This is a genomic window from Carboxylicivirga agarovorans, assembly GCF_050589845.1.
Taxonomy (GTDB): Bacteria; Bacteroidota; Bacteroidia; order Bacteroidales; family Marinilabiliaceae; genus Carboxylicivirga; species Carboxylicivirga agarovorans.
This window is the reverse complement of sequence record NZ_JBNGPA010000035.1, coordinates 1-57,671: the sequence shown is the minus strand read 5'-3', so window position 1 is coordinate 57,671 and position 57,671 is coordinate 1. Positions and strand designations below refer to the sequence as shown.

Genomic DNA, 57,671 nt, shown 5'->3' with positions numbered 1-57,671 from the left:
AAGACAGTCCACTTTGTTGAAGAAATATTATTCCAACTTTCATAATATTAACACGCTGTAAACTAAAATATTTGTTCTGGAAGTTGGGATAATGTTTTAGTTAGGATAATCCTGGCTGTAATCTTTACTGCCAAAGTTAAGGTTGGGAAACTGCTGATGACGTTTTAAACGTTTGCGATGCCCTGTGCTATGAACAACTTCATGATATAAGGTTGAATAATACTCCTCATCTTTATAAAAGTGTTTAGCATCTGGCATATGAACTTCATCGAGAGTGGGAATGTAACACGCTTTTTTCATACCATGCTTAATTACTGGAGAATCGTCCCACTTTTCAATCAGTTCTTCACATGAATCTATCGTTTTAAATTCATGAACATGAGATGTATCTTCTGGAATTTTACTTTCATCAATGCCTTCCACATCATCAATATGAAATACTCTGTAATAACGAAGCATTGGTATCTCTTCTATTTCACCATCTTTTTTAACTTCTAGCACCTTCCAAAAGATAACCATAAATGATTTGGAACCTCTTTTAATGGAAGCTCCCAATTGTTTAACCTGATTAAAGGTTAGAAAATAAGGCCGTTCAAAGTTAAAACTTAACAAATACCAGAAGTTAAACCCCCGATATGGCTTTTTAGAAATCAGATTCCTTGGAATAGAATTAGATGTTTTCCAGGGCATAGCCCAAGGTATAACGCCGTTTTCTAATCGCTGAACAATTAAATTGGTAACTGTTTCATAAATGTCAAAGTTTTTCATAGTATTTACTGCTGCCTTGCAGATTTATTGCGGCTTCTGGCACGCCATTAAATTTTGGCGCATACCATTGAGCCGGCTGGATACTTGTCAAGTGGGCATGTCAGTTTTTGTGAGTAGCAAAAACTGAACGCCTCCGAAGGACGGCTGCCTTGAATGAACACATTCAGCCGCACTTGACTTATCAAGCAGGCGATCAATACTTTTGACGGAATTTAGGTGGTGTGACTTAACGCTCCTCAGTAGCTGAGAAAATTATATGAGGAAGCAGATTCCCTTTAAAACACACCATTAAATCAGTAATATTTGTTTAGCACTGCGCAGTTCTCAATGAAAAATTTATAGTTTAGTGAGGTAAAAAAATATAACTCAATATGAATAAACAAGAATTAGTTTCCGCCATTGCGGAAAAAGCAGGTATTACAAAAGCTGATGCTGAAAAAGCAATCAATGCCTTTGTGGAAACAACCAAAGAAACTTTGGCTAAAAAAGAAAGCATCCAATTAATTGGGTTTGGTACATTCTCAGTTTCTGAGCGCTCAGCACGCACCGGCCGCAACCCACAAACAGGTAAAGAAATACACATCGCTGCTAAGAATGTAGCTAAATTCAAAGCAGGTAAAGCTCTAGACGATAGTATTAACTAAGGTCTGGTTTAACGAATTAAAGGAGGCAATTCCTATCGGAAGCCTCCTTTTTCTTTTAAAAAAGATATTTTAGTTTATTCGGGTGATATGCCTTTTCTAAAGGCTTCTAGGATACTTACTGCAAATTCAATATCCTTGTCTAATTTACGTGCCCATTCTTTTGCGATTTTTGAAACGGTTGCATCAGATAAGTTTTCATCCAATACCTTCATAATTCTTTCGGATAACTTCTCCGATTTATTCAATAAATGTTTCGCCTTTCTGCCTAGTACTTCAGCAGCAATAAACATTTCCTCAAAATCATCACTCTCAGGGAAGGTGTCATAATGAAACTCTACAATTTCATCATAAGCCATGTCATAAAAATGCTGAATAATCTTTAAGATGTCGGCCAGGTCATTTTCTCGCTCCTCAGGCCTATCACTCCAGGCTACCAGTTTTAGTATAATCATGCCAGGTAAAGGTGGAACATTGAGAAGCTTTTCTTCCACTTCAACCTGTTCAGACTCCTCTAACACTTCCCTAAAACCAAGTACGTGTAAATCACTATACCGTTTATTAAAATTGATGGTATCCTTTTCTTCTATTTCGCCAAACGGTAAAATATCGATAGCAACATTGTATTTTTCGGAATAAAATGTCCACGGTGCTTTCACCTTCATATAGCCATTCTCTTCAAGCGATGCACTGATTCCTTCATACTCTTCCATATCAGAAATCATTATGGCAAAATCAATATCTTTGGTACCTCTGCTGGGTGCTATACCTTTGTTCAGCAGTTTTAGTGCAATGGCATTGACCCCTATTAGATAGTATGGTATGTTATGTTATGGCTGACCATTATCTGATCGATGCAATCAAAGGTTTCCTTAAAAAAGGGGATTGCCAGCTTTTTATAGCCTTGGTTCGATGTATTCATTAAAAATCCTTTCTGCGGTTTCTTTGTTTCTTTTACCTCCTTCCAATAGTAGCTCAGCATACACTAGAATTTCAGGGGCTATTTCTCTGTTTTTATTTTGTTGCCAAAACAATTCAAGAACTTCTATTTCACCATCCTTTTTCGGCAATAATCTGTAGTTCTTCATTAGACTTAATCGATTTTCTTTAGTATAAATGATGAACTTTTCAGGACGTAGGTAATTGGTTAATATATCTGCTGCCGGTTCACCTCCCCAAACGGTTAGTTCGTTGTTGAATGCTAAATTCTCCCAGGCACCATTATAATGATAGCGTTCTTTTTTTAGTTTGGGTTTTAAAACCGTATCGTATTCAGTAATCCATCGGTCTAATAAATCTCTTCGTTTTTCCCAAATATACTGTTTACCTTTTACCTGCAGCAGATACCCCGTATCCTTTAATCCCTCAATTACTTGCGGAATAGTTCCCAGTCCAACGTTTGTTATTTTAGCCAATTCGCGTTGCGGAAGGTTGATATCCTCTTTATTTTGCAAAAGATGGAGCAATACTTTTAAGCCGGTCTTCGTAAAAGCCCGGTTTCCTTTCTCTTTAGTTTGAATAAAATTTTTTCTTGTATCAATAAAAATAAAGGTGTGCTCATCTTTAATAAACACGTTTCCGTTAGCTTCCAGGTATGGAATTCCCATCGTTCGAAGCTCTTCTTTTTCTCTAGGAAAAATACGATTAGCAACAAGCATAAAACTGTTGTACTTGGCATGCAGCTCTTGTAGTTGATGCAATTGATGCCCACGAAGCTCGTTTTTACATTCAATGGTAAAACGTAGCTTACGCTTTGGTAAATCCATACGAATAACTCCATCTAATGGCCTATCTTCCTCCAGACATATATTCAGACCTGTTGTTTTCTGGAAGTTTTCTATCGCTATATGTAAGATTGCCTCTTTCATGTTCACAACATATAATACGTTCACGTAACGTGAACAAATAAATAACGTGAACATTTTATATTTTTGAACTTGCAATCGCAAAACCATGATAACAAAATGCCTCCATTATGCAATAACAATTATTATTTAACCCGACTGCATCTTACAACTTTTTTCTTCCTTTCTTCCAATTTTTCTTTACGCCCTTTCGTTGATTTCTATTCTTTCGACTCTCCCAATTCTGATAGTTTAATAATTCAATTAAGAACTGATGATTAAGCTTATCCCAATAGCTTCGCCCCTGTGTTGAATTATATAACATCGAGCTATTCTGCGATTTCTCAACAACTTTATTAGTGATAAATTCCAAATGCGTTTTAACCGCCATTTTCACGAGTCGCCGTTCTTTTTCATCTAGCAGTACCGCAACCTGGTTATAAGCTATACACTCATCTAAATTCAATGCTTTCAAGGCAATTTTACGGCTCTGACTTCCATCCATTGCAGACTGTGTAGCATCCAATAACGCTTCGATACCATTTGGATATTTATTGGTTAAGTATTCAGAGAATTCCCTGATGATATCATAAAACCGGTCATTACTCAATACAAAAGTTTGGTGCCGCATCTGATATTTCTTCATCAAAAATTGCGCGTCAACCACCGTCTTATCCATAGGTGAGTAAATATTCAGATTACTGCTTTTTGACAATTTATAAGGCAAGAGCTTATTCCTGATAAAGGCCTCCCGCAATTCCTTTGTGGTGTAAAATCGATAACTCTTATTTAGTTCTTTTAGTATACCTTCTGTCTTTTGCTGGAGCTCTTGCTGCAGCTTTAAGTTGCTCTCTAAAGGTTGAATATCATCCAGCAATGGCTGCTCATTAAACTGACTTAATGCCATGGGATGGCGTAAAATCTGACCATCCTGATCTTTAACGACAACCGATTGACCTTGCTCCGATTGATGTAACTCCAGGTTAAAGCCCTTTAATAAATCCAGGTATTGCTGCCGGTTTTGGACGTTGGACTGATTGAGCAGTTTAAACACTTGTTGAATCCCTTCATGCAGATTCGGACTGTTGATGGTCGGTATCAGTTGTACTTTATCCAGCTTCGTTATTCTCGTATCCAATTCATACCGCTGCTGAAGCTCCCGAACAAACTGATGGACTTTACGCTTCTCATTATTGTCCTTTATCTTCTTGTTGGTTTGTGCATCAATGCGGGAGGAGACAATATGAAAATGCGTGCGCTTTAAATCTGCATGCTCGTACACAAAGTATGGTTGATTTCCATAGCCCATGTGCTGCATAAAGGCATCTATCTCTTTTTTCAAGCCTTCTTTGGAAAGTTTCACTAACTCTTCGTTCGTCGGATTCACGGATACATGAAAACACTTGTTTTGGCAACGCTTATTGCCTTTCTCAATTGCTATTAATTGGGCTAAGCGTTGAGATGATGGATAAGCAAAAGGCCTTAATTCGATGGTGTTCTTACTGTGAAAAAAGTGCGCATACCCCTTTGCTACCTTTTCCTCATTGTAGTAAAAGGCGTCTTTGGTGGAGGCTGTCTGATGGATTTTAATAACCATTAGTTAATTTTTCGTAAGTGCTGCCCCAATAAGGCATAACAGTTTTTCAGGTGCTCAAAACATGCTTTAAAAGTTTGTAAATCCTCCTCAGTCAGCATGTAGGTATTATAAGCATTGAGCTTATGTGCCACCTGGTTCAGATTGGTACCTATTTTGGTCAGGTTATAATCCATGGTTTTAAAAATGCGGATGTAATCGGCACTAACAGATATCCGTTTTGACAGGCGCTCTTTCAAGAGCCGTTCACGGGCAAAGTCGCTGATGGAATTGTACTTTTCCTGCTTGACGCTTGTTATAATCTTCAGCTTCTCCGCTTCTGTCAGGTATACCTTAAACTGAATAGTCCGACGTTGTTTTGGGGATTTTCTTGGTGCCATGATTAAGGATTTGTTGTTTTTTTACTCATATTCATTTCGGTCCCACGGGGCAAGTCTTTTCGTTTTTTAGGTACTAAAAAACACATCTTGCATCCACTTCGTAAGAGGTACTTATCAACTCTTCTTTGGGGTAAAAAGGAGAACTAAAAAAAGGAAAAGTGGACGTTTCCACTTTTCCTTTCAACTATGAATCAGCTGTAATCATCCTCCCACTTTGGCAGCTTTATTCTGCTTTTGTGTTTCGGATTTTTCTTGTGTCTGTATTGCGGCTTTCTCCTGCTTGAAATTGCTGAAACCGATATTACGCTCTGCCGGGTTAATCTGCAGCGTGGCTGAAAACTTCTTATCGTTGCGGCCGGTCATGCCCTTGAGCTGCACCTTCTCCCCATTGGATAGTTTCTCCTTTTGTGCAGCGGTCAGGGTCACCCCTTTGATTGTATCCGCTACCTGTATATTTTTCTGCTTCAATGGGATGATTTCATTGGTCTTGGCGTCAATGCCGATGTAGTACTTATCTATTTTTCCGGAGAAATCCTGCAATTCAATCGTTTTACCAATGTTTTTATCCTGCAGCAAGGCTGTCTTTTCTTCCTTTGTGAAAGCATGTCCCATAAAGCTATCAGGGATGTGCAGGCGTTGAATCGGGTGAATTCGTACCTTTATCTCTCCCTCCTCACGCTGCAACCGTATCTTTGCCGGTATGCGGTAGCTTTCTTCATTGATCTTGGCACTAACCGTATACAACTTCTGCGAACGAAACCCATTCAAAAAATCGGTCAATTCCTTTTGCTCCATCTTGTCAATAAAATCGCTTTTAATGCCCATCTTTTCCAGTTTGGCCATTGGCACTTCATCCAGTCCATAACGTGTTTTTTGTTCCATCATTTCTATATTTAAGGGTTTAACAACAGTCGTTTTCAGCTTGGTGACATCCGTTGCTTGCAGATACTTTGTATATCATTATAGATGCGTAGCCGGTTGCCTTCCAGCACCTTTTCTTTATTGTCAAAGGAGTAATAATCCTGCATGGCTATTTCCTTTTGAATATTCAACATCTGGGGTTTGATTAGGGCGTTAAAGCTCTTGCGTGTGATGGGCTGCTCAAAGCTATCGGCCACCTGCCCTACCATATAGCCTTGTGGCAAGGTGGCTATCTTACCTTCCGGCACCAGGTAGTCCATCTGAGTGGAGATGGTGGATGATTGAGTAGCCCGGTTAATGCTTATCGACTGCCGCTCCTGCAGCACCTTGCCCATGCGGCTTTGGATGTAACGTGCCGTATCGCCTGTGGCTTGTCCCGAGAATACATTGCCGATGTTGGTCAGGATGGCATTGGCCGCTTCCTTGCCATAGTCCCTTACCAGCTGGTCGATCGTTTGGATGCCCAGTAGGGTTGATATTTTATTGCTCCGGGCAGTGGCAATCAGGGTATCCAAACCCCTGAAATAGATGGTAGGCAGCTCGTCAAAGATTAGGGAGGATGGTCGCTGCCCCTTCTTATTGATGATCTTCAGCATGCGGGTGATAAAAAGGGAGAGTACAGCCCCATAGATTTCAATGCGTAAGGGATTATTGGCCAGACATAGTACTTTAGGCGATTCCGGATTATTGATATCCAGAGTAAAGTCATTGCCCGAACATATCCAGTAGATTTCCGGTGTTATGATTTTGGAGATGGCAATCTTCAGGCTACCCAATTGCCCTTCCAACTGCTCACTGGCGCCACGTTGATGAGCATTGATAAAGGGATTAATGATATTTACCACATCCTGCTCTGTGGCCATGATGTCAAACAGCTCATCGTAATCCAGCTGCAGCAATTCAATGGCATGGGGCAAAGTGCAGTATTTGCCTTGTTCGTAGCGTTTCAAAAACCAAATCACCGCCGCAAAGAAGGTAACGGCCGATTCGGAAAAGAACTCCCCTTGTTTGCGTATCCATTCACGATTCAGGTTATACAGAATGGTACGTGAAGCCTCAAAGGCATCAATGGGACTATCCATCAGCTCCGGTGCCAGTGGGTTACAGCGTTGACTCTTGCGGATATCATCCAGGTTAATAACACAAAATTGAGTGTGAACCGGCAGGCGCGCATTGACTTTGCCACGCAGGTATTGCGTATAGGCCAAGGCCGACAAATCGGGGTATTTAAAATCATAGATACACATGGAGAAGCCTTTTCGCAGGTGTTGCGAGATAAAGGGCTGCACCACGCTATAGGACTTCCCGGAGCCGGGTGTTCCGATGACCATGCTGGCACGAAAGGGGTTGACCACATTGATCCAGCCATGCCGGGCTTTATTGTTGTAGATGTACTCACTGCGCAGGTTCACCGACCATTCGTTAGCCCTGAATGATTCATCCTGCAGAAAGCTCTCATTGCCCGTATTAAAACGGTCTTTCATCAGGTTGACACTAATGAGCTTACTGACATTATCAAAGCCTACGTTGACCATCACAAAGGCAATTAAGGAGCTGAGCATATAGGCCAATGGGTATTTAGGCAGCAACCATAAACTCGCCCAGTAAATTGTTAAGCCAGATAGAATTTGGAGCACTATCAGTGTTACTTTCAAGTCCGGTTGTTTCTGTGCTTTGGTACCCAGACAGGTGATAAGCAGCACGCCCAGGGTCAATAGTTTGGAAGGAATCAATTGAGAGAGAAAGTTTAAGTGCTGCAGCTTCTCAAAGACAAAGCCCAGTCCTTTCAAATAAAAATCTTGCGCCACAAAATAATCCATGCAGGTCAGGTAAAAAGAAAGCAATAGCAAGAGGTAGCTGATAAAGCGAAACGCTTCATGCAGCCGTATCAATTGTGTGCCTTCGCTATGTGACATGGTGATATTTTAGGTTGAGAGTGTTGTGTTGGTATATTAACCTTGTGTGATGTACACATGACATCAGAGCGCCTTCGCCTCAATTATAGCCTTATTACCAAAAACAAGCCTTAGATCGCGACCTGTATACCCTTCCGTTTCTTCCTGAAGATTTATCTCTATCTGTTTGTGCCTTGGAATAGAGAAGCTTTTAAAGACAAGCACCATTGTCTTTTTATCCTGTGGTGCAATCCATAATTGAGTATCTGAGGCACGTTTTGGTTCAATTAGGTATTCCTGCACATTGGCTGCTTTCTTTGGCTTCTTATCACACATCAAAAATGATGGTGCGGTTGTTTTATAAATCAACCTGGAGTGGTTCTTTATCGTTAGTCTGATAAACAATAAATCCTCTTTGACGCGAATATCGTCCAATGACAGCTCCACCTGGTTGCTTTGTGTTGTTTGTATTGGCTCAAGCCCTGTTGTCATTTCCTTGAGTGTATTCATATTGTTGAGGACTTTATGCAGGGACATATTGGCTTCATGCAATTCATTTAAAACATCACCAGAATAATCCTCCAGCCTTAATTGCAAAGGACAGTGTTTGCTATAACTGACCTTAAAAGCATACAATTGCTCAGCACATATAAGCGTTAGAGAACTTGTGTCTTTAAAAGCTTTGACAGCTTTGATTCGCACTAGATTGGGGAATTCAGAAATGGCTTCAGCCAATACATTTGAATAATTACCAACCTGCACATAGCCAACCGCCTTGGGACAGATGATATGTACGGTTGATTGATCTGATATTTGAATATGGTTTTGAGCCATGACATTTATGGATACCAGCAGGGTTATGACGATTGCAATTTGACGTTCCATGAAGTTTAATTTTATTGAGTTATTCGTTTTTAAGAATCAGCACTGAATTTTTACGCAGATAAACACGTTTAAGCTTGACTCGCTTTACCACCGTTTTACTTAGGTTCGCTGCGGCATTAACGCCCATATAGGACAAAGGATCATCGCTGGCTGAGAATAACACCGATGGGTTCACACCGCTTGCCACATCTTTATAGACCTTTCGATTGACATTGTGCGGCACATAAAGCCCTTTTATACCATCCAGATCATAAGCACTCAGGTTTACCGGTATATAGTCATCCTGATGGGGAATACTGGTAATTAATAGTTGTAATCGTTCATTATCTGTTTTACAAAGGCCATACACCAATGTGCCTTTGTTGATGTCAATGCCATTAACCCTTGTATTATTTATCAATCGCAGCATCACCCTATTGCCAGTCAATACTTTCGTATCTTGTACAACTTCTGCTTTTATACTTTTGGCCTGAAAAGACGCTTGCTCAAACCCTTGCGTCGTTTTCAACTGTACATCAAAACTTTCTCGTTTAGCTTGTTTCGGATGAGTAGCAACGGACGGTTTGGATAGTTGCCTGCTCAATGAATCATTTTGCCGCATAAGCTGTTCATGTGCATCAACCAATTCTGTTAGTTCATCCAATTCAATATCCGACTGGTAACTGTTTTGTCTGACATAACGAAGCTTTTCGCGTGATGATGTTTCTCTTGTTTCATGGCTTTTATTACCTACATTCCGTGCATAACTACCTGATGATTGTCTCCCATGACTATTTTTATTTATTGTGTTATCTGATAGTTCACCCCTCTCAATCGTCGCTTTTCTAGTCGCTTCGTCCTGAGCTTGTAGCTTCAAGGCTTTACGGGATAGTTGCTCTTGCTTTTTCACATGAGCCATTAGCACTTCGTTGGTATGTTCCTCTGGCAAATTTTCGGTCAACTCCAGGAGAGTTAAAGCTTGTGCAGTATCTACTTCAATATCTATAGGCTCCAATGGCTCATCTTCCTTTATCTGTCGATAGGCCTCTTGCTTATCAAGAATGGCAATATCACGGTTGGCATCCGGCAATTGGTAGTTGACTCCAACAAGATCGTTCTTGACCGCTTCACTCTTCTCACCACTTGCTCCGCCAAGGATGTAAAATATTAGCACGATAAACGGCAGTAGACCCAAAGGCAGGATAAAAAGGGCTTTATATTTCTTAATCTGTGTTTTCATGTGTTTATATTTTCTTTCAATTGCCACATGGAACTCGCCTGAAAAATAATCATCCTCGTGTGTGAGAACACTTTCTCATGGCTCGTTTCATATATCTAAAGTTTGTTTCAATTAACATCTGAAACTCCCAAGACATTTTAATCATCACCCTGTATAATGTTTATGATTGAAATTTACTTGCTTGTTTCATGGATTTTCTTGTTTAGTAGTTGCTCAAATGAATCGACGGGTAATGTGAAAAGGCTATTACTTAGTTGACTACTGTCATTACTTAATGAATCAACACCAGGGATTTCTCTTGGTGTTTTTATCAAACGATGCTCAATAGAAGAATTGGGCTGCATAAACGATAGAATATACAGGATAAAAAGCGTCCCCAATATGCTTATCCACTTGATTTTACGTTTTTGATGACTAAGTGCTTTATCCTGCCTGTCAACTTTCTGCAACAAACTTTGAATATGCTTTTTAATATGTATTTTCATGTTTGGTAAGTTTGTGTGTACCATTAAAAGTTAGTCCGTCGGGTGGTTTGTATATCCGTGTTATCCTCTATCATCCAGCTTTCTATTAAAAAGCCATGTGTATTGTTGTCCGTCCTTGAAATATTGCGTAGCTGACCCCTGGTGATTAGTTGCCGGATGGTAGTATTGGATTTACGGACAATCTTCTGCTTGCCGTAATAGTTAAAACGATAAGGATAGTTTGAAAAATCCACGCTTATGGAGTCACTTTGTAAGGTCATGCTGATGTCCGATGCGATTACCCGGTTGTAGAGGTTATTCTCCTTAAAAGTGCGGTATTGCTTCATGGCACTTTTATCGGCCAAATATAGCGCTTCGCGTATATTATTCTCGATATAGGCCTTATCGGGCTCCAAGGTGAAGAAGAGCTCATGAAAACGTTTCACATGGTGACGTGCTTCGGCTGAACGATTCTCTGAGATATCTGCTCTGAGGGCCAGCAAAAGAGACTGCCCATTATCCAGCACATAGATTTTCTGACGCGACTCCTTCACTAATCGAAGGGAGCTCACAAAAGTATATACCCCTGCTCCGATGGACAGAACGGTAGTAGCCATCAATGCATAAACAGTAAAACGGAACTGACGTTGGATATTTAATAGTTGTTTCATACTAAATCAATAGCTCGTTAGACAATTGGATCATTTCAGGGCTCCCTTTGAGACTGCCATCATAGCGGCTGTGCGAAGCATTCGTCCTCCTCCTGTATTGGTACCTGAGGCATTCACTATCCAGGTGGCAATTTTGGGAACCATTACCAGGCCACAGATCCCACAAACGGGAACAATAAGGCCAGACACAAAAAAGAGTGATGACTGATACATACCCATGGAGTTGATCAGGTTAATCTCAAAATCCAGCACATAGATAAGCAGGTGTTGGGTCAGTGCCAGTATTATCAAAGCTATGGGCAGGTAGAGATTAACGTTAACAAAGCGGGCAAGCCATTGCAGGTAATTATCCTGAAAACCATCAAAGATCGATATGGCAAATACCAATGGTCCGAAGATGACCAACAGCACGCAAAAGATGGTGCGTAAAAAAGCAATCAGGTAAACCACCACTTCAAAGGCTACTTCAGTCACCTGACGCAAGCCCTCCATGATGTAATAGCTAATCTGATTTCGAAGTGCCCGTCCGCTGACAATATTATAAGTGGTCAACAACACATTAATGCCCTTATCCCAGAGATCGGCTTCTTTTTCTTCATTTTCGACAAATAGCGGCATATCGGTTCTCAGGATGGCATTTTGCTTCTCCTGTAGCTTCTCGCTGACCACTGGCTGCTGGTTATGGTAGATAGCTTCTGATAATTGTGTCAGACCTTGTGTTGGCACCAATAGTATTTGAATAAAAGCGCCCCAGAAAGTAATAACCAAGACCAAGGCAAAAGGTCTTAAGAGTGGTAATATCATTACAGGGTTATCAGCTATCAGCTGCTCAAAAATGCGTTTGGCGATATACAGAAAGGCAGCGATACCTCCTATGGCTCTTGCCATGTCCACCAACAGACGTGCATGCTCAATGCCTATCTGAATCAGGCCATCAGTAAATTCAAAAAAGTTCTCGATATTCATGTTAAAGGTATTTGTGCTTGTTGCTTTTAAATCGTTCTTACAGACTCCCTAAAAAACCCAAATGACACGTGCGGGTTTTATTCTCATGATGGTTACTCCTCATTTTGCGTGCTGTATAGTAAATGGTGCCAGTCAGCTCTCTGACTTCCCGGTTTAACACGTCCATGGCTTGGAGTTTATCCCCTTGCTCCGCATCCAGTTGATTAATCATGTTCAACTCATCCAAACAGTCCTGAATATCCTGATAAAAAGCTTGGCTTATATCTGCCGGTACATCCTGGTTATTGAGTTCTTCCATGGCCTGGTAGGCCTTTTCAAATACAGAGGCGGTCTGATAAATATCGGGTAACTCTTTTAAGCGGCTTTGCCGAAGAAAATCTTCAATGGCTTCATGCGCCTCCTGGTTCACCTTAATGCCCTTAACCGCTTGCATCGACTTTTTCAGAGTATTCTGGTCAATGGCTTTTAAAACCAGGTTGATGGCTCCCATAATACCTATTTCAGCGTAGCTCTTTACATCGTATGCCAGCAAGGAACCGACATAGTAATAGCATTGCGTTGGATAAATACTTATAAACGCATGTGCTTTGGGTGGTAACCAGCCTTTCCAGCAGATAAATGCGATGGGGTAATCATCATTCATCTCCGGATATTGTCCATTCCATTCTTTGGTGGCCACTATGCTTTGTGATTGACTTGCATAACTAAGCAATAATAACAGTATCAGGATGATTATATTTTTGGTTTTCATTATGGCTGATTTAATTGATTTCGTAAAGGCTATAGTAAAAAGCAAAGGTTTTCAGGTCATCCAATTGATAGCTTTTCATATAAGAAGCATAGAGAATTTTATTATAGAGGTAGCAGATGGTGCCATAGTGTCCGTGTACCTGACGGTAAATACCATTTATCACATCGTAACGGGCTTTATCATCCATGATAAAAGCTTTGTCAATGGTGATGGTATTAAGCACATTGGTAACCAAACTCCGGCTATCGGTCAATATGATATCAAAAGCTTCCAATATGGCGGCAGCCTGCTGTGGCGTGAAATTATTATCCTGAATAAGTGTTGGCACTTTCTCGGTATAGATGTCCAATATCTTGGCCAGCATAGCCCTTGTCTCTTCTATGCGCTTATAGTCTTTAATCAGGCCTGACACATTCTCAACGGCATCCAGTAACTGCTGGTCGATACCCAATAATTCGCCTGTCAGTCCTTTGATATCACCATTCAGGGCTTTTATCAGAAGGTTGTACCAACTCATTTTACTCAATATGCCTTTTTCCGCTGCCCATAAGGCCTGACGCTGGATACCTGCCCCCACATCGGTTACAGGAGCTTGCGCGTGGAGTTGATGACTTGCTCCCATCAAACACACAGTTGTCAATAAGATAATTTGTAAGATTTTCATGGTATGAAGTTTTTAATGATTAAATAATACAGAAACTCAGAGAAGCAAAGTGCCTATTGGCTGGTTTGCTCCCTCCCCAAAGCCTCCAGCAGCTCGATAAATGAATCGTAGTTTTGTAATTGCGTTTTGATATGTTCCTTCTCCTTCTCTTCGGAAGTGTAACAGTAATATTCCGATCGACTGACTTCCACTGCAAAGACTCTGGAATAGCTTCCCAGTCCGATAAAGCATTCTTTTAGTTTTCGTTTAGCAGGCAAGTTGTTGTTGACCGATAATATCTGTTCCTTTTGAAAAGGTGTTAAGCCGAGTACCTGACTGATGGTATCAAACTTATTGGCAAATTTGCGCATGTCCAGCAGTATCTTAGTATCTGCATTGTTAATAATGGCATCTTTGATGATTGGACTGGATATCACATCTTCAATCTCCTGGGTGACAACGATGGCTTCGCCAAAAAACTTACGGATGGTTTTGAAAAAGTACTTGATATAATCGGCCATCTGTGGTGTGGCAATGGCTTTCCAGGCCTCTTCAATACAGATGACTTTTCGGGTACCTTTCAGGCGGCGCATCTTCTGCATAAAAATATCAATGATAATCAACGTCGCCACCGGAAAGATGATGGGATGGTCTTTGATGTTATCCAGTTCAAAAACAATAAAAGGACACTGGTAGAACTCATCGGTCTGCATCTCTTTATTCAGCAGATAGTCGTATTCCCCACCCTGATAGTATTTACTCAGGATAAAAAAGAACTCACCACAATCAAACATAAGGCCTTTGTCTTTCACCAACTTAGGTATCCACTTTTGTACAAACTTATAGTATGAGTTAAAACTATGGTTGGCATCAAATTCTTTATAATAAGCTGTTAAGGATTGGGCTATCACATCTTTATCAATCTCTGATAAATTAGGTTTATAAATGGTATACAAAACAGACAGGATAGTTTGTTTACGCTCCGTACTCAAACCATCGGTCAACACAAAGGGATTAAAGGAGATTGGTGTCTCTTCCGTAAATTCCACGTGCATAGCGCCTCCTTTGTCTTTCAGATAATCATCCAGGTAGTGAACCAAAAGTTCATAGCTACGTCCCACATCCAGCAAGACTACGTGACACTTGTCACTCTCGGCATAATGACGCATCAGGTGATTGGTCAGAAAGGATTTCCCGGAACCGGATCCGCCGATAATGATTTTATTGCGATTGTGTATCTGGTGGTTTATCATAGGTTCGTCCGAGATATCTACTTTAACCGGACAACCGCTTTGACGATCGGAGAAGTGGATATAAAAAGAAGAATCACTGCTTTTGATGGCGCCTTCAAAATTCAGAAAACAACAGGCTTCAGCTGTTTGCATCAACATTAATTCTGTCTCTGGCACTTGTGTACTTCCCGGCATATTGGCCCAGTACATCAACGGCAGGTCAAAGCTATGACGATAGGGCAAGCAGTTCATCTGGGAAAATGCTGTGCTGGCTTCACTACGCTTTTCCTTTAAGCCTTGTAAGGACTCATCGAATAGCATTAGATTAGCATGTACCTGCACAATGGGGTCTCCCTCCTGCTGCACAGCCTCTAAGAACTGACTGATAAGTTCTGCATTCAGTTTATTCTCCGTTGAGAATTTACTGAGTGAATAAATTTTCTTGCGTGCTCCTTCCAATTGCGCTTTGATAGCAGTTTGATTGCCTTTGTAGATAAAGCAATTGGTGATATGTGAAAAGGGCAGGCCAAAGCTTATGGGATACACCATTGAAACAGGTAGGTTCGTGCTACTATGGCTCGAGGCAAAACTAACCACTGCGGGTATATGATTGTAATCACTCAGGCTATAGCATTCCACAAAATGGTTCATGACTTTCAGGTGGTCGCGAAAATCCAGATTACCCAACATACTTTGTTGAGTTTGAAAGCTCATGCCCAAATAGTCTTGCATTAAACCAGTCAGCTCTTTTTGCTCGAGTATACGACTATAGATACCTCCTTGCTTTAGTTGTGCCATTATATTATCCCGTACTTCATCCAGCTGGTCTTTTTGCAAGCTCGCTTTCCTCTTGGTATTGCCTGGATGAATCAAACTAGAGCTAAGAAAGTTTTTCAGCAGCCCGACATTCATCAGGCTGATAAACAGGTAGGCTTTATGCTCCAGGTAGCTTCTGCCTTTAAAGTGCTTCAGGTAGGATTGGCTGAGAAAAGAATGCTCTTCGCCCTTACTTTGATAAGCCTGCTCAATAAAAACATCCTGGCGGTGCAGAAGCATACCTGCTGGCAGCATGGCCAGCAGGCGCCGAAAGGTGTCGTGTAGCTTACTTAAATCAGCCTCACTACAGGCCAATAGTTCGGGTAATTGTAACTCCAAACCAATGGTCATATCCATGTTGTTGGATAAGAGGATATCGCCATCAAAGCCTAATACAGGAAGCGCCTCTCTGATACTTTTGACTTTCATTTGCAGTTCTTAGTTGGTTAAAACAGCTGTTTGATTTCTTGTTTAATGCTCACAAAGGCCGGTAGTTGTTTTGCGATCTGCTTTTTCTGATAGCCGTCCGGTCCCAGTGTCTGTTGTAGCTTGTTGAGCTGGTACAGCACCACCAGTAAGAGGGGAACGACCACCAATAAAGCGATAAAAGGGCTGGTCAGCAGGTAGAGCCCTACAAATACACCCAGAGCTATCAGGATGGCATACATGGCTTTGTACACAAGCACACCACTAAAGCCTTTGACATAGATGCGGGTATCTACCTTGCTGATGCGATAAACTGGCTTGCCCTTCATATCCTAGCCAAAAAAGGCTCGTATCACGACTCCTACCAAAATCAAAAAGAGACAGGCACCAAACCAACCCATCAGGGCTTTCTGGGTGTCCTGATCGCCACTCTGCCATTTGATGTAAACACGGATGCCACCAATCAGTCCAACCACTGCTCCGATGGCGATAATCAGGTTGGCGATGGGGTCGACATAGGATTGAACTTCGGAGGTGGCCTGGTCGATGCCTTGTGCCGATTGGGCCAGTGTGGTGGTGATGTGCAGGACAAGTAGCCCTGCTATCCAAAGACATCTTCTGAGATTGCTTTGTCGTTTCATAAGGCGTTTATGTTTTGTGATGTTGTATTTTCTGATGGTGAGGTGGGATTATGTGTCAGCTCTGCTGCAGCTCGTATTCAATGTTACTGAGGAAAGCTTCCTTGTCTTCCAGCTCGGTGCCCTGAAGCGAGTCCAGCACGTAGCCACTAAAGTCGGGCTCCTGGTTCATGGTCACTTGAATACTATCCTCATCCCTTAACTCATAATGAGCGGGCGCTGAGGGGTAGTCACTTGCTTTAATGGCTTTGGGTGGTACCACATGATTCATTTGATGCGCTTCAGCTTCGAAGCTGTTCTCTTTGGGCTTGTCACCTTTCTTTAAGATAAGGTAAAGCACGATGACCAGGTAGTAACCGGCCAGGCAGAGTAAAATGCCTTTGGCAAACTGCCAGTGGGTGATGTCTTCTAATCCAAACATGGGCTTTGTGTTAGTAAATCTTTGATTGCAATGGTCTGATTCTGCTTTCAAAACAACCATGGTACAAAGTTTCAACCCTTGAATGAATAAACTTGACAACTTGTTAACAGGTTGATAGAAATTCTTTTTAATTGATATGGATTGGGGCATTTTGATATCGCGTAAGCCACTTTATAAATAGGGATTGGTGTCATTTGCAAAAGGAAATGCTTGGCAGAGAGCAAAAATTGATGGGCATGACCTGATTCGGCGGGAAACTTAGGTGGATTTTTTTTTCATTGCTTCAGTAAAATGAAACGTAACACATCGTTTTTGTAAAAATCAGCTGTGTTTCACCCGTTTGGACAGCCAATAGCAGGCGCATCCATTTTGTGGTGCCAAGAATCACTTTTGCACATCACACCTCCCGTTATAGCTTTGCGGGCGCGATATCTGATGCCATGGCTAAAAAGATGGCATCACTGTCTATTAACTGCTAATACAGGCCTGTTTGTCAAAGCGATGAGCGGAGTATGGTTAGGATGGGTGTAAGGCAAACTCAGCGAGTCGGTGAGACTATCAGGCCATTGTGCCTAAAAGGGCGATTTGGGGAATGATGGCTATTGAGGGTTAAGCAAATGACTATTATTGTGCTGGCTTTTCTCAATGGGCCCGGGGCATTGACTTACAAAAGGATGCCTTCACTGATGACCTTTTGATAGATAGGGGTACCCTTTAACTGTTGGTGCCACTTGTCTTTGGCATAGATATAGATAGAAAAGTTGTAACTACTCGCCAGTTCCAGCTGGTAACGGGCTCTGAAGTAGGCTTGTTCTGTTTCAAAGGTCACTTTACCGGAAGTCAGTACATAGATTTGGATGGCTTCCTCATGGCGCTTCCCTTGGGGAAACAACAAAATCAGCTCTGCTGCCTCATCAATGGATTGGATGTGCTGTTTTACCAGCTCTGTGATATCCTCTGCCTGCTGCTTCATACTCTAAAAATAATCAGGATTTTTTAATGTTTCACTGCCGCTTATCACCCGAACTACTGTCGAAGCTAACCAGATTGAACATCTCCCGCATACGGCTGCGCAGGCGATTGCCATACAGCCCTTCGAGCTCCGAAGCGGACAGGTTAGTGGTCAGGTGGGTCAGCATTTTTTTCTGGATAAAATGGTCGTAACGGCTGAGCAGTATCTCTCCCATCACATTGCATTCATTGCCAAAATAATGAACGGGGCGTTCGATGCCGATATCATCAAAGCAGTAGGTTTTGGGCTGATAGTAGCCGGACTGAAACTGGTAGGAGCCCCCCGTGTATTTATGCAGCACCTGATAGCCCTGCCGAACGAAGCTAAAGGTAAGGTGCCGGGCGGATAGCATCGTAAAGCGCTGCCTGGGCGGAAAGAAGTAGTTAACCAATTGCATCAGGCTGGTCTTGCCGCAGCCAACAGGACCGGAAACCAGCAGGCCTTTATCGGGATTCATGCCCTGTTTTTCCATGTTGAGCTTATCCCCGATGGCATAAATCATCAGCTTGTAGAGGATGGGGTGGTCTTTCTCCTGCAAGCTGAAATGGGAACCATAGCGTTGCTTACCAGCAGCTTCTATCCAGGCCAGAGAGGCCGAAAAGCTGTAGTGTATCCAGCCATCTTGTCGCCATCGAATGGTGTTAGAGGGGTTCGCCATAGTCTTTATCCTTTGAGGTAGCCAGTGGGTTATCTCTCCCCACAGACTGGTTGCGTTGGTATTTATTGCTGTTCAACAACCAGTTGCGCGCGGCGGCCTTCCAGTCCTTCATGGGGCTTTTGCCCCCTACCCGCCAGCCATTGGATTCAAAATGGTTGAAAAAACGTTGTGCTTCTTCAACCGGGCCTTCACGGCTCTGGAAGTAACTTTCCAGTTCGTTCAGCGTGGGTTTCTGGAAGCGCTGTTTTTTTTCGCTTGCGGCATTCCTGGTTACCTGCACTTCATTATTGGTTGGTGTGGGGCGAGCATCGCGTGCGTGCTCACTAAGGTTTTCTATTGTTTTCTGATTGTTTATATTGTTTAATACTGTTTTATTAGCGTTTATTTTAATGGCTTCACCAGTTGTAGCACTGCATGTTCCAGTGGATGAATCACTGCTTGTTGCAGTCCTTGTAGCAGTGCTTGTTTCAGTGCTACCAGCACCAGACGTTGCAGTAGATGTAGCATTGCATGTTTCACCACTTGTAGCACTATTGCAACATGCTACGATTGTCACACACGAAGCCTTGTACATGCTTTTAGAGGGCTGGTAATGAATATAGCCCCACTCATCCAACTCACGCAGGGTGAGGTGGTAGTATTTCATGGAGCCTAATTTGGATAAAGGCATCAGCTCACTACGCGCAAAATAGATGGCTTCCGGGAATTTGAATTTATTCCACAGAAAGAACAGCGCCATATACATGCTGATATGACGCGGTATGATGCGCTTATCCATCGTAAAACTCTCCAAGACCTGGTTCAGGTGCCGGATGTAGTTCATCGCTCAAAACGAGTAAGGGCGGTGACTTTGTTTTTGCTGATCATCTTCTGGATGTCTTTGATATCGTAAAAGATGGTACCGCCCACTTTGGTGTATGGCAGACTGCCATTGTCTCTCAGGTTTTGCAGGGTACCGGGTGAAATACCGAGAAGTTCCCTGACTTCTGCGCTTTTCATCCACTTTTTTGTGGGCGTCAGGTTGTCGGCCACAATCTTGCTGAGTTGTTGAAGCAGGTCCTCTTTGAAGTCCTTTAAATCGCCGATGGTGACTATCTGGTCACGGAAAATTTTTTCACGCCCATAACTGACGTCGCGTTCTGATTTGAGTGTCATAACAAGTTGATTTGGTTCAAAATGAATGCAGCTAAGTTCAGAAGGTCTTTTGAATAAAATTGACAACCTGTTACCAACTTGTCATGTTTTTTTTACGGAAAAACTCACATTCATTGAACATCTCCCCAACAGAGCCACCTAACCTGCTGATTGTCTGATTTTATACAATCAAATTCAGAACATATATCATGTTTATGAACCTGTTTTCATTGTAATTTTACTACACATTGCCATTAACGACCTAATACACAACTATGAAATTACCTAACGAAAAGGATTGTATAGGCCTTATAGAGGATTACAATCAAACAATTAAATCCATTGAAATTCATTGTGAAGACCCGACTAATGAGCTTGAACGTGGCATCAGCATTTGTAAAACCTATATACAGCACCTGCGAGAAAAAATACTTATGGGCTGTATTAAGACAAAGGAGGATGAAATACACTTTTTTAAGCATATCAAACCAACCATCGCGGGTGACTGTTTATTCTTTTTCTATCTGCGACACATAGTGAGCGTCAGAAGTCAATGTGCCTTTCATGAGGAGAAGGCATACCTGCTTAAGAAATTAAACAAATCCACCCGTTACCTGAAAAAGAACCTGACACTACATGCCTATTATAAAAATGGCAAAACCAATCGTGATGAAGAGTATTTTATACGCTGCAACTTAAAACTGGAGGGGTACAACAACCACCCTTACTCCATGATGGACAGTGATTTCGCAACAAGCAAAGACTATCTATTTGCAGAATTCAGAGCCCATGAACAACTGATACAGTACCTGGAAGAACAAATTATGCATCTGGATTTGAAAAAGAAGAAACGCATATTGGCCTTTCAAGAACTGATAACTAAATCTTCACTGAACTGGACTGCCAATCAGGTTGATTTTGCTGAACTTATTTATGCACTCAAGACATCCAAAAGTGTCAACCACGGCAAGGTCAATACCAAAGAGTTAGCAGCTATTTTATGTGCTGCATTTAATCTCAGTAAATTTGATGTCTACCGGGTATTTGTAAGTATAAAAAACCGGCAGAAAGAGAAAACTGTGTTTTTGGACTATCTGAAAGATTGCTTGGTGAGGAAGATTGAATCTGATTATAGTGGCTAGAAGGATTATTTAAACCCGATTAATGCATGAAGATATTGAAAAGGAGAACCAAGGTCTTTGATTTTAGCAAATATGCCAAATGAATACCAGAATTGCGATTTAAAACAAGGTACGTCAGCCATGCCATCTCCTAAGACCCGAGATAAGCTGAGTGCTAATAATGAAAACCATATGAAAATGCTCCAGAAGTCACCTTTGAGGCTTATGTAATATTTCAAACATAAAAGTATTGAATAAGCAGCTTAATACCGTTAAATGTCCATTGGGTTAATATTAAAATTTTGTCATGTACTTAGGCATCAGATAAAGAACCTGAGCTTTTACAATGAATAACTTTTTTATTTGACTAACACATTTCTGCACATAATTTCAGAATGATACGCATATCAGGATTTGAAACAACTATGACTTCGGCTGACTTCTCATGACAACCCTTTTTCGAACGTATATCAGATACGTTCATGAGACCTCCCGTGGAAAAGCATATAACTTTCATTCCATGCATCCTTATCATTTACACCCCGTTGTCCGTGCAGTAGGACTTCGTTTTATCGTGCAAACTCATCCCAATGGATATGCCTGATGATATTCGTATTCATCGTCAGAACTTTACCGCCTGCTTCCCTCTGGTTTTACCTCACGGTAAACACCCTTGAATTGAGCTAGTGGTTGGCTACAACACCCCCCACAGTAGACTTTCACCACCTAGCTATTTACCATGGCACGGCACACATGTAAAAACACCCTCAATTCGTTAATTGAGGGTGCTTTCAGTTTGAAGAACAATTCTACTGCTTATTTACAGTCAAAAATCAATATCATATAATCCAGCGGCATCTTTTTCGAACCACTCAACACTCATATCGGTCATTGGATGGCTGCGAAGCCGTTCCAAAATTTCGAAGTTTATTGTAGCTGCCTGACTGCCCATCATACTTACACGGTGCACCTGGTCAACTGTTTTAAAACTGGCAGCCAGCACCTTAGTTGGCAAACCAAAGCGTTCGATATTTTCCACGATATTACCCACCACTTCAATACCATGCGATGAGATATTATCCAGACGGTTAACATAAGGTGCTACCCAATCGGCCCCTGCCCTTGCAGCCACCAATGCCTGTTGCTGGGTGAAGATGGCCGTAGCCGTAATGTTGATACCAGCCTCCTTAATCTTCGGCATGGCTTTGTAACCTTCTTCAGTCACCGGAATTTTTGCAAAGTAATTATCGCCTAAGCCATACTTTGCTTTATAGGCCTTTGCCTCACGCAATATATCCTCTGCCTTATTGCTGATCATCTGCACATGCAGCATTTTATCCTGTACAATTTCAATCAGTTCATGCATTATAACCGACATAGGTTTATTTGCCTGAGCAATAATGGTCGGATTGGTAGTTACTCCTTCTAAAGGAAAATAATAAAATAACTTCTTTAACTCATCTGTATTGGCAGTATCAGCTAGATAAATCATAATGTAATGTTTAATTGTTTAATCTTTCAAAGTTAGCCAATAGGTATGCTTCTGCCTCAACATTCCATAAACCATTATGCTTCTCGCATAATTCAGCCAGTGTTGCATAGACAAGATTGTCTTTCCCTTTTTCCTGGAAATCTTCAATGGCTGTTAAAGGCATATCCACATGCGGATATATCAATTTCTTTCCACCAGGAATATTTGGTAAATCTAAAGTGGCTTCAGGCACCACATTCAACCCGCCAATATGGGTTACCAATCCGGCCGGATCCAATCCTTTGGTCATTATTTCCAGCGCTTCCTTCATATCATAGGTATTACCGCCCGATGTCCCAACAATATGCGTATAAGCATAATGCACATTGTAAAAATTCATCTTCGCTGAAAAATCAGTATTGGATGGGCCGGCAAAGAAATTTAAACAACCATCGAAACCTAGAATGGCATCGCCCTGCTCAATCACTTGAGGAACCGGAGCAAATACAAACACATCGTTGTAACCCTCACCTCCTGTAATTTTGCGCAAACCTTCAACGGCATCATCCATGGTAGCCGTATTCACGTATCGCAAGTCTATTCCTTTTGACGCAGCAAACTCAACCGTGTACAAACTCGCTGCTCTGTCCAATCGAGTCTGATCGATATCTGTTACCACCAAAAGAGATGGTTTTCTATCCTCCCGACGAAGTGCATAATTAATGGCAGCCAGCCCCATTGGTCCTACACCGGCCAAAATAGCCATTTTACCACCATCAACAATTTCCATATCATGCACATAACTGCCCGCTTTGGTGTGGTAATTGGCATGCATGGCACCAATCACACAACTCAAAGGTTCGGCCAATGAAGCCGGGTAAAAACCAGGACCTTCATAAGCTAAAAGGCAATCCTGCACTAACACGTCTTTGGGAATGATCACATACGTAGCATCACCTCCAATGTGCTGATAAGAGTATCCCGGAGCGCTTAATACGCCCACCGGACCATCTTCATAATAAATAGCCGGCTGAATAGAAAACTTCTGCCCCGCTTTAAATTTATTAGTCCAGTTTGCTCCCACTTCTACTATCTCACCTGCAAACTCATGGCCAATGATAATTGGATTATCCGCCACATCATTCGGCACTCGTTTGTGATCAGTCGCCTGATTGGCCGCTTTGTAGCTCGACATACATAAACTATCAGTCACTACTTTGGCCAGTATTTCATCTTCTGTAATAGCTGGTAATTCAAACTCTTCTACACGAAGGTCTTTTTTACCATATAATCGTACTGCTTTTGTTTTCATCTTCTTTAAGTATCAAGATACAAGACATAAGAATTAAGACTTTAGCCTATATGCCCACATCCAACATCGTTATTCAATCAACATACTTCTATCGTAACATTTCCTGGCCTCCGGTTACAGGTATGGCCTGCCCGGTTTCATATTCCTGGTCGATGACGTAAAGTATGGCTTTGGCCACATCTTTAACGCGACACCCACGGCCTGCCGGCACTTGTTTTTCGTAATGCGCCTGTACATCTTCAATGGTTTGTGCGCCCGGCACTTTACCTGCTTTTAGATATTGCACAAAGAGTCCGTTCTCAGGATCACTCCATAGTGGACCATCAAAGAAGTTACCCGGACAAATGGAATTGACTTTAATATTGTGTGGCATCAGTTCCAGGGCAAATGACTGTGTGAGTCCAATTCCACCAAACTTACCACCAGCGTATGCAAAATTACGGTTACTGCCTTTTAGTCCTGACTTGGAGTTAATTTGAATAATATCTGTAAAGTGATGAGGCGCCACTTCGGCCTGTTGTTTCATCACACGCGAAGCATGCTTGGCACAATAGAAATAACCGCTGTAATTAACCTTAGTCATAAGCTCAAAGGTATCGGCATCCATCTCATCTAAACCACCTGCACGCAAGATACCGGCATTACTAATTATGGCATCAACACCGCCAAGCTGAACTACCGTCTGTTCAATCATTTGGCATACCGAACCCGAATCTCCAACATTGACTTTTACAAACAGAGCCTTATTATTTAATCCCAGACTATTCAATCTGCTTACCATCGCATTTCCGACTTCCTCATTCAGATCAGCCACAACAATGTGTGCTCCTTTTGTAAACAATTCTTCTGCTACGCCTCCTCCAAATCCTTGTGCGCCGCCTGTAACAATAATGATTCGGCCATTTACCACAGAACTATTCTTCGAAGAATTAACCTGCTCATCAACCAGGATGGCTCCATAGTCAGAAACAAGCACAACTTTAACCTTCGGACGATTCTGCAACTGCTCTTTTAGCTGGAGGGCAATATCTTCGATTGTATTAAAATCTTTTATTTCAATACAATCAGCTTTTGTAATGGTTTTATCAATACTTCTTACGCCCTCTAATGAATCAAATTCACTTTCAGATGTATTTATAAATCCCTGGCAACAAACCAGTCCATCAGCAGATAGAACAATCCGCACAGCTGGTATTATATCAATCAACTCCATGAAATTCTTTTTTACAGGTTACATGTTTAATAAGGGCGTTGCCCAGTTGGAAAAATTCTTGTCGGCGTTCTTGAATAAATGCACCACTCTCATCCAAAATACCCCTTCCTTCCTTAGCAAACAGATATTGATGAGCCGCCAGGATACAAGCCCCTTCGTAATTAATCTGCTTTAACTCATCAGTAAGCTGAACGCCGCCTTTGGCCTTTACCTCTATTGGCTGCTGCCCAGGACTATTGTGCTCAGTACCAAAACTCACAACAAATCCATTCTTTCTCAAATATGTTGCATATTCTTTGAGTACCTGAATAGAGTTACGAGTTGGGATAAGCTCAACTGAATAAATATTTCTACGACGTAAATCAACCACCACTTTATGCAGCTCTCGTTCAAAAACGGTATATCCTTTGACCGCATCGGCTAAAAACGGATAAGTTGGTACTCCTCCGGCCTTTAGAATGATTTCTTTGATAACGCTGCTATCAGCAAAAGCCTCCTGACTTTCTTCGACGTAAGCTGGTTTTCCGGCTTTTAATAAGGCACTGCGAATCTCATTTTCCATGCCTGTAGATGAGTGCAGGTTACTCTCAAAGCACTTATTACCAAACAGTATTAGGTAAAAACCCAATAAACGCTCTGTATAATGATAATGCTTCTCTGCTAACAATCGAACTGCTAATGCCAAATGACGCTCACGCACATGTCCGTTAGTCAGGTTGCTTTTAATGTCATTAAAATCTAATTCGTAGCCAAAACCCACCTCTTTAAACCAATCATTTAATTTACTGGTCATTTCTTCCGAACGCTTATTATTAAGCGCCATGATATCATCCAGTATCTTTTGATCTTTAGCAGACAATATTGAAGGATAAGCAATTGACTTTCCGCTGATATAGATACGTCCCGGGTTAGATGGATCATTAATTAAGAAACCTTTCTTTTTATCTTCCTGGTTAATACCAATAAATTCAACATTGAATAAGGGAAACAGACCTCGCTTAAACGCACCTTCGCTCCACTGCTCATAGGCTTCGAAGGTATAAAAGTCGTTAACACCTACAACCTGTACATTCTCTTCCACAGCCTGGTCAAGTGCCTCTTCAACGCTACTAAATGCACTAAACGAAAATGGAGTATGAAGGTGATTATTAACCTTTAATGGATTTATCTCACCCAAATAAGCTTCAGGTGAGAAATCTTTTATATTTTCAAAATAGTTCATGAGAAAGGTTTTAGATTCCTAATTTAGAGCGACGAATCATCTCTGCATTGGTAAAGTTATTAGCTACACTATGGCCTTTTAAAGGAACAATCTTCTCATGAATGGCATCAATCATCCAGTCTTTGGTTGGGAAGAAATAATCTTCCAACTCATAGGCAGGTGTTATCCAGTTGCGTGAACCAACTACTACAGGTGGCGCATCCAATTCATCAAAGGCCAGCTCGGTAATGCGCTGTGCCATGTCTTTTAAGAATGAACCACGCTCGTTAGCATCACTGGTTAATAAGATCCGACCTGTCTTTTTCAGGCTCTCAATAACCGGTTCGTAGTTGAACGGCACAATGGAGCGGGCATCAATCACCTCGGCCGACATGCCATATTTCTCTTCCAGCTCTTTGGCTGCCTCAAGTGCACGGTAAACAGTAGCACCGATGGATAATATCGTAAAATCTTTACCTTCTTTTTTCACATCCGGCTCACCAAAAGGAATTTCGTAATAGTCCTCTGGCACTCCGTCTTTATGGAATTGCTCGCCGATATCATAAATACGCTGACTCTCGAAGAAAATCACCGGGTCGGTTCCCTGAAGGGCGGTATTCATCAACCCTTTAGCATCATATGGCGTAGCCGGGAAACATACCTTTAAGCCAGGAATGTGCGCTACTAATGATGACCAATCCTGTGAGTGCTGCGCACCGTATTTAGAACCGACTGATACACGGATTACCACCGGCATTTTAATGACATTACCCGACATGGCCTGCCACTTCGGTAATTGGTTAAACACCTCATCCCCGCAACGCCCTAAGAAATCGCAATACATAATCTCCGGAATCACACGACCACCACACATGGCATAACCAATAGCTGTTCCAATAATGGACGCTTCCGAGATAGGCGAGTTAAATAGGCGCTGATAAGGCAAGGCCTCTGTTAAGCCACGATATACAGCAAAAGCGCCACCCCAGTCACGGTTTTCTTCGCCATAAGCTATCAAAGTCGGGTCTTTATAGAATCGGTCGACAATGGCTTCGAACAAACCATCACGCAATTGGTATTGCTTAATTTTAGAGAAGGGCTTTCCATTGGCATCAAAGGCGAAACGTTCTTTCTTGGCAATCTGCTTCACACGCGGATTCTCTTCCATCGGGTGATTCACCTCCACCGGACGGTCTTCCATCTTATCTTCACTGCCCTCTGAGAACATCATCTCACCTATCAACTCTGGGTGCTTCACTAAATCCATGCGTGGTGACACCTTTTCATCGATGGCCAAGGTCATCGAATATTTCATCAATTCGGTTACATCGGCTTTGATGGCATCCAGCTCATCCTGAGCCACCACTCCGGCTTGTACCAACTCTGCACCATAGGATGCAATACAATCCTGCTTCTCCCAGGCCTCAACTTCTTCTTTACTGCGGTAGGATGAAGCATCAGATGGCGAGTGGCCACTATAACGATAGGTCAGCACATCTAGCAATACCGGTCCCTTTTTGTCTTTTAATAATTCGAGCTTACGTTGATAAGCATCAATAACAGCCAATGGATTATAGCCATCAACCTGCTCGGCATGCATGCTGTCGCGGTTAACACCGGCACCAATACGTGCAGCTATGTCATAACCCATGGTCTCACCACATGTCTGGCCGCCCATACCGTACTGGTTATTCATGATGTTGAAGATGATAGGCAGACCACCTTTGTAAGCACCTTCCCACAATTGCTCAAACTGGTCCATCGAAGCAAAGGCCAGTCCTTCCCATACCGGACCACAGGCCATGGAAGCATCACCAATATTGGCAACCACCACTCCTTCTTTCTGATTAACCTTCTTGAATAAAGCCGCACCAACAGCAATATCGCCCGAACCGCCAACAATGGCATTGTTAGGATAAACTCCAAATGGCGTGAAAAAAGCGTGCATAGAACCACCTAATCCTTTGTTAAATCCAGTCTCGCGAGCAAAAACCTCGGCCAAGGTACCATACACTAAGAAGCGGCGAGCCAATGATTTTAAATCACCCTGGTGATTCTCCGACACAATCTTTAAGATGGTGCCATCAAAGAAATTCTTCATCACATCCATTAAGGTATCGTCATCCATTTTATGAATGGCCGACATGCCTTTTGCTAAAATCTCACCATGTGAGCGGTGTGATCCAAAGATAAAATCCTGCTCATCGAGATGATAAGCCATACCTACAGCAGCTGACTCTTGTCCAATCGATAAGTGAGCCGGCCCCGGGTGGTTATAACCTATTCCCTGGTATTCGCCTTTTACTTTAATCTCATTCAACATGGTTTCGAACTCACGAATCAAAACCATATCGTGATAGATACCTATGAATTGCTCTTTCGAGAAGTTCACTTTTTCCTCTTCAACACTTCTGTCGTATTGATTCACCGGAATATCTTTGAATTCAATTTTACTTGCTTGACGGACCTTCGTTGGGTCTATAAATTGTGACTTTGGCATTTTTCTAAACTTTAAAAATTAGCAACTGAGATTAATGGGAATGAGCGAATACTGTTTCCCTGAATATTTCGGAGATGGTTGGGTGCGGAAACACCACTTGCTCCATTTCTTTCAATGTCATTTCATTTTCGATGGCCATGCAGGCACCGTAGATCATTTCGCTGGATGGATTACCAATCATGTGCACACCAAGCACTTCGCCGCATTTAGCTCCAACCAACACTTTGCACATCCCCGAGCCACCTTCGTTCTCGGCGATAAAGCGTCCGGCATAGGCCATAGGCAGTTGAGCTACTTTGACTTCAATTCCTTTTGCTTTGGCCGCATCTTCAGTGAGCCCAACCCCTGATAATTCTGGATTAGTATACACAACACCTGGTATGGCATTGTAGCGCATCTGATCATTACCACCGTTGAGATTATTCACCACTACTTCTCCTTCTCGACTAGCAGTATGGGCTAATAAGGAAAATCCGGTAACATCACCTGCTGCATATACATTGGGGATATTAGTACGCATCTTCTCATCGACCTTGATACCACCTTTGTGTAGCTCTACGCCCAGGTTTTCAAGTCCGAAACCAGAAGTCACCGGCTTACGACCAACACTCATCAATACCTTATCTCCCTGTATGGTTTGAGACTGACCATCTCTTTCGAAAGTGACCGATGTTCCTTCAACTTTTGTTACTCTGGATGAAAGGTTAAACACAATACCTTTTTTGGCATACATCTGACGCAACATAGCGCTTTGTTCCACATCCATCCCAGTGAGTATTTCATCCATCATTTCCACAATGGTTACTTTTGTACCCAGGCTATTGAAGAAACTAGCGAATTCCATTCCAATAACTCCACCTCCAATAATCACTAACTCTTTTGGCTGCTCCTTCAAAGCCAGAATCTCGCGATTTGTCATGATGGCATCATTATCTTCAACACCTGGAATTGGTGGGATAAAAGCTTCAGAACCTGTGCAAATTAACAGGTTCGAAGCCAGTATCGTTCCTTCTTGAAATGCTAATTCAATACCCCGTTGGGTACGTCCTTTTATAAAGGCAGACTCATTCATAACCTCCACCTTAAATTGTTTCATCTTGGCACCAACGCCTCCGACGAGTTTCTTCACTACTTTCTTCTTGCGAGCCATCATCTTATCAAAACTGTATGACAAGTCGTTGGCTTCAACGCCATACTTATTACCTGCTTTGGCGTTATCGTACAGTTTGGCACTATACAGTAAAGTTTTAGTTGGCATACAACCTTCATTGAGACACACGCCTCCTAACTCTTTCTTCTCAAAAAGCACTACCTTAAGACCTTTGGCTCCGGCACGCTCAGCAGCCACATAACCAGCTGGCCCGCCACCTATTATTGCTAAATCATAGTTCTTTTCCATAGCCTAAAAGTCGATTGAAAGGTTCTCAATTTCAATGGCAATTTGTTTTAAGAAACGTGTTGCCAGTCCGCCGTCCAACGCCTGGTGATCGTATGTTAAACTCAAGCCCATATAAGGCACAAAACCATAGGAACCTCCGCCTAAATCGGCCGGACGAGGCACAATGGTATTCACTCCTAAAATGGCCACCTGTGGTAAGTTGATCACCGGTGTAAACATTTCAACGCCATAATTACCAAGGTTTGACACGGTGAACGAAGCTGCTTCGGAAGACAATAATTCAGGGTCGATACTTCCCTGACGGCAAGACTCAGCCACCTCTTTAAACTGATTGGACAAGCCGCTAATTGACAAATCATCGGCATTTTTAATAACAGGCACCATCAGACCACGGTCCGTATCTACCGCCAAACCTAAATGCACCTTATTAAAGTACTTAACGCTATCGCCCAAAAAGTGCGCATTGGCATCCGGAAACTGTTTTAATGCCTTAACAACTGCAAAACACACCATATCGTTGATGGTAATATTTGGTACACCCTCTGTTGCTTTCACTTGTTTTCGCAGTTCGAGTAAACGACGAGCATCAGCCCCCAAATGGTGTGTTAGCTGTGCAGAATTTTGCAATGACGCATGCATTGCCTTGGCAATTAGCTTACGAATATTTGGTAATTTCTTAATCTCAAAATCATTGGAGTAAACAGGGTTAACAGATAAATCAGTTGCTTTTACCATTCCATCTAATCCACTGCCATTTGAACTTACCTGAAGCCCTTCTTCCTTCATCACCTGCTTTGCCAAAGGTGTTGTTTTTGGAGTGGAAGCTAAATACGCTTCAATGTCACGCACAATGATGCGACCTTCAGGACCTGAACCTTCTATTTTCTCATAAGGCACTACTTCTACATTGGCTAATTTTCTGGCTCGAGGCGAAATCTTAATTTTTTCATCCTCATCACGATCTTTGAGTACAACTTCTTGTTGAGTCTCCTCTTTTTTCTCCTCAACAACTTCTTTTGTGGCTCCTACCACTTCTTCAGTGGCACCTCCACTCTGGAACGAGCTGATATCCTCCCCTGCCAATCCTATCACACCAATATTCTGAAGAACGGGAATTTCATCTCCCGCCTCACAAAAGGTGGCCAATAAAACACCATCTTCTTCAGCTTCCTGCTCAAAAGATGCTTTATCGGTTTCGTAAGCAAATAGTATATCTCCTTTCTTTATTTCATCTCCCACTTGTTTATACCAGTCGGTAAATATGCAGGATTCTACGGATTGCCCTTGTCGGGGCATAATGATTGCGTTAGCCATGATTCGTTTTTGTTTAAAACAAAACTAACTACAAGCACTTGTGTATACAAGTTAATTAATGAAAATATATTAAAAGCTTCATTATCTTATTTTTAATACCCTTTACAAGCTACTTGTATATACATTTAAAACTACTTATCTTTACAACAAATCTTAAGCATGACTAGAAACAACGAACTACCTCCTTATAAAAAATTATACGAGCAACTTCGCAAACACATTACTGATGGGCTGTATAACAAAGGCGATATTCTTCCGTCGGAAAATGAACTATGCACCGCCCACCAGGTGACACGGCCAACAGTCAGAAAAGCACTGGACAGGTTAGTACACGAAGGGTACATCAGAAAAAAGCAGGGAAAAGGCAGTATTGTACAAGGGCAACCCCAGGGCGTAGGTATTTTATCATTATCGGGCACCACATCGGCTATTGGCAAAGATAATTTGGAGACTAAACTGGTTGTAAAGCCAATTTTAATTCAGTGTGAGAGGGCTTTTGATTTTCCACTCCACGACTTTGAAAAACAAGTGGGTTGTTACCAATTGGAGCGATTACGCATTATGAACAAACAGCCAATTTTTTATGACATTACACTGATTCCTAATATTAATTTGCCACGTTTTACCAACCGGAATTTCGAGAATCGCTCCCTCTTTGAAATTATGCGAACTGCCTACCAAATTGAGGTGTTGGGAGGCGAACAAAAATTAATGGCCATTACCGCTGATGAAAAACTTCAGAAATACTTTAATGTAAAACCCGGACATCCCATTTTACGACTAGACCGAAAAATGGAAACCAACAAAGAAGGTTTTTACTTTTACAGTCAGGTATTTTGTAATACAACGGATTATGGTTTGTACGGAACTTTTTAAGGAATAGGAGAAGACAGCTTTCTAACTCTCTTCTCCTTCATTCATATTAAATAAGCCAAAATGATTGCATTAATTTTGTAGGTAGCTCCTTTATAATATAGATCTTGCCTTTCATTTCATCATAAATAAAAATCTAGAATATCAATTTAAAATCTTCTTCCATTGCAAATTACACCCTAAACTGTAATCCAATAATAAATCACCCTAAAAACTTCTCTCGTAATGCCTCAACCTGTTCATCATTAATGGGGAATAGTTTACCCAATGGAGCACCCATCACCAATGACTTGGCACTGAATTCTGCAACTTCAAGGCGGTCGAAGGTTTGCAACAGTTTATCACCAGTCACCAAGAAAGAATCATTCGCAATCAAAACAGAAGGCACCGATTCACTTAACAATTCAGGTATGGTTTTATCTCCTTTGAAATGAACACCAAATGGCAAACAAGGAACATCTTGTAGAAAAATCCAACTCTCAGGAATGGTTCGTACATCAAACTTCACACCTGTTGTACCATAGGCCATCAGGTAAGGTGGCTGTGTTAATATAATAGAGTTAATATGAGGATTTAACTCATAGATCTTTTGATGAAGAGCTGCCGATCGACTTGGCGTTTTTTCCGGCTCAGCTTTTCCTCCTTGTATCTGAACTATATCCTCCGGCATAATATCCCAACGGGCCACATGAGGAGGTGTAATCAGAAAGTCATTATCTTTCCATCGTACTGAAACGGTTCCGTATGAACTGATCATTAGTCCCTGATCACAAGCCCGACGAACAATATTACATATCTCCTGACGTATTTCACGTTCATCCGATTGATATGATACATCCTCATTTCTAGCAATATCATGGGGAACTTGCGATTCAAATTTTTCTATTTGCGCATCTGTCAAGTAAACCGGCTCACCAATCGTTTTAGCATTTATGATAGTACGGGCGCAAAACTCCAAAGTCTCAAATCGCGTATATGCATCCAGCAAATCCGAACCTCCCAAAACAGTGCCGTGGTTCTCCATGATAACGGCCATGTTGTTACTTCCTTTAAACTGCGCAGCAATTTTTTCGCCCAACTCCTCACTACCCGGCATTCCGTATGGGGCATAACCAATAGAACCGCAGATTTCTTTGGCTTGAGGAATGACATTGGTATCAGGAATATCCCTGACGATACTGAATGACACTAATGCCGGTGGATGCGCATGAATCACTGCCTTAATCTCAGGACGAACATCGTAAATGGCTTTATGAAAAGGAAACTCAGATGAAGGTTTGTGATTACCAATTATGGTTCCATCCTTTTTCACACAAATAATATCCTTTTCAGTCAATGTACCCTTATCTATAGCAGAAGGCGTGACCCATATATCTCCATTCTCATCCTTAATGGATATGTTACCTCCTGAGGTGGTCGTCATTCCATTTTTATATATTCTACTGATCACCTTTGTAATCTGCACCTTGGGGTGCATCATTTTTACATCTAATTGCTTCATTGTAACTATTAAAATAAAATCCAGATTATTCTATAAAGCCGCTTTATAAATACTAATCGTATCTTCCAGAGTCATGTTTTTAGGATTACCTCCTGCACAAACGTCTAACAAGGCATTTTTAGACATCAGTTCGATATCTTTTTCATCTACTCCTAGCTCTTTTAATCCACCAGGGATACCTACATCATCAGAAAGCTTTTTAATGGCATTAATAGCTGCTTTGTTAGCCTCCTCAGTAGTCATACCGGTGGTATCTTCTCCTAATGCTTCTGCAATGTCTCTAAATTTTTCGCCACAAACATCGGCATTAAATTCTTCTACATAAGGAAGTAAAACGGCATTGCAAACACCATGAGGTAAATTATAAAAGCCGCCCAGCTGGTGTGCCATTGAATGCACGTAACCAAGACCACAATTCGAAAATGCCTGCCCGGCAATAAACTGTCCCCATGCCATTTTACTGCGTGCTTCAACATTCTTACCATCCTTAACTGCATCGCGCAGACTTTCTCCAATCAATTTAATGGCTTTAATAGCAAGTGCATCAGACCATTCGTAGGCACCTGCAGTCACATAGGCTTCAATGGCATGTGTTAATGCATCCATACCGGTTGCAGCAGTTAATGCGGCAGGTTTATTCAACATTAACAGTGGGTCATTGACAGCAATATCGACCAAACAGTTTTTATCTACCATTACCATCTTTACTTTACGCTTTTCATCTGTAATAACATAATTAATGGTTATTTCACTGGCCGTGCCTGCGGTGGTATTAATTGCGATAATTGGTAATGATTTCTTTTTAGAAATATGAATACCCTCGTAGTCCTCGATAGCCCCACCATTGCTTGCTAATATACCAATTGCTTTACCACAATCCTGAGGTGAACCACCTCCTAATGTAATGATACAATCACAAGCATTATTCTTAAGAACAGCCAAACCATTATCCACATTCCTGACTGTTGGATTTTGATCTACATCACTAAAAATAACATAGTCCAGTCCAGCTACTTTAAGTATTTTTTCCACTTCTTCAACCAGGCCTATTTCAAGCAAAATATTGTCTGTTACCAATAACGCTTTTTTAAATCCTCTTGATCTAAATTCCTCTTCTAATTCTTTTAATGATTCCGGCCCCACAATGCTCAAAGGAGGCAAATAAATTTTTCTTGAAACGTTCATTAGTTTTTGTTTTTCTTGTCTAGTTCACCCTTTTGTGATTTACTATTTTTATGTCAGCTGTATTTTTGTTTTATCAAAGCCATCCAGTTGATCTGCAATTACCAATGCCGCACCTAAGGCACTGGCATTATCTATTTCTGAAGTAAACACCTTTTTACTCGAAAAATGATCAGCTAATAGCTTTATATAGATTGGATTTCGGGCAAATCCGCCTGACACATATAGTACTTCTGTTTCATCATTTTCTGGTATGATTAAGGCGATGGACTCAATACACAGACTGGTTAATTCAATTACCATTTGTGTATAAGCTTCATCAAAATCCTTAAACCCGGATAAATCAATCTCATTGATGCCTTCATCAAATCCTTTTATTCCTAATGGAAAGAAGCATTTTGCATCTTGATATTTATTTTTAAGCAACTGAATAAGTTCAGGCTGATAAGGAATTGTTTTGAAATAATCCGCGTCAGCACCAAAGTGAACATTTAGCTTCTCAACTAATTTCTCGTGGAAATACCCCATAAACAAACGCGATGATTTAACCTGCTGTTTTTGGGGAGTGAGGAAACACAAGCAATCACTCATTAACTGTTCACTTGTTAATGGCTCATCATTATATGGATTCATACTTATACACCAGGTACCTGTGGAAACCAAAATGAATTTATCTTTGGAATTATCAATATAAGGAACCAGTGAGGCTGAACTATCGTGAATACCTACACCCGTTTTTATTTCTTTACCTTTAACAATAGCAGGATAAACCGTATCATTATTAACAGGCTCAGGAAGCTTTAGCCCTTCATCTTTTACCCAGCGATGATATTGCATATTATCAAAGTCCCACATAAACGTATGACAACCAATAGAAGTGGGCTCAGAGCTTATTTTGTTGGTAAAGAGGTAAGACAGGTATTGCGGAAAATGCAATACCGCCTCTACCTCCTTAGCCAACTCAGGATATTTTTGTTTAAACCATAGTAATTGAATACCGGAATTTAACATCAAACCCAGTGCGGGACTGGCTGTTTGGCGGCAAAACTCAGATTCTCCCCCATAGCGTTCAAATAATTTATCTTGAATAGATGTATCAATCTCCTTCAGATAATTATAAATGGGTGTGAGTCGCTCTCCTTCTTTGTTTAGGAAGGCCAATGAAGCTCCATAAGTCGAAAAATTAAGTGCTTTAACACTGTATTTTCCTTCTTTAAGAAGATTCTTAATACTGAACATTAGCCATTGTTCAATTATCTCAATATCATCACACTCAAAACCATCTTCATCGGTCGTTGTAGGGAATTTATCTTCTCTTTGCTCAACCACCTTCATCTGTTCATCAAACAGAAGTAGCTTTTTATTGGTTTTACCAATGTCAAATACGGCGATTACATTTTGTTTTTCCATCACTTAGCTTTGTTTCGACATTTGACGACGATAGTTCTCCACCTCCCAGTTATCAATAAATTCAATCTGCTCGGGTGTCATTGGCCGAGCCCCACCGAATGATTCTGTTAATCGGGCTACCTTCATCATATCTTTAAACACATCCATCACAATTTGTGCAGACTTCTGACTCTCTTCAAGAGCTATTAGTCCTTTGCCCTCAATGGCAATTAACTTTGGTGCATAGTCAAAGCGAGCGGTGAAATCTCTCACTCTATCCTCATAATTATCACCATTGGACAGGTACAAATATTTTGACTTGCAATAGACAATGTTATCAGGTGTAAAGGGAATAGAAACAGGAGGAAAGGTAGATTCATTCTCTACAAAAGAACGTGATAAAAGGCTTTGGTCGCAAACAAAGTGCTGAACTTCTCCACCTATAACTTTAGAAAGTGATTCTGCTAAAGTCTCTAATTCAGAAACCTCATTATTGTTTTCTGCATTTAAGGCACTTAAGAGTGCGCCGTTAATCTTTTCTTCAATCAACTTATAAATATTCTTTACCTCCTCGCAGCTATCTGCTCTAACAAAAACACCATGGTTCTCGAGGAAGATAATTTGTGCATCCTTCCCTTTTTCGTTTCTAAAGACATTAAGTGCCTCCTCTACATCTTTAAACAGTACATAGCCCGGATCAGTATAGGGCAAATAGACCACATCATCGCCAAACAGCTCCTGAATAACTTGTCTGGAGTTCTGCGCGCACAAAACACCGTTAACTAAAGTCGGATGAGTATGCATGACATATGCAAAAGGAATAATTTCATGCATGGAAGCTTCCACCGAAGGTCGCTTTCCTTCAGGGTACAAAATGGCATTATGCAGATCCTGCTTCACTTCTTCTTCTCTCTGACTGGGATTAGCACTATAATGACGCTCCGATATGACTTTCATCTTATGTCGGTCCAGACAAACAAAACCGTCTTTGTCGATAACACCCATTGAGGTGCCACTGGCTTTAACCCACATCCTTTCATCATCTTTATAGGAGCTGTTACCACCTCCCGCGATAATATAGTCGGGATTAGTCCCAAACTGACGGGATATTTCTATTAACTGATTAAGGTTTTCCATAGGATTTAAATAAAAGAAGTGGATACCCATTGAGAACTTCAGGCATCCACTTTATCATCATTCACAACTTATCTGTTTGTAAGTACTTCTTTTTCGTAAGCCTGTACCTCAGCAATAATATCTTCGCCAACAGGCACGCCTTCCTGTAAGCAATAGTAATCCCAAACAGCACCAAATGGCTTCGTTTTTAATTCTTCCAAAAGAGCTAAACGCTCGAAATTCTGCCCGTTTTCTTCGTATCCTACAAGTGCAGAAGTCGGTTCTAACATGGCAATCATAAAGGCTTTCTGTGCTGCTCGCGTACCCACTACATATGCACCAATACGGTTAATGGATGCATCGAAGAAATCAAGCCCCACATTGACGCGGTCAATAAAATTGTTACGCACAATCTCAGATGCAATTAATTGCACTTCTTCATTTAATGTTACTACATGATCAGAGTCCCAGCGGATTGGACGTGTAACGTGTAGCAATACCTCATCAACAAACTGCAGACAAGAAGAAATCTTATCTCCAACTACTTCGGTTGGATGAAAATGCCCATTATCCAGACAAATCATCTTGTTGTTTTTAATGGCATATCCCAAATAGTAATCGTGAGAACCAACAGTCATGGACTCAGCACCGATGCCAAACACCTTACTCTCAATGGCATCCTTCATATGTTCCTTTGAAAACTCTTGTGCTAAACCCTCATCAAGCGACTTGGTTAACTGAGCACGCATCCCGTTGCGGTCAATTGGTGTATCTTTTGAACCATCAGGTATCCAGGTATTCAATACACAAGGTGTTCCCAATTGCTTACCTATTTCAGCAGCAATTTCTCGAGAACGCTTTAAGTGCTCTACCCAAAATTGACGCACATCTTCATCTTTCGATGACAAAGTAAAACCACTGTCAGCCTTTGGATGTGAGAAGAACGAACCATTAAAGTCCATACCAATACCCTGCTTCTTACACCAGTCAATCCACCCCTGAAACTGTTTAACACTAATGGCATCTCTATCAACCATTCCTTCAGAGAAATCACCATACAAAGCATGTACGTTCACACGCTGCTTACCAGGCAGCAATGACATTACCTTTTCCAGGTCGGCCATAATTTCCTGAGCATTACGCGCCTTACCAGGGTAATTGCCTGTTGCCTGAATACCGCCTGAAAGCTGACCATCAGGATTTTCTGTACCTGACACATCATCTGTTTGCCAACAGTGAAGACTGATTTGAACCTCGTTAATTCTCTTTAAAACCGCTTCCGTATCTACGCCAATAGCAGCATATTGCTCTTTGGCCAATTCGTAGGCCTTTGTAATTAATTCTTTATTTGTCATTTTAATATTGTTTTCTTTCTCTATAAATACACTTCAAACTAACAGCCAACTAGTTCACAAAATCAGCTTTGGCAATCCCCATAATGATGACGGATAATAGGATCAAACCAATGCCCCAGTAAATAGTAGCTTTGGTCTTTTTTGAAACGCCTGCCCACTCCTTACGATAGAAGCCCCAGAAATTAGCGGTAAGAATAATGGTGGACATGTGCAAAATCCATGAACTTGCGCCGTTGCCAATCTTGGTCTCTCCCATTCCATAGAAGAAGAATTGTAAAAACCAGGTGGTACCCGCCAATGCACAAAACAGGTAATTCTTTAACAAGGGTGTTTTGGCATCAACAAAATCTCCACCTGTCTTATTTTTAATAATTAAGACAAGACTCCAAATCAGGTTAGTTGTTAGACCTCCCCATAAAATAACCAAGAAGATGATATTGTTTTCAAACAGGTATTTACCATCGCTGACAAACGAAAAATTATTTGACACGGCAATCTCCCGTACGGCTTCACCCATTTCTTTACCTGCATCGATACCAAAACTGAAGAAAGCACTTAAAACACCTGAAACTAAAGCTATTATTAAACCTGTAGTGAGCTTAAATTCACTGTTAACACCTTCTCTTACATCAGAAAGTTCCTTGTCTTTCATCAGACCTGCTTTGCCACATAAAATAATCCCAACCAGAAGCACGAGGATACCACACAAAATAATTTGGCCACTGGTCGATGAAAGCATATCAGTAAAGGAATCACCTGCTGGCAAAACCTCACCTAAACCACCTACATTACGCAGAAGTGGCAAACCCAAAGAGCCTACCAGTGAAGTAATACCAAGTAAGACTGAATTACCTAAAGACATTCCCAAATAGCGGATTCCCAAACCATAAGTCAGACCACCAATGCCCCATAAGGCACCTAAGGTATAGGTAAGGCTGATGGTTGACGTGTCTGTCTCGGATAAAATCTGCTGCCAACCGGGTGAAGTTAAGGCCGTTGCCAGGTATGGCATTATCAACCACGAAAAGAGACCACCAACAATCCAATATATTTCCCAACGCCACTTTTTAACCAGGTTATATGGCATATACCAGCTTCCGGATGATGCGCCACCCAATGAATGAAAGAGAATTCCTAATAATGCTTGCATTGTTTTGTATTTAGTTAGTTACTATGTAGATTCTTTTGACTTATTTTGTAATAAGCACGACACAAAACTAACTTGGCATACAACGCATATCAATGCACAAAATGGGATTTAACTTGCACTTTTTGGACCAATAATGAAAGACTTTTTTAAATACCTTACAGCAAGTGAGGAAGATAAAAGCTGGGGACTATTTCTGAATGTAGCAGGTAAATCATCTGTTGCTCCTGGTACAATTTATCCATCTCGCGAACACCCCAGCGGCTATTACTACCCATGGAATCAAGGGCGCACGCTTAACGAATATCAAATTAATTACATCACAGAAGGGAAAGGTATTTTGGAAAACACCAGGGGTAAATTCGTTGTAAAACCCGGTTCGCTTATGATTATCCGGAAAGGGGAATGGCATCGTTATAAACCGGTTAAAAGTCAGGGATGGACAGAACATTACATTGGATTTGACGGCGTATTTGCCAATCATTTTTTACAGGATAATCAAATACTTCATGGTCAGTCAGTTATATATTGCGGTGTACGTGAAGACTTTATCGATACCTATTACAAAATATTCGAACTAGCACAACATGAAGACCCTGGTAACCAGCACATAGCCGCGGGAATGATCATAAAACTATTGGGCTACATTGTTGCCTGGCAAAAACAACGCAACTTTTCGGGCAAACCGATTGAAAAATTAATTCAGCAGGCCCGCTTTTACATGCGAAAACATACTGAAGGTGAAGTTGATCTAGAAAAGCTTGCTGAAGACAATCATGTTGGTTATGCCTATTTCAGAAAGGTGTTTAAGAAATACACAGGGATTTCGCCACATCAATACCATCTTGAACTAAAACTAATGCGTGCTAAAGAGCTCATTTTAACGACCAATCAAAGTATAAAAGAAATTAGCTATGATTTGGGCTTTCAAAGCATTCATTACTTCAGTCGACTGTTTAAGAAGAAAATGGGGTATAATCCGTCGGAATTAAGGAATACTGGCCTAAATACAAATCTTTAAATCTGCTTTTTTAAAAAAAATAGCAGATATACGTATAATTTGTATTAGGGTATACTTATTATCAACCTGATAAAACGATATCAATAAAACAAGAGGCTGTTTGAATACATAACAGCCTCCCTTTCAATTTTAATGAATAATTTCTTAATGCGTTAATGCCCTTTTACGCATGGTTTCAGAATGATAACGCATATCAGGATTTGAAACATATTGAGGTTGGTTTTCTGGCACCTTGTACTGAGTTCTCAGCTTATTGAGTTCTGCTCTCATGACTTTCACAACATTCGCATATTCAGGATTATTGATTTGATTTTTCATTTCATTCGGATCTGTTTCTAAATCATACAATTCCCATTCATTTAAATCATAGAAATTCATTAATTTATAACGTCCATCATAGGCTCCTTCATGTCTGTGCACCATATGCCAACCCGGATATTCATAATAATGGTAATATAAACTTTTCCGCCAGCTGTCCGGGGTATGACCCTTTAATAACGGCACTAAACTCTCTCCCTGAACTTCATCAGGAATAGTGGTTCCGGCCATTTCCAAAAATGTAGATGCAAAATCAAGGTTCGACACCAAATCGGAGTTTATTGAAGCGCCTTTGATCACTCCAGGCCATTTTACAATAAGAGGGGTACGATACGACTCATCATACATAAATCGTTTATCAAACCAGCCATGCTCTCCAAGGTAAAATCCCTGATCGGAAGAATAAACAATAATGGTGTTTTTATCTAAACCGTTCGCTTCAAGATATGCTTTTAACTCGCCTACACTTTCATCAACTGCCTTTATACAACGCAAATAGTCTTTTATGTAACGCTGATATTTCCATCTTACTAAATCATTTCCCGACAATTCTGCCTCAACAAAGGAATTATTTTTAGGTTCGTAAGATTTATCCCATGCAGCGCGTTGATTTTCATTCATTCGATTTAACAATGTTGACAATCTATTATCAAGTTCTAAGCTATTTACTTTAAGGTCCTTTCCCATATCCATTGTATATTCAATAGACATATCCTGATCACGCGCTGCAGTACCCCGTCCATCATAATCATCAAAAAGAGTAGTCGGTTCCGGAATGCTTACATCATCAAATGCTGATAAGTGCCTTTCTGCCGGCATCCAGTTACGATGCGGAGCTTTATGTTGCACCATCAACATAAAAGGTTTGTTTTTATCACGGCCCTCAAGCCATTTCTTAGCTTTGTCAGTTACTATATCGGTAACATAACCAACCTCTCTGTATGTTCCATCTGTTGTAATGAAATCAGGATTGTAATAGGCACCTTGTCCCGGTAATATCTCCCAATAATCAAAACCGGTGGGCTTACCTCCTAAATGCCACTTGCCAACGACTCCAGTTTGATAACCGCTTGCTTGCAAAGCTTTAGGAAAGGTAAATTGTTGTCCATCAAAAACGGTGTTTTCATTTTGATAAAAACCATTGGCATGACTGTGTTTACCTGTAAGTATGGCTGCTCTGCTTGGTCCACAAATAGAATTGGTGACCATGCATCGCTTAAATAACATTCCTTCGTTGGCCAGTTTGTCCAAATTTGGCGTGGGTGCTACATCTGCCAGAATACCACCATAAGCGCTGATAGCTTGTGAGGCATGATCATCTGTAAAAATAAAAATGATATTAGGTTTTTCTTTAGTATGTTTTTTGGTCGTGCAAGCAGTGAAAAACACTGCCTGTACTACCAAAAGTACTGAAAATACTGTTTTCATATACTCTATTTATTCTATCGTAGACCTTTCAGGTCTTTAATTCCTTTACTTTTATTTTACATCTGCTTTACGACCTCAAATAATGCCAATATATTCTCTACGGAAGTGTCTTCCTGAATATTATGGGCCGGGGCTATGATATATCCTCCATCTTTACCAAGTATTCCAGCTCTTCTGATGGCCTCTGCTTTAATCTCTTCTGGTGTACCATTGGGCAATAAATCCTGTACACACATTCCTCCAAAGAAAATAAGCTCTTTCCCAAATGTGTCTTTTAGTTCTTGCGGCTCCATACCTGTAGCCAAGGGCTGAATAGGATTTAATATATCTAAACCGACTTCAATAAAATCAGGAATAATAGTTTTAATGGCTCCACAGGAATGCCAGGCAAGCTTAATGTTTGGATTCACGTTCTTAAACTCAGCAAACATCGCTTTTATACGCGGCTTAAAATATCTTCTAAAAGAGTCAGGATCCATCATCAAACTTGTTTGCGAGCCAAAATCATCGCCACACCATAACACATCGGCTCCGAGCTCAATCAATTTCTTCCCGTATTCGGTATGGATGAATTGAATTTTATCAAGTAATGGATTAATGTAGTCTGCCTCCATCATCATATCCATCATGAATTTCTCCAACCCAACCAGGTACCAGGCTGTTTCAAATAATGTGGTTTCTAAATCAGCTATTATACCGTGTGTCTTTCCGTATTTATCAATCGTTTTTTGTGCAGCATCCCAACGCCCTATTGCAAATGGATCAGGAAAACCATACTCTTCAATATCTTTTGCGGTTTGCGCATGGGCCAACGGGAATTCATGAAACTCATTATATTTACCGGTATCTTTAAATATCATGCCCCACTCATTTTTAATAATACTGTCCCCAAGTTCAATGGTAGGATTATTAATGGGCGCGCATACGGTAATTCCTACTGCATCTGCACCTAACTTTGCAATCAGATCCATGTGTGATGCCCGTGTGGATAACATGGAATCTAGAGGCTCTTGATAAGGTTCATTTAGCTTGTTGCATAACTTTAGTGCTACCTGAGGTGTAACAGAAACATATAATGGTGCTCTGTCAGGAGTCTCTCTATTTATCGTTTTTTGAAATCTTTCTTTTGAATTCATAATCTTTTTTGTGTTATAATCAAATATGATAAACCCAGATTATGAATTTAAAAAGCAATTACATAATCTGGGTTAAAGAGTCTTACTTATAATTCTCAACTACGGCAAGTACTCCCCAGTAATTATCAACCAAGTAACCTTCGTACCCAAAACACTCTCCGTCCCAGGTTCGCCAGTCTTTAGACATTCCATTTTCTCCTACTCCCTGAAAGTTACCGTCTTCAAAACCCTTTAGAAGTGGGAACATAAGTCGTTCTGCATCTGCTTTACGTCCTAAACGGTATAATGCTCTAAGGGTGAAGTACTCATAGTTACCTGAAGTACCACCATTCTCATAATGTTGCCATCCCTCGTTGGTTTCATCTGACAGGCTGCCCCCCCAGCGTGGGTCGTGATGGGTATAGTCTGAAGCGGTTACAGGAATTAGATTACCGGGTATTCCCAATTCAAAATTACTAAAACCTACTTCATCCATCTTTGCCAGGATGTTATCCATCATATTATCCCCCTGATCTTTAGTAACCAGGTCATAAGCTACCGCAATGCCATTAACAAATGTAAAATAGTAATCGTGGAGCTTGCCATCTTCACTCTTCCAGCCCCCTAACACTCCCGTTTCAGGATTGATGAAGGTGTTGTAATAATTGCTTTTTAATTTCTCAGCAAAAGCATCATACTGTTTGGCCTTTTCTGTTTGCCCCAGCTCTTCATTTACTTGTGCATACATTTTCATGGCACGATAAGCCAAGGCATTGGAATAGGCATCTTTGTGTCCGAAACCTATGCAGTCCCACCAGTTGGCAGGTCGCATGAGGTGGTCGCCCGACCAGGTGCCGGAGTTGCCACTGAAGCCATACTCTATCAAACCATCACCATCGGCATCTCTTAACAATATTTCGTTGGCCCAATGCTCTATTCCCTGATAGTTATCCTTCAACCATTGGAAATTTTTTGTACCATTAATATAATTACAGGCTGTGATCAGCAAAGAAGGATAGGTGTCCAGTGAAGCATTTTGATTGCCCCAGTTGGTCAGTTCCGACTCGAAAATCCAATCGCTGTCGTAGCCACGCATGCCATAAGCTTTTTGTCCTGACAAGTAAGTATCCAGTGTCATACCTACGAGATCAATGGCCTTTAAGCCATCCACCAGTTCGGGGGTTTGCAGGGCTACCTCCGAATAACCATATTGTACAAAGCCACAAGCATCGCTCGAGGAGTTATTAGCCAGCATCTGGATATTCGGATTCACCTGTAAAGTATTGATAAAAGCCCTGCGATAGCCATCAAAACGGGCGTCTCCTGCAATTTTATCTAATTCCGGAAAGATACTGGCAATCTCAAAGCTATATTCAACCGTACCCTGTTCTTTGGTAGCTGCCGGAAAGGAGATCTGCACATAGTTAAGTGGCACATCCACCCTGCAGGAGGTATAATCAAGAAGCCCCACCTGTTGCGAACGAACTTTAAAGGAACCCATATCAGGCAGGTGCATCACACAGGGAGTTTTTACTTTATTTTTCTCAGGAATAAGTCCCAAAACCGTCATGTGATTTTTATGCTGATCAAACTTAATCTCCCATGGCACATTATTCTCAACAAAATTTGATTTTAAGATAAATCCCTTATCTGTCAGGATAAATTCCCAGGCAGCTTTTTTATCATTATCAGGCATATAATAGGAGGTACTTGTTCCTTTTGTTTTTGAAACAAAGGATTGACCTTTGATATCATCCAGAATTAGAGGACTGTTATCGAGCTTGGATTTACCAAGGGCATCTACTGATAAATACTCAAACCTTGGAAATTCGGGATGAAGAGCATACTTGAATTTTGTAGTATCAGGTTTAACAGAGTTACAAGAGTTAAAAACTCCCATCAAAGCAACAGACAATAAAGCTGCTAAACGGCTAATTGATTTCATTTTTGTTTTCATAATGTATCAATATCTTTAAGTTTTTTTTTATAAATTGCTTTATAATATCACCTTCTTTAAAGTTCTCCTGCACTGTTTACATGTGAACTTCCAACCAGGATTGTAAAAGGAGAAGCAGGTAATCCTTCCTGATTAAACAGAACCATCTCTGGAAATGGACTATAAGCATAACGTACATATTTAGGATCACCAATGGCATCGTTCCATAAAATAAGCTCACTGCCATTTATCGTTGTCTGAGCCTCTTTAAAGACCTTATCCTCCCCTGCAATCTCAAAAGAGCTGCTATTTTCTTTATTTAATACCAGACCACTTCCTGAATAGTCAAAGAAGATGGTCGCTTTACCATTTTGGAATTCAACAGACTTGTATGCCGGGCCATAAGGGATATGATTCTGCCCATACACCCCGGCAGATACTGCAATGGCAAGACGTTCGCCAATTGGCTTCTTTACTTTTGGATGAATATCAGCTTCATCACCGGCACCTTCGGCGACCACCATACCACAATGGTCCAGTCTTTTCCAACATTCAAACTGCGCCTGCCTGAACTGTGGCCAGGTTTGACCTTCGCCATAACCAGGCAGCTGAACAAAGTAAAACGGTAGATCAGGCAGCTGCCATGTATCTCTCCACCCTTTTATAAAAGCTGGGAATAAAGTCATAAACTCATCGTATCGCCCGGCATTGCCTTCGCCCTGGTACCATATACATCCTTTGATGGTGTAGGGTTGTAAGGGTTTGATCATACACTCGTATAAACCCGATGGACGCTGATAAGCTTTGGGACCCATAGGAGCCATGGGTCTTGCTCCACTTGACCAACCTCCATTATCTTCCCATTCCTGCAAGTCAATCAAAAACTGCTGATAGGCCGCCTCATAAGCTGCCTCATCTTCAAATTTTGCATATTCAGTTTCATAATCATCCAGTAAATATTGTAAGGCAGGTTCACTCTCTATTGATTCACGTGTCATCCAATTTTCATTCCATGTCGCACCACGATAGCTTCCAATAATACCAACTGTAACACCCAAGCGTTTTTGCAGTTCAGTAGCAAAATAGTAGGAAACAGCAGAAAACTCCCTGACTGATTGAGGATCAAAATTTTTCCACACCAAGCCAACCCTGTCTATTTCACCAAATTCAGTGACGGGAATTTTCATGAAGCGCAGATTTGGATTTTCTGTTGAAGGTAAATCTGCTTCAAAATTAGTACTCCATGCCAACTCAAAGTTCATGTTGGATTGCCCACCTGCTACCCAGACTTCTCCTACCATCACATCGGTATAGGTGATTGCTGTGCCATCCCCTGAAATAGTTAGTTCATATGGACCACCTGCAGACATCGCATCTAAGCTAAGCATCCACTCTCTATTCTGCGCTGTGACTGTTTTTTCCTGACCATTGAATCGAACTGTTATGTAAGCTCCATCGCTTGCCTGCCCAAAAATACGAACAGGCATGTCGCGTTGTAGCACCATCCCATTGCCAAAAGCAACTGGCATCGTAATCTCAGCTTTTACCTGAACGAGTATACAAACACCAACAAAGAATGTCCCAAGGATTAATTTCAACATGAACCTTATTTTATGTATCAGCTTACAAATAAACTCTCAATAATGTCTTTTTCTATTTGAAAATCATTACGCTTTATTTGAAAATCATTCTTTTTAGACTTATCCACTCTTGAGATTAAGAATATTTTAGAGAGAGAGGCGCTAGAAAGTCATACAATCATCCATTATTAAATCAGCAAAATCAGCATCCTACTTCTTAGAAGTAAGGTTTTAAATGAAGGACATTTACATTCACGGAATAGGACGAGTGCTTTTATTTGACAATTTCAAATTTTCGCAACGTCATTCTTTGCTTTTCATCATTGTTTCCTGACAAACTAACTTGCATTACAATGACTAATCATAATATTTTTCAGCCCAATTGAATTTACTGAGATATAAAATCATCAAAAACCGATAATTCCGGATCAGCGGTCTCTTTCATTTCTTTCAAGAGCTTCTTTCTGTACTCCTTTATTTGATCTGCGTAATCAGAATTTTGTGCAAGATTGTTCCAACAGCCCGGATCATTCTTTAAATCAAACAACTCTTCCGGTGCTCGATACTCCATATATTCAATCTTATTTTTTAGTTTTTCGCTTTTTGTGAGACTGGAATTTACTACATCCATCCATCCACTGGCCTTTTTCTTTTTACCATCTGTTCTAACAACATAAGCGTTGAATATGTAACAAAAGGATTCATCGATAATAGCCCGGTGAGGGAAAAACTCTTCCTGAGTAGAATTTGATTTATAGTTGCTGGAAGCATAGGCATATGCTCTCTCTGTTCTAGCCGACTTACCCAGTATCACATCAATGAAGGATTTTCCCTCTATCGCTTCCAGAGAAGGTAATCCTGCTGCATCCAATATAGTAGGAACTAAATCAACCACCGATACAATAGATTTATCATCCATCACACCTTCTTTGATTTTCTTGGGCCATCGCATAATAATTGGGGTACGGATTCCATCGTGATACAAGGTATTTTTAGCACCGGGGGCTCCCATTCCATGGTCCGAAAGGAAGATAACCAATGTGTTATCCCGCATTTCACTGTCGTCAATGGCCTGTAAAATACTTCCTACGCACTCATCTCCCCTGTTCAGGGCATTGTAATAAGGTACTAATGCTTCTCTTACATCCGGCAGATCCAATAAAAATTCCGGCACTTCAATCTCTTCTGTGCTATATTTTCTTGATGGCTCCGGATATTTTTTATCCGGATTCCACTGTGCCAGCATTGCTTTTTCCTGCTCCGTGTTATCCCAGGGACGGTGTGGGTCAATGGGATTGGCATAAAGAAAAAAGGGTTTATTGCTCTTTGTCGCAGAATTTATAAACTCCTTTGTTCTGGTATAAAAGGATTTTGGATTACGATCGTGAAAGCCCACTCCAAAAGGAAACTCGTGATATTCGGTATCCCAGGTGTTCATGTATTTCGAACGACTCAATTTTAATATGGCGCCGGTGGTATATCCATGATCATGCAGGTAGGTAGATATAGTAGGTGTTTTAACTGCAGGCTCTTCCCATAATACAGGAGGTTGTTTTCCGTGTCCCATCATCCCACTGCAATGTGGATAGCGTCCTGAAAGTATGGCTGCCCTTGAAGGTCCGCACATGGGCGACATTACAAATCCGTGTGTAAAAGTAATGCCCTCGGATGCAAACCGATCAATATAAGGCGTAATTCCGGGCACAGAACAGCCCTCTACCCCGGTGGTACCGTAGCCCATGTCATCAAGGGTGATTAATACAATATTCAGGGGGTTTTCATTTTGTTCTGCTGTTTCATAATATCCGCAAGCAGAGAGAAAAAGAATCAATATAATGCTATTTATCTGATAGTTATATTTTTGAATCATTTGCGTAAAATATTATTTGCTTACTATATTTTCTTTTTTAACAACCTTCAATTTTTTACCCATAGGATTGATGACTTTAGGATTAAAAGCTGGGTTTGCCCTAGGTTCATGGTGACCAATTTCTTTAATGTGTTTAGAAACTTGTGCATCTAATTTCTTTACCACTTTTGGGTAATAAGCTGCCACATTAAAGTTCTCCTCTATGTCTTCATTTATCCGGTACAATTCATAGAAATCTTCACCTTCGGGTGCATGTCCATAAACACGAATAAATTTCCATTCATCGTTTATTAATACCGTCGAAGGGTAGTTAGATGGGAAAATTGTATAATGTGGAAAGTCTATAAATATACCCTCTCTTTGGAGTGGCTTATCCGACTTTAACACTTCTGTAAGGCTAACTCCGTCTATCTCATTTTTAAGCGCTGATTGATCAGCACTCACCATATCCAGTAGGGTAGGAAAAAAGTCGACACCTGAAATTACCTGATTTGACACACTTCCCGCTTGCGTTTGTCCCGGCCAGTGAACGATACATGGTACGCGTACACCCCCTTCGTGAACATTTGCTTTACCATCTCGCAGGGGATAGTTATCTGTTGGTGTCTGCCCTTGATAAGCTTCATATTCAACCCCTCCATTATCCGAGGTAAAAATAATAACGGTATTATCCATCATTTCCATTTCTTCTAGGGCAGTTGTTAGCCTACCTATATTTTGATCTAAAGTCTCGATCATGGCCGCCATTACCGGAAAGCCCTGCCTACCCCGTGGATCATTCTTTTGTTCGTACTTCTCCACCAATTCCTTTTTAGCCTGAAAGGGATCGTGCACAGTAAAATACCACAGGTTCATAAAGAATGGCTTCTCCCTATTATTCTTTATAAAATCAATAGCATCAGAGCTTAGTCTATCTGTGAGGTGCTCACCTTCCGGCCCATCACTTATTTTCTCATTTTTGTAAGGTGAAAAGTATGAACGTGGCCATCCCAGGTTGTACCCTCCTATATTATAATCGAAACCTTGTTTTTCAGGGGTGTACCCCTCATCGCCCAAGTGCCACTTACCCAGATGAACCGTGGTATAACCTTCTGCTTTAAGAACCTCTGCTATGGTCCGTTCTTCCAAAGGCATGTAGTTACGGATATGGGGTGTTACTACTTTTTGCCAATCGGCTCCTTTATCCGATAGCCCTGACACCATATCGGGATTAGCCGGCAAATGACCTGCTGCCGAAGTAAAATCAAATCGGGCAGGATAACGGCCGGTCAATAAAGCTGCGCGACTGGGAGAACACAATGGATTGGCAGAGTAAGCATTTGTAAAACGCATCCCCATTTTTGCCAACCTATCAATATTAGGGGTTTCATAATATTCGCTGCCATATACTCCGGTATCCATCCAAGGTCATCTACTAGAATAAAGATGATATTCATTTTTTCATCTTGAGCTGCGACCTTCGCATGTAGTAAGAATGACAAGAGTAATACTCCTACGGTTTTTAATAGTGGTAGGACGACGTTTCCACTTTGATTTTTCATGTGTATTATTCTTCTGAATATTTTAGATTCCCTCTTTATCTAATCACCTGTATACATAATACCTAACAAGTATTAAAAAAACCTGTTAGGTAATTTACTTTGAACTCACTTAATTAACCCTGTTCTCATTTCAAAACCGGAATCTCACTTAAAATTCTCAACTACCGCCAGTACGGCCCAGTAACTATCCACCAGAAACCCTTCATATCCGGTACATTCTCCATTCCAGGTTTGCCATTCTCTTGTCTGGCCATCATCACACACGCCCTGGAAATTACCATCTTCAATCCCTTTTAGTAAGGGAAAAAGAATTCTTTCGGCATCCTGTATCCGGCCCAATTGATACAGAGCCCTGATTGTAAAATAGATGAAATTGGCCGATGTTCCTCCATTTTGATAATGTTGCCACCCTTCATTGGTTTCATCCGACAGGCTGCCTCCCCAACGAGGATCGTGATGGGTGTAATCAGAGGCTTTAATAGGAATAAGGGGGCCGGGCAAACCCAATTCAAAATTACTAAACCCAACCTCATTTATCTTTACCAGAATGTTATCCATAATTTTATCCCCTTGTTCTTTGCTAACTACATCATAAGCAATGGCAATGCCGTTAACAAAGGTGAAATAGTAATCATGCAGTTCACCGTCTTCACTCTTCCAGCCTGCCAAAACTCCTGTCTCCGGATTGATGAATGTATTGTAATAATTACTTTTTAATTTTTCGGCAAAAGCATCGTACTGTTTGGCTTTTTCTATTTCCCCCAGCTCTTCATTAAGTGCTGCATACATCTTCATGGCACGGTAAGCCAGGGCATTCGAATAAGCATCTTTATGTGCAAAACCAACACAGTCCCACCAGTTGGCAGGCCGCATCAGGTGATCGCCCGACCAAGTGCCTGAATTACCACTAAAGCCATACTCTATTAAACCATCGCCGTCGGCATCTCTTGTAATAATTTCATTGGCCCAATTCTCTATTCCCTGATAATTCTTCTTCAGCCATTTGGTATTTTTTGTGCCTTTATAGTAGTTACACGCCGTTATAAGCAAAGACGGATAGGTATCCAATGAAGCGTTTTGGTTTCCCCATACGGTCAAATCCGACTCGAAAATCTGGTCACTGACATAGCCTTTTTCTCCATACGATTTCACCCCGGAGAGATAGGAGTCAAGTGTCATCCCCACAATATCAATGGCCCTCAGGTTATCCACCAGGGGTGGGGCTTGTAAAGCAACCTCGGAATAACCATATTGTACAAAACCACAGGCATCGCTGGATGAGTTATTAGCCAGCATCTTTATGTTTGGATTCACCTGAAGCGCATTAATAAAACTCCGGCGGTAACCGTCAAAACGGGCATCTCCCTTTATCTTATCCAGTTCAGGATAAATGGCCGCAATCTCAAAACTATATTCAACAGTGCTTTGCTCTTTTGTGGCAGCCGGAAATGAAAGCTGAACAAATTTCTTAGGCACATCCACCCTGCAGGAAGTGTAATCAAGTATGCCAACTTGTTCTGAACGAACTTTAAAAGATCCCATATCGGGCAAGTGCATCACACAAGGTGTTTCTATCTTGTTCTTATCGGGAACTATGCCCAGTACCGTGATATGATTTTTATGCTGATCAAACTTAATCTCCCATGGAACATTGTTCTCAACAAAATTCGATTTTAAGTTAAAACCACTTTCTGTTAGAATAAATTCCCAGGCCGCCTTTTCTTCGTTTCCCTCTAAATAATAAGATGTGTTGTATCCATCTGTTTTTGATGTGAAAACCTGCCCCTCTATTTCCTCTAATATTAGCGGGCTATTGTCTAATTTTGACTTCCCCAGGGCATCTACTGAGAAATAATCAAATCTTGGAAATGCCGGGTTAAGAGTATACTTAAACTTTGTAGTATCAAGCTCAACAGTATTACAAGAGTTAAAAACACCTACCAGCACAAGAGCCAGTAAACCTACTCTACGGCTAATTAATTTTATTGATGATTTCATTTTATATTATTTTTTCCAATTATGCATATGATTATGGCTTTATGCTTTCTGCTTCAATCATTTTCACCCCAAGTCCTTTGGTGTTGCTGGGTATAAATTTTATTTCTTTTCCGCGGGTTACGCCGTTTTCGTTAAAAGATTCTATTGTGATATAATAATCTGTTTCTCTGTCCAAACTACGGATATCATAACTATTGACACGATAAACTACATTATTATTGTAAAGCTTATTCTTGTTTATGCCATAGCGTATAATATAACCATCGGCATCTGCTACCTCTTCCCAGTTTACCGATGCTTGACGTGGATCATTATTATTTCGTTTCACTGTAAACCGAGGGGAAATAGCAGGGGATTTTTCTAATCCATGTCCAAATATGCGCAATCCACGTAGCGCAAACTTACCACCGTAGGGTGTATAGATGTTTGTGATTTTGACATATCGAAAGCTTTTATCATTATTAATTGAGGAAAAATCGTGAGGTACGTCCTTTGTGTTTTCACTCTTATCTAATAACATTTCCCACTTTTTGTTATCATTAGAGCCCTCAATAAAATATTTCATACATGCACCTTCTTCAATTAACATGGTAAGGTCTTGTTCTGCAAAATTCACCTGAATTCCCTGTATAACATGTGGTTCAAAAAGATCAATCTTAATCCATTCTCCCTTATCACTGGTCTTTGCACTCCACCAGGTATCTATCTTTTCATCAACACAAAAAAGAGGCTCGTGTCCTTTTAAGACAGAGGAGGCTGTAAGGGATTTATTATGAGAAATTAAATTCATTCCTGCCCACAGGTGTTCTTTGTCATTTAATGTATGTTGTGGTACAAAGGTTGGATAATCTCCCAAATACGTATCGGTATGCAAGGTACCGTCATCATCGATAAAAGTGGGAAAAAGACCTATACGCCGTTCAAATCGGTCGTATGCCCAAACAGATTGACAAGTTAAAGTCCACCAATTGTCGTATTTGTCTTTGAATATTTGTCCGTGAGCTGCACCGGAAGCAAACCCGGTAAGTTTTTGTGTTACCGGGTTATGTTGCTGATAGGTATATGGTCCTAAAATATCATCAGCCACATACACCCCATTTGCATAAGCGTTGCTCAAGTCGGGCAAACTATACACAAAATAGTATTTGCCGTTGTGCTTGAACAACTGACCTCCTTCTACCCAACCATGTGATTCATTCTCATTATTACCTCTGGAATCTCGATTTCCACGTTCCCATCCCCTATTATTCACATCGGGCATATAGAAAGAGTAGGTTTTTCCTATTACGGTAAAAGTTTCAATGTCCATTTCCTGAATATGCAAATAACCAGTAGGGCTACAACCATACACATTCCATAGGCGACCATCATCGTCTAAGAAAAACTGGCTGTCGGGTCTGAGCCAACCTTTGTTTTGCATCGGTTTCCATGAATTAGGATCATCGGGCGATTCAGTGCTGTAAACGCATCCATCGCCGTTACCATCCTTCAGGTACATTTTGTCATTAATAACGACAACGGTTGGTGCATAATTAAATATGATCGGCAAATTAACTGTATCGGTAGGCGTAATGGGACCCCATTCGGTAAGGTTATCGCTTGACCAGTAGCAATCAGACACCGAACTAAAAAGGTAATACTTGTCTTTAAACAGGACAATGGTAGGATCAGCACCTTCACGTACCATGATGCCCTTATCTTTCCACTCGGGTCTTGGGCGTTTAGCGTATTGGACATTGTAATTTAAATTGATCGGATTACAATAAACAGGATGAAGAGCATTCGTGGTTTCTGCTGTTTTTGTGCTACATGATGTAGCGATAAGACCGGTAATGAAAAGGATGTAAATAGGTATTTTAAATCTTGGCATTTTGATGATAGTTTATGCGTGTGTTGACGTCTGTATCTATTACCCTATCACTTACACACAGCGCTTGTTTCACAATCTCTAAGTGTTTGTATTCTTTATATTTAAACACTTTCTTTATCAAATTATCTTCTTATAATTAAACCTAACAGATTTTTAAATCTATTAGGTTTAATGGTAACTCCACCTTACTTTACTCAACCACAAACATATCACAGAACCCTTTTGGAAGGGCAATATTCTCACCAGGTTGTATTACCATACCACTAAACAATCCTTTGGCTTTTCCTTTAAACTGAAGGCTCACTGAAGAATCTTTGTTATCCATATTACGCACGACCATAAAGTTTAGCTTATCTTTTTCATAAAGACCTTTCACCCATACATCTCTTTTATTGGCTTCAAGCTCTGCTTTCACATTACTTTCGGAAAGAATATTAAGTAATAATTTATAAAAGCCCGTTTTATCCTTTGCACTGCCTTCGCCAATGTTGGTGCCGCAATACCAGATTTTTCCTTTGCCGATCTCTTTTGTAATAATGGTTGGATAATCTTTGGTGAAAGAACCAAGTGCAGTAGCATTATCAGCCTCCAGTTTGGCATAACGGAAAGCCCCCCAAAGTACCGTTCCATCATTCATGGCAATGGGCACATATTTCCCCCCTGTGGTTCCAAAATCCTTTAAAAACTTCTTGACATCCGCCACAACATCTAAATTAACCTCTTCCTTTTCAGGCATTTTAAGTCGGTAGGTTGTAGAAGTCTCCACTTCTTTGATTCCCCACTTTTTATCCAAGCCAAATCCCGGCATATTAAAATTGTGTCGTCCTAGGTCATCGCTATAGCCTCCCAGGTGAGCCTCACTCAATAGAACTCCACCCTTATTGACAAAGGCATCAATCGCATCAGCTTCTTGTTGTGTCAAGTAATAAGCCGAAGGCATTATCAATACTTTGTATTGTGACAAATCGTTCAGCATAGCACTATTGACATAGTTAAACGCAAAACTGTGCTTATATAAGAAATCAGAATAGGCATTGATAGATTCCGCTAAAGAGTTGAAGTTACCATGTTGACAGTAATGGAATATCTCATTTTTTTGACTCTTCCAGATAGCCACCTCAGGCTGTTTCGGGAAGCTAAGCATCAACTTATCGGTATGTGGTTTTAAGGTGGCTCCAAACTTCTCGGCAGCCTTAGTAACTACCCTGTCAGAGCCATCAATATTGAGCACTCCCCAGTTAGGCGATTCATTTCCTAATATTTCCGGACGAAATTGCCAGAACATAAAACCTTTGATTCCCATTCCTACCTGTGGCAGAAAATCATTCAGTAAGGCATTCTCATCTATTACAGCCTGATGCATAGAGGTGGTACCACCATTGATATGACTCTCAACATTGTAACATACTTTACCTTGTGCTGCCGACACCACCTGAGGTGTAAAATAGGGCCCGTTGTTCATGGTTGCTGCAAATACATCACAATGTTTTGACACCTCGAAATCATCCATACAAGTGGTCACAGCATTAAAGGGCTGTGTGGTATTGGGCACAACATGCAGGTAGGTGATGGTGTTGGGGTCTAATTCCTTAGTCATTGCCAGACGCCACTTCGCTTCGTTCATTAGCGTCGCTCCCTGGAATTCTCTAAAATCGATAAAATCTTTGTAGGTTAAAGTACTCTTTGGTAACTCTACCTGACTCCACGTGCGATAGTTTCTTCCCCATACCTGGTTAAGCGTTTCAAGCTTTTCATATTTATTTTCTAACCATTTGTGAAACCCGTCTTTACAATGATCGCAATAGCAGGCCAAGGTCTCTAATTTACCATCTCGCTGCGGAAAAGATAATTCAGGCTCATTCCAGGCATCCCACAACACAAGGTTGTCGTGTTTTTTTAAATGATTTATGGCTTTTTTGTAAAATGTTTTTCGTTCCTGCAAGGCACCCGGATGATTGTAACATGGACCAGGGTGTCCTCCAATCTGACGGTGCGAAACAACATAGGGTTCAATAGGCTGACCATTGTTCATAATTTGCTTGGCATCGGGATATTTTTCATATAACCACACTGGCGCAACATCAAATATGGCATTAATGGTAACTCGAAGGTCATACTTTGCCGCCGTTTCAATCAATTCATCCAGATCATCAAAGTAGTATTCCTCTTCTGCAGGATGGCCCCATCGCCACTGTAACCAAAACTTAATATCTTTCATGCCCAGTTCTGCAAATCGCTTCATGTCTGAATCCCAATTCTCCTTTGCTGGTGTGGGCGCTCTGTAATACTGTGCTCCCCAAATAAAGGGATAGTCGGCTGTTTGCTTATCTAAATCTTTACGATTATACACCTGTGCATAAGCTTGTGCTGATAATAATGTGATAAACATTACCACTAACAATTTTCTCATTTTTCTATCTGTTAATATATTAATATTTCATGCGTTTATAGTTCTCTCAAACTTTCACAGGAACGATAATCGCCCTCTATCTGAATAGAGCTCATGATATATCGGCACTAAGTTTGAGCTTCAAATAACGTGAAAAGCACACGAGATAGAATTTCAGAATAGTTATTTTTATTTTGAAAAATGGTTTTTTTCAAAATAAGAGAGCATTACAACTTAACCTCTACCCTATGTTTCAATTGAGATTTATACTTCTGTTTTATCTTTAAGCTCGGGGTGCTCAAAAAGTGTCTTCATTTTCCCTGGGTTACTTATTTTATCATACCATTTCTGTCCCATAGCTAATCGATTACTGAATAACCTCAAATTTTCGTATGGTTATAGTATTAATCGTTAGTTTGTACTTGAAAAAGAGAAGAAGATAAAAAAGAATATTTTCTTTGGATAAAAGCTCCATCTGCTGCGTTAACTTTACCGTGTAATTAGGAAGAATCTATCACAGATATTAAGGACA

The 57,671-nt window shown here is 40.9% G+C and carries 48 protein-coding genes; 4 read left to right on the top strand and 44 right to left on the bottom strand.

The window, feature by feature from the left end; translation table 11 throughout:
- Nucleotides 1–96: 96 nt before the first annotated feature.
- A complete protein-coding gene (locus tag ACRD69_RS21570; RefSeq protein WP_430817224.1) occupies nt 97–768 on the bottom strand; it encodes an ArdC family protein in 672 nt (223 codons plus the stop codon).
- Nucleotides 769–1,139: 371 nt separating this feature from the next.
- Here ACRD69_RS21570 and ACRD69_RS21565 point away from each other — a divergent pair, with 371 nt between their 5' ends.
- Nucleotides 1,140–1,412, top strand: a complete 273-nt coding sequence (locus ACRD69_RS21565; protein WP_430817223.1) for an HU family DNA-binding protein — start codon at nt 1,140–1,142, stop codon at nt 1,410–1,412.
- Between the two features lie 74 nt (nt 1,413–1,486).
- Here the strand turns inward: ACRD69_RS21565 and ACRD69_RS21560 are convergent, their stop codons facing one another.
- From ACRD69_RS21560 to ACRD69_RS21460, 21 genes are all read right to left on the bottom strand, one after another.
- On the bottom strand, nt 1,487–2,122 hold the full coding sequence (locus ACRD69_RS21560; protein ID WP_489685675.1) for a hypothetical protein: 636 nt from the start codon (nt 2,120–2,122) through the stop codon (nt 1,487–1,489).
- A 183-nt stretch (nt 2,123–2,305) separates the two neighbouring features.
- Nucleotides 2,306–3,277, bottom strand: a complete 972-nt coding sequence (locus tag ACRD69_RS21555) for a type IV toxin-antitoxin system AbiEi family antitoxin (protein ID WP_430817221.1) — start codon at nt 3,275–3,277, stop codon at nt 2,306–2,308.
- A gap of 142 nt (nt 3,278–3,419) precedes the next feature.
- Nucleotides 3,420–4,850 (bottom strand): relaxase/mobilization nuclease domain-containing protein, encoded by a 1,431-nt coding sequence (locus ACRD69_RS21550; RefSeq protein WP_430817220.1) that lies wholly within the window; start codon nt 4,848–4,850, stop codon nt 3,420–3,422.
- Nucleotides 4,850–5,227: a plasmid mobilization protein gene (locus ACRD69_RS21545; protein ID WP_430817219.1), complete on the bottom strand. Its 378-nt coding sequence runs from the start codon at nt 5,225–5,227 to the stop codon at nt 4,850–4,852. The genes ACRD69_RS21550 and ACRD69_RS21545 overlap by 1 nt, the downstream gene beginning before the upstream one ends.
- Nucleotides 5,228–5,428: 201 nt before the next feature.
- Complete coding sequence (locus tag ACRD69_RS21540; protein WP_430817217.1) at nt 5,429–6,109, bottom strand: DUF3945 domain-containing protein; 681 nt, start codon at nt 6,107–6,109, stop codon at nt 5,429–5,431.
- Between the two features lie 35 nt (nt 6,110–6,144).
- Nucleotides 6,145–8,064: a type IV secretory system conjugative DNA transfer family protein gene (locus ACRD69_RS21535; RefSeq protein ID WP_430817216.1), complete on the bottom strand. Its 1,920-nt coding sequence runs from the start codon at nt 8,062–8,064 to the stop codon at nt 6,145–6,147.
- 63 nt (nt 8,065–8,127) lie between these two features.
- Complete coding sequence (locus ACRD69_RS21530; protein ID WP_430817215.1) at nt 8,128–8,928, bottom strand: DUF4138 domain-containing protein; 801 nt, start codon at nt 8,926–8,928, stop codon at nt 8,128–8,130.
- Between the two features lie 19 nt (nt 8,929–8,947).
- Nucleotides 8,948–10,147 (bottom strand): conjugative transposon protein TraM, encoded by a 1,200-nt coding sequence (traM, locus tag ACRD69_RS21525; RefSeq protein WP_430817214.1) that lies wholly within the window; start codon nt 10,145–10,147, stop codon nt 8,948–8,950.
- Nucleotides 10,148–10,320: 173 nt separating this feature from the next.
- Complete coding sequence (locus ACRD69_RS21520; protein WP_430817213.1) at nt 10,321–10,632, bottom strand: hypothetical protein; 312 nt, start codon at nt 10,630–10,632, stop codon at nt 10,321–10,323.
- A gap of 23 nt (nt 10,633–10,655) precedes the next feature.
- Nucleotides 10,656–11,282: a conjugative transposon protein TraK gene (gene traK / locus ACRD69_RS21515; protein WP_430817212.1), complete on the bottom strand. Its 627-nt coding sequence runs from the start codon at nt 11,280–11,282 to the stop codon at nt 10,656–10,658.
- Between the two features lie 30 nt (nt 11,283–11,312).
- Nucleotides 11,313–12,248 carry a TraJ family protein gene (locus ACRD69_RS21510; protein ID WP_430817211.1) on the bottom strand — a complete coding sequence of 312 codons (936 nt, stop codon included), beginning with the start codon at nt 12,246–12,248 and terminating at the stop codon, nt 11,313–11,315.
- A 37-nt stretch (nt 12,249–12,285) separates the two neighbouring features.
- Entirely contained in the window at nt 12,286–12,999 is a 714-nt protein-coding gene (locus tag ACRD69_RS21505; RefSeq protein ID WP_430817210.1) for a hypothetical protein, read from the bottom strand.
- A gap of 10 nt (nt 13,000–13,009) precedes the next feature.
- Complete coding sequence (locus tag ACRD69_RS21500; RefSeq protein ID WP_430817209.1) at nt 13,010–13,663, bottom strand: hypothetical protein; 654 nt, start codon at nt 13,661–13,663, stop codon at nt 13,010–13,012.
- A 53-nt stretch (nt 13,664–13,716) separates the two neighbouring features.
- Nucleotides 13,717–16,119 (bottom strand): TraG family conjugative transposon ATPase, encoded by a 2,403-nt coding sequence (locus ACRD69_RS21495; RefSeq protein ID WP_430817208.1) that lies wholly within the window; start codon nt 16,117–16,119, stop codon nt 13,717–13,719.
- 17 nt (nt 16,120–16,136) lie between these two features.
- Nucleotides 16,137–16,445 carry a hypothetical protein gene (locus ACRD69_RS21490; RefSeq protein ID WP_430817207.1) on the bottom strand — a complete coding sequence of 103 codons (309 nt, stop codon included), beginning with the start codon at nt 16,443–16,445 and terminating at the stop codon, nt 16,137–16,139.
- A 3-nt stretch (nt 16,446–16,448) separates the two neighbouring features.
- A complete protein-coding gene (locus tag ACRD69_RS21485) occupies nt 16,449–16,757 on the bottom strand; it encodes a DUF4134 domain-containing protein (RefSeq protein ID WP_430817206.1) in 309 nt (102 codons plus the stop codon).
- Nucleotides 16,758–16,812: 55 nt separating this feature from the next.
- Entirely contained in the window at nt 16,813–17,175 is a 363-nt protein-coding gene (locus tag ACRD69_RS21480; protein WP_430817205.1) for a hypothetical protein, read from the bottom strand.
- 664 nt (nt 17,176–17,839) lie between these two features.
- Nucleotides 17,840–18,148 carry a hypothetical protein gene (locus ACRD69_RS21475; protein WP_430817204.1) on the bottom strand — a complete coding sequence of 103 codons (309 nt, stop codon included), beginning with the start codon at nt 18,146–18,148 and terminating at the stop codon, nt 17,840–17,842.
- Between the two features lie 31 nt (nt 18,149–18,179).
- Nucleotides 18,180–18,845: a P-loop NTPase family protein gene (locus ACRD69_RS21470; RefSeq protein ID WP_430817203.1), complete on the bottom strand. Its 666-nt coding sequence runs from the start codon at nt 18,843–18,845 to the stop codon at nt 18,180–18,182.
- Complete coding sequence (locus tag ACRD69_RS21465; RefSeq protein WP_430817202.1) at nt 18,829–19,668, bottom strand: hypothetical protein; 840 nt, start codon at nt 19,666–19,668, stop codon at nt 18,829–18,831. Before ACRD69_RS21465 ends, ACRD69_RS21470 begins: the two co-directional genes overlap by 17 nt.
- On the bottom strand, nt 19,665–20,000 hold the full coding sequence (locus tag ACRD69_RS21460) for a helix-turn-helix domain-containing protein (RefSeq protein WP_430817201.1): 336 nt from the start codon (nt 19,998–20,000) through the stop codon (nt 19,665–19,667). Before ACRD69_RS21460 ends, ACRD69_RS21465 begins: the two co-directional genes overlap by 4 nt.
- A gap of 254 nt (nt 20,001–20,254) precedes the next feature.
- Between ACRD69_RS21460 and ACRD69_RS21455 the strand changes: the two genes are divergently transcribed.
- Entirely contained in the window at nt 20,255–21,121 is an 867-nt protein-coding gene (locus tag ACRD69_RS21455) for an RteC domain-containing protein (RefSeq protein ID WP_430817200.1), read from the top strand.
- An 805-nt stretch (nt 21,122–21,926) separates the two neighbouring features.
- Here ACRD69_RS21455 and ACRD69_RS21450 read toward each other — a convergent pair.
- The 7 genes from ACRD69_RS21450 to ACRD69_RS21420 form a co-directional block, all read right to left on the bottom strand.
- Nucleotides 21,927–22,592: a transaldolase family protein gene (locus tag ACRD69_RS21450; RefSeq protein ID WP_430817199.1), complete on the bottom strand. Its 666-nt coding sequence runs from the start codon at nt 22,590–22,592 to the stop codon at nt 21,927–21,929.
- Nucleotides 22,593–22,602: 10 nt separating this feature from the next.
- Nucleotides 22,603–23,883, bottom strand: coding sequence for a zinc-binding dehydrogenase (locus ACRD69_RS21445; RefSeq protein WP_430817198.1), 1,281 nt, complete (start codon nt 23,881–23,883; stop codon nt 22,603–22,605).
- Between the two features lie 88 nt (nt 23,884–23,971).
- Nucleotides 23,972–25,096, bottom strand: a complete 1,125-nt coding sequence (locus ACRD69_RS21440; protein WP_430817197.1) for an SDR family NAD(P)-dependent oxidoreductase — start codon at nt 25,094–25,096, stop codon at nt 23,972–23,974.
- Nucleotides 25,083–26,318: a PHP domain-containing protein gene (locus tag ACRD69_RS21435; protein WP_430817196.1), complete on the bottom strand. Its 1,236-nt coding sequence runs from the start codon at nt 26,316–26,318 to the stop codon at nt 25,083–25,085. The genes ACRD69_RS21440 and ACRD69_RS21435 overlap by 14 nt, the downstream gene beginning before the upstream one ends.
- A 10-nt stretch (nt 26,319–26,328) precedes the next feature.
- Complete coding sequence (locus ACRD69_RS21430) at nt 26,329–28,797, bottom strand: alpha-ketoacid dehydrogenase subunit alpha/beta (protein ID WP_430817195.1); 2,469 nt, start codon at nt 28,795–28,797, stop codon at nt 26,329–26,331.
- Nucleotides 28,798–28,828: 31 nt separating this feature from the next.
- Nucleotides 28,829–30,196, bottom strand: a complete 1,368-nt coding sequence (gene lpdA, locus ACRD69_RS21425; RefSeq protein WP_430817194.1) for a dihydrolipoyl dehydrogenase — start codon at nt 30,194–30,196, stop codon at nt 28,829–28,831.
- Nucleotides 30,197–30,199: 3 nt separating this feature from the next.
- Nucleotides 30,200–31,510, bottom strand: a complete 1,311-nt coding sequence (locus tag ACRD69_RS21420; protein ID WP_430817193.1) for a dihydrolipoamide acetyltransferase family protein — start codon at nt 31,508–31,510, stop codon at nt 30,200–30,202.
- 159 nt (nt 31,511–31,669) lie between these two features.
- Between ACRD69_RS21420 and ACRD69_RS21415 the strand changes: the two genes are divergently transcribed.
- Nucleotides 31,670–32,386 carry a GntR family transcriptional regulator gene (locus ACRD69_RS21415; protein WP_430817192.1) on the top strand — a complete coding sequence of 239 codons (717 nt, stop codon included), beginning with the start codon at nt 31,670–31,672 and terminating at the stop codon, nt 32,384–32,386.
- 199 nt (nt 32,387–32,585) lie between these two features.
- On the opposite strand, the gene ACRD69_RS21410 is transcribed toward ACRD69_RS21415, so the two are convergent.
- The 6 genes from ACRD69_RS21410 to ACRD69_RS21385 all read right to left on the bottom strand — a co-directional run bounded on the left by ACRD69_RS21410 (nt 32,586) and on the right by ACRD69_RS21385 (nt 40,076).
- Nucleotides 32,586–33,884: a class II aldolase/adducin family protein gene (locus ACRD69_RS21410; RefSeq protein ID WP_430817191.1), complete on the bottom strand. Its 1,299-nt coding sequence runs from the start codon at nt 33,882–33,884 to the stop codon at nt 32,586–32,588.
- Between the two features lie 30 nt (nt 33,885–33,914).
- Nucleotides 33,915–35,069: an iron-containing alcohol dehydrogenase gene (locus ACRD69_RS21405; protein ID WP_430817190.1), complete on the bottom strand. Its 1,155-nt coding sequence runs from the start codon at nt 35,067–35,069 to the stop codon at nt 33,915–33,917.
- Between the two features lie 48 nt (nt 35,070–35,117).
- Nucleotides 35,118–36,476 carry an FGGY-family carbohydrate kinase gene (locus tag ACRD69_RS21400; protein WP_430817189.1) on the bottom strand — a complete coding sequence of 453 codons (1,359 nt, stop codon included), beginning with the start codon at nt 36,474–36,476 and terminating at the stop codon, nt 35,118–35,120.
- A 3-nt stretch (nt 36,477–36,479) separates the two neighbouring features.
- Entirely contained in the window at nt 36,480–37,592 is a 1,113-nt protein-coding gene (locus tag ACRD69_RS21395) for a class II aldolase/adducin family protein (RefSeq protein ID WP_430817188.1), read from the bottom strand.
- A gap of 68 nt (nt 37,593–37,660) precedes the next feature.
- A complete protein-coding gene (locus ACRD69_RS21390) occupies nt 37,661–38,926 on the bottom strand; it encodes an L-rhamnose isomerase (protein ID WP_430817187.1) in 1,266 nt (421 codons plus the stop codon).
- 49 nt (nt 38,927–38,975) lie between these two features.
- Nucleotides 38,976–40,076: an L-rhamnose/proton symporter RhaT gene (locus ACRD69_RS21385; RefSeq protein WP_430817186.1), complete on the bottom strand. Its 1,101-nt coding sequence runs from the start codon at nt 40,074–40,076 to the stop codon at nt 38,976–38,978.
- Between the two features lie 133 nt (nt 40,077–40,209).
- On the opposite strand from ACRD69_RS21385, the gene ACRD69_RS21380 reads away from it, so the two are divergent.
- A complete protein-coding gene (locus ACRD69_RS21380) occupies nt 40,210–41,094 on the top strand; it encodes an AraC family transcriptional regulator (RefSeq protein WP_430817185.1) in 885 nt (294 codons plus the stop codon).
- 144 nt (nt 41,095–41,238) lie between these two features.
- Here the strand turns inward: ACRD69_RS21380 and ACRD69_RS21375 are convergent, their stop codons facing one another.
- From ACRD69_RS21375 to ACRD69_RS21335, 9 genes are all read right to left on the bottom strand, one after another.
- On the bottom strand, nt 41,239–42,840 hold the full coding sequence (locus tag ACRD69_RS21375) for a sulfatase family protein (protein WP_430817184.1): 1,602 nt from the start codon (nt 42,838–42,840) through the stop codon (nt 41,239–41,241).
- Nucleotides 42,841–42,896: 56 nt separating this feature from the next.
- Nucleotides 42,897–43,976 carry a uroporphyrinogen decarboxylase family protein gene (locus ACRD69_RS21370; protein ID WP_430817183.1) on the bottom strand — a complete coding sequence of 360 codons (1,080 nt, stop codon included), beginning with the start codon at nt 43,974–43,976 and terminating at the stop codon, nt 42,897–42,899.
- 82 nt (nt 43,977–44,058) lie between these two features.
- Complete coding sequence (locus ACRD69_RS21365) at nt 44,059–45,912, bottom strand: alpha-L-rhamnosidase-related protein (protein ID WP_430817182.1); 1,854 nt, start codon at nt 45,910–45,912, stop codon at nt 44,059–44,061.
- 56 nt (nt 45,913–45,968) lie between these two features.
- The gene (locus tag ACRD69_RS21360) at nt 45,969–47,492 is read right to left on the bottom strand and encodes a sialate O-acetylesterase (protein ID WP_430817181.1); all 1,524 of its coding nucleotides are present in this window, start codon (nt 47,490–47,492) and stop codon (nt 45,969–45,971) included.
- Nucleotides 47,493–47,859: 367 nt separating this feature from the next.
- Nucleotides 47,860–49,341: a sulfatase family protein gene (locus ACRD69_RS21355; protein WP_430817180.1), complete on the bottom strand. Its 1,482-nt coding sequence runs from the start codon at nt 49,339–49,341 to the stop codon at nt 47,860–47,862.
- A 12-nt stretch (nt 49,342–49,353) separates the two neighbouring features.
- On the bottom strand, nt 49,354–50,742 hold the full coding sequence (locus ACRD69_RS21350; RefSeq protein WP_430817179.1) for a sulfatase: 1,389 nt from the start codon (nt 50,740–50,742) through the stop codon (nt 49,354–49,356).
- Nucleotides 50,743–51,026: 284 nt separating this feature from the next.
- The gene (locus ACRD69_RS21345) at nt 51,027–52,880 is read right to left on the bottom strand and encodes an alpha-L-rhamnosidase-related protein (protein WP_430817178.1); all 1,854 of its coding nucleotides are present in this window, start codon (nt 52,878–52,880) and stop codon (nt 51,027–51,029) included.
- 31 nt (nt 52,881–52,911) lie between these two features.
- A complete protein-coding gene (locus tag ACRD69_RS21340) occupies nt 52,912–54,750 on the bottom strand; it encodes a family 43 glycosylhydrolase (RefSeq protein ID WP_430817177.1) in 1,839 nt (612 codons plus the stop codon).
- A 190-nt stretch (nt 54,751–54,940) separates the two neighbouring features.
- On the bottom strand, nt 54,941–57,160 hold the full coding sequence (locus ACRD69_RS21335; RefSeq protein WP_430817176.1) for a beta-galactosidase: 2,220 nt from the start codon (nt 57,158–57,160) through the stop codon (nt 54,941–54,943).
- Between the last annotated feature and the right edge of the window lie 511 nt (nt 57,161–57,671).

Bases quoted from the DNA above. Each gene is read 5' to 3' on its own strand.
- traK (WP_430817212.1), bottom strand. From the start codon at position 11,282: ATGAAACAACTATTAAATATCCAACGTCAGTTCCGTTTTACTGTTTAT.
- ACRD69_RS21530 (WP_430817215.1), bottom strand. From the start codon at position 8,928: ATGGAACGTCAAATTGCAATCGTCATAACCCTGCTGGTATCCATAAAT.
- ACRD69_RS21545 (WP_430817219.1), bottom strand. From the start codon at position 5,227: ATGGCACCAAGAAAATCCCCAAAACAACGTCGGACTATTCAGTTTAAG.
- ACRD69_RS21345 (WP_430817178.1), bottom strand. From the start codon at position 52,880: ATGAAATCATCAATAAAATTAATTAGCCGTAGAGTAGGTTTACTGGCT.
- ACRD69_RS21505 (WP_430817210.1), bottom strand. From the start codon at position 12,999: ATGAAAACCAAAAATATAATCATCCTGATACTGTTATTATTGCTTAGT.
- ACRD69_RS21540 (WP_430817217.1), bottom strand. From the start codon at position 6,109: ATGGAACAAAAAACACGTTATGGACTGGATGAAGTGCCAATGGCCAAA.
- ACRD69_RS21365 (WP_430817182.1), bottom strand. From the start codon at position 45,912: ATGAAAACAAAAATGAAATCAATTAGCCGTTTAGCAGCTTTATTGTCT.
- ACRD69_RS21405 (WP_430817190.1), bottom strand. From the start codon at position 35,069: ATGAACGTTTCAAGAAAAATTTATTTGCCTCCTTTGAGCATTGTGGGG.
- ACRD69_RS21395 (WP_430817188.1), bottom strand. From the start codon at position 37,592: ATGGAAAACCTTAATCAGTTAATAGAAATATCCCGTCAGTTTGGGACT.
- ACRD69_RS21410 (WP_430817191.1), bottom strand. From the start codon at position 33,884: ATGAAGCAATTAGATGTAAAAATGATGCACCCCAAGGTGCAGATTACA.
- ACRD69_RS21500 (WP_430817209.1), bottom strand. From the start codon at position 13,663: ATGAAAATCTTACAAATTATCTTATTGACAACTGTGTGTTTGATGGGA.
- lpdA (WP_430817194.1), bottom strand. From the start codon at position 30,196: ATGGAAAAGAACTATGATTTAGCAATAATAGGTGGCGGGCCAGCTGGT.
- ACRD69_RS21460 (WP_430817201.1), bottom strand. From the start codon at position 20,000: ATGACACTCAAATCAGAACGCGACGTCAGTTATGGGCGTGAAAAAATT.
- ACRD69_RS21465 (WP_430817202.1), bottom strand. From the start codon at position 19,668: ATGAACTACATCCGGCACCTGAACCAGGTCTTGGAGAGTTTTACGATG.
- ACRD69_RS21560 (WP_489685675.1), bottom strand. From the start codon at position 2,122: ATGGAAGAGTATGAAGGAATCAGTGCATCGCTTGAAGAGAATGGCTAT.
- ACRD69_RS21565 (WP_430817223.1), top strand. From the start codon at position 1,140: ATGAATAAACAAGAATTAGTTTCCGCCATTGCGGAAAAAGCAGGTATT.
- ACRD69_RS21535 (WP_430817216.1), bottom strand. From the start codon at position 8,064: ATGTCACATAGCGAAGGCACACAATTGATACGGCTGCATGAAGCGTTT.
- ACRD69_RS21485 (WP_430817206.1), bottom strand. From the start codon at position 16,757: ATGAAACGACAAAGCAATCTCAGAAGATGTCTTTGGATAGCAGGGCTA.
- ACRD69_RS21430 (WP_430817195.1), bottom strand. From the start codon at position 28,797: ATGCCAAAGTCACAATTTATAGACCCAACGAAGGTCCGTCAAGCAAGT.
- ACRD69_RS21450 (WP_430817199.1), bottom strand. From the start codon at position 22,592: ATGATTTATCTAGCTGATACTGCCAATACAGATGAGTTAAAGAAGTTA.
- ACRD69_RS21350 (WP_430817179.1), bottom strand. From the start codon at position 50,742: ATGGATACCGGAGTATATGGCAGCGAATATTATGAAACCCCTAATATT.
- ACRD69_RS21445 (WP_430817198.1), bottom strand. From the start codon at position 23,883: ATGAAAACAAAAGCAGTACGATTATATGGTAAAAAAGACCTTCGTGTA.
- ACRD69_RS21555 (WP_430817221.1), bottom strand. From the start codon at position 3,277: ATGAAAGAGGCAATCTTACATATAGCGATAGAAAACTTCCAGAAAACA.
- ACRD69_RS21510 (WP_430817211.1), bottom strand. From the start codon at position 12,248: ATGAATATCGAGAACTTTTTTGAATTTACTGATGGCCTGATTCAGATA.
- ACRD69_RS21520 (WP_430817213.1), bottom strand. From the start codon at position 10,632: ATGAAAATACATATTAAAAAGCATATTCAAAGTTTGTTGCAGAAAGTT.
- ACRD69_RS21400 (WP_430817189.1), bottom strand. From the start codon at position 36,476: ATGGAAAAACAAAATGTAATCGCCGTATTTGACATTGGTAAAACCAAT.
- ACRD69_RS21495 (WP_430817208.1), bottom strand. From the start codon at position 16,119: ATGAAAGTCAAAAGTATCAGAGAGGCGCTTCCTGTATTAGGCTTTGAT.
- ACRD69_RS21370 (WP_430817183.1), bottom strand. From the start codon at position 43,976: ATGAATTCAAAAGAAAGATTTCAAAAAACGATAAATAGAGAGACTCCT.
- ACRD69_RS21415 (WP_430817192.1), top strand. From the start codon at position 31,670: ATGACTAGAAACAACGAACTACCTCCTTATAAAAAATTATACGAGCAA.
- traM (WP_430817214.1), bottom strand. From the start codon at position 10,147: ATGAAAACACAGATTAAGAAATATAAAGCCCTTTTTATCCTGCCTTTG.
- ACRD69_RS21435 (WP_430817196.1), bottom strand. From the start codon at position 26,318: ATGAACTATTTTGAAAATATAAAAGATTTCTCACCTGAAGCTTATTTG.
- ACRD69_RS21335 (WP_430817176.1), bottom strand. From the start codon at position 57,160: ATGAGAAAATTGTTAGTGGTAATGTTTATCACATTATTATCAGCACAA.
- ACRD69_RS21380 (WP_430817185.1), top strand. From the start codon at position 40,210: ATGAAAGACTTTTTTAAATACCTTACAGCAAGTGAGGAAGATAAAAGC.
- ACRD69_RS21340 (WP_430817177.1), bottom strand. From the start codon at position 54,750: ATGCCAAGATTTAAAATACCTATTTACATCCTTTTCATTACCGGTCTT.
- ACRD69_RS21385 (WP_430817186.1), bottom strand. From the start codon at position 40,076: ATGCAAGCATTATTAGGAATTCTCTTTCATTCATTGGGTGGCGCATCA.
- ACRD69_RS21440 (WP_430817197.1), bottom strand. From the start codon at position 25,096: ATGGAGTTGATTGATATAATACCAGCTGTGCGGATTGTTCTATCTGCT.
- ACRD69_RS21490 (WP_430817207.1), bottom strand. From the start codon at position 16,445: ATGAAGGGCAAGCCAGTTTATCGCATCAGCAAGGTAGATACCCGCATC.
- ACRD69_RS21375 (WP_430817184.1), bottom strand. From the start codon at position 42,840: ATGAAAACAGTATTTTCAGTACTTTTGGTAGTACAGGCAGTGTTTTTC.
- ACRD69_RS21475 (WP_430817204.1), bottom strand. From the start codon at position 18,148: ATGAAGCAGCAGGCAGAGGATATCACAGAGCTGGTAAAACAGCACATC.
- ACRD69_RS21360 (WP_430817181.1), bottom strand. From the start codon at position 47,492: ATGTTGAAATTAATCCTTGGGACATTCTTTGTTGGTGTTTGTATACTC.
- ACRD69_RS21355 (WP_430817180.1), bottom strand. From the start codon at position 49,341: ATGATTCAAAAATATAACTATCAGATAAATAGCATTATATTGATTCTT.
- ACRD69_RS21480 (WP_430817205.1), bottom strand. From the start codon at position 17,175: ATGTTTGGATTAGAAGACATCACCCACTGGCAGTTTGCCAAAGGCATT.
- ACRD69_RS21570 (WP_430817224.1), bottom strand. From the start codon at position 768: ATGAAAAACTTTGACATTTATGAAACAGTTACCAATTTAATTGTTCAG.
- ACRD69_RS21455 (WP_430817200.1), top strand. From the start codon at position 20,255: ATGAAATTACCTAACGAAAAGGATTGTATAGGCCTTATAGAGGATTAC.
- ACRD69_RS21420 (WP_430817193.1), bottom strand. From the start codon at position 31,510: ATGGCTAACGCAATCATTATGCCCCGACAAGGGCAATCCGTAGAATCC.
- ACRD69_RS21470 (WP_430817203.1), bottom strand. From the start codon at position 18,845: ATGGCGAACCCCTCTAACACCATTCGATGGCGACAAGATGGCTGGATA.
- ACRD69_RS21390 (WP_430817187.1), bottom strand. From the start codon at position 38,926: ATGACAAATAAAGAATTAATTACAAAGGCCTACGAATTGGCCAAAGAG.
- ACRD69_RS21550 (WP_430817220.1), bottom strand. From the start codon at position 4,850: ATGGTTATTAAAATCCATCAGACAGCCTCCACCAAAGACGCCTTTTAC.